The sequence below is a fragment of the Actinosynnema sp. NPDC053489 genome (genome assembly GCF_044544865.1).
Taxonomy (GTDB): domain Bacteria; phylum Actinomycetota; class Actinomycetes; order Mycobacteriales; family Pseudonocardiaceae; genus Actinosynnema.
On the sequence record NZ_JBITXT010000023.1, the window covers coordinates 1 to 56,013 of the forward strand.

General features: G+C 73.1%; 54 protein-coding genes and 1 riboswitch (1 of these 55 only partly in view). Of the genes, 23 read left to right on the forward strand and 31 right to left on the reverse strand.

What is annotated here, in order from left to right; all coding sequences use genetic code 11:
* Positions 1-198 precede the first annotated feature (198 nt).
* Positions 199-1,461 carry an MFS transporter gene (locus tag ACIGNX_RS33320; protein ID WP_396545291.1) on the reverse strand — a complete coding sequence of 421 codons (1,263 nt, stop codon included), beginning with the start codon at positions 1,459-1,461 and terminating at the stop codon, positions 199-201.
* A 149-nt stretch (positions 1,462-1,610) separates the two neighbouring features.
* On the opposite strand from ACIGNX_RS33320, the gene ACIGNX_RS33325 reads away from it, so the two are divergent.
* Together ACIGNX_RS33325 and ACIGNX_RS33330 are read left to right on the forward strand one after the other, a co-directional pair.
* The gene (locus tag ACIGNX_RS33325) at positions 1,611-1,964 is read left to right on the forward strand and encodes an SSI family serine proteinase inhibitor (protein WP_396545294.1); all 354 of its coding nucleotides are present in this window, start codon (positions 1,611-1,613) and stop codon (positions 1,962-1,964) included.
* Positions 1,965-2,443: 479 nt separating this feature from the next.
* Positions 2,444-2,929 carry a glutathione peroxidase gene (locus ACIGNX_RS33330; RefSeq protein WP_396545296.1) on the forward strand — a complete coding sequence of 162 codons (486 nt, stop codon included), beginning with the start codon at positions 2,444-2,446 and terminating at the stop codon, positions 2,927-2,929.
* Positions 2,930-2,974: 45 nt separating this feature from the next.
* Here ACIGNX_RS33330 and ACIGNX_RS33335 read toward each other — a convergent pair whose 3' ends face one another.
* Positions 2,975-4,339, reverse strand: coding sequence for an L-serine ammonia-lyase (locus ACIGNX_RS33335; protein WP_396545297.1), 1,365 nt, complete (start codon positions 4,337-4,339; stop codon positions 2,975-2,977).
* Between the two features lie 4 nt (positions 4,340-4,343).
* Entirely contained in the window at positions 4,344-4,724 is a 381-nt protein-coding gene (gene gcvH / locus ACIGNX_RS33340) for a glycine cleavage system protein GcvH (RefSeq protein ID WP_396545298.1), read from the reverse strand.
* 124 nt (positions 4,725-4,848) lie between these two features.
* Positions 4,849-4,943: riboswitch (glycine riboswitch) on the reverse strand.
* 194 nt (positions 4,944-5,137) lie between these two features.
* On the opposite strand from gcvH, the gene ald reads away from it, so the two are divergent.
* From ald to ACIGNX_RS33380, 8 genes are all read left to right on the forward strand, one after another.
* Entirely contained in the window at positions 5,138-6,244 is a 1,107-nt protein-coding gene (gene ald, locus ACIGNX_RS33345; RefSeq protein ID WP_396545299.1) for an alanine dehydrogenase, read from the forward strand.
* 340 nt (positions 6,245-6,584) lie between these two features.
* A complete protein-coding gene (locus ACIGNX_RS33350) occupies positions 6,585-6,767 on the forward strand; it encodes a hypothetical protein (RefSeq protein ID WP_396545301.1) in 183 nt (60 codons plus the stop codon).
* A 5-nt stretch (positions 6,768-6,772) separates the two neighbouring features.
* Positions 6,773-7,147 (forward strand): hypothetical protein, encoded by a 375-nt coding sequence (locus ACIGNX_RS33355; protein ID WP_396545303.1) that lies wholly within the window; start codon positions 6,773-6,775, stop codon positions 7,145-7,147.
* Between the two features lie 48 nt (positions 7,148-7,195).
* Positions 7,196-8,335 (forward strand): ABC transporter ATP-binding protein, encoded by a 1,140-nt coding sequence (locus ACIGNX_RS33360; RefSeq protein ID WP_396545305.1) that lies wholly within the window; start codon positions 7,196-7,198, stop codon positions 8,333-8,335.
* Positions 8,335-9,207, forward strand: coding sequence for a hypothetical protein (locus tag ACIGNX_RS33365; RefSeq protein ID WP_396545307.1), 873 nt, complete (start codon positions 8,335-8,337; stop codon positions 9,205-9,207). Before ACIGNX_RS33360 ends, ACIGNX_RS33365 begins: the two co-directional genes overlap by 1 nt.
* Before the next feature lie 94 nt (positions 9,208-9,301).
* Complete coding sequence (locus ACIGNX_RS33370) at positions 9,302-13,060, forward strand: ABC transporter ATP-binding protein (RefSeq protein ID WP_396545309.1); 3,759 nt, start codon at positions 9,302-9,304, stop codon at positions 13,058-13,060.
* Positions 13,061-13,132: 72 nt separating this feature from the next.
* Complete coding sequence (locus tag ACIGNX_RS33375; RefSeq protein ID WP_396545311.1) at positions 13,133-13,741, forward strand: TetR family transcriptional regulator; 609 nt, start codon at positions 13,133-13,135, stop codon at positions 13,739-13,741.
* A gap of 80 nt (positions 13,742-13,821) precedes the next feature.
* Complete coding sequence (locus tag ACIGNX_RS33380; protein WP_396545313.1) at positions 13,822-15,417, forward strand: FAD-dependent monooxygenase; 1,596 nt, start codon at positions 13,822-13,824, stop codon at positions 15,415-15,417.
* A gap of 15 nt (positions 15,418-15,432) precedes the next feature.
* On the opposite strand, the gene ACIGNX_RS33385 is transcribed toward ACIGNX_RS33380, so the two are convergent.
* Entirely contained in the window at positions 15,433-15,912 is a 480-nt protein-coding gene (locus ACIGNX_RS33385; protein WP_396545315.1) for an SRPBCC family protein, read from the reverse strand.
* Positions 15,909-16,277: an ArsR/SmtB family transcription factor gene (locus ACIGNX_RS33390; RefSeq protein ID WP_396545317.1), complete on the reverse strand. Its 369-nt coding sequence runs from the start codon at positions 16,275-16,277 to the stop codon at positions 15,909-15,911. The genes ACIGNX_RS33385 and ACIGNX_RS33390 overlap by 4 nt, the downstream gene beginning before the upstream one ends.
* A gap of 359 nt (positions 16,278-16,636) precedes the next feature.
* On the opposite strand from ACIGNX_RS33390, the gene ACIGNX_RS33395 reads away from it, so the two are divergent.
* The 3 genes from ACIGNX_RS33395 (at position 16,637) to ACIGNX_RS33405 (ending at position 21,456) form a co-directional block, all read left to right on the forward strand.
* Positions 16,637-20,389: a multifunctional oxoglutarate decarboxylase/oxoglutarate dehydrogenase thiamine pyrophosphate-binding subunit/dihydrolipoyllysine-residue succinyltransferase subunit gene (locus tag ACIGNX_RS33395; protein WP_396545319.1), complete on the forward strand. Its 3,753-nt coding sequence runs from the start codon at positions 16,637-16,639 to the stop codon at positions 20,387-20,389.
* A gap of 75 nt (positions 20,390-20,464) precedes the next feature.
* Positions 20,465-20,644, forward strand: coding sequence for a DUF6104 family protein (locus tag ACIGNX_RS33400; RefSeq protein ID WP_396545321.1), 180 nt, complete (start codon positions 20,465-20,467; stop codon positions 20,642-20,644).
* Positions 20,645-20,889: 245 nt separating this feature from the next.
* Positions 20,890-21,456 (forward strand): hypothetical protein, encoded by a 567-nt coding sequence (locus tag ACIGNX_RS33405; RefSeq protein WP_396545323.1) that lies wholly within the window; start codon positions 20,890-20,892, stop codon positions 21,454-21,456.
* 46 nt (positions 21,457-21,502) lie between these two features.
* On the opposite strand, the gene ACIGNX_RS33410 is transcribed toward ACIGNX_RS33405, so the two are convergent.
* Together ACIGNX_RS33410 and ACIGNX_RS33415 are read right to left on the reverse strand one after the other, a co-directional pair.
* Positions 21,503-22,495, reverse strand: coding sequence for an aldo/keto reductase (locus ACIGNX_RS33410; RefSeq protein ID WP_396545325.1), 993 nt, complete (start codon positions 22,493-22,495; stop codon positions 21,503-21,505).
* Between the two features lie 82 nt (positions 22,496-22,577).
* Positions 22,578-23,471 carry a LysR family transcriptional regulator gene (locus tag ACIGNX_RS33415; RefSeq protein WP_396545327.1) on the reverse strand — a complete coding sequence of 298 codons (894 nt, stop codon included), beginning with the start codon at positions 23,469-23,471 and terminating at the stop codon, positions 22,578-22,580.
* A 71-nt stretch (positions 23,472-23,542) separates the two neighbouring features.
* On the opposite strand from ACIGNX_RS33415, the gene ACIGNX_RS33420 reads away from it, so the two are divergent.
* Entirely contained in the window at positions 23,543-24,424 is an 882-nt protein-coding gene (locus ACIGNX_RS33420; RefSeq protein ID WP_396545329.1) for a dihydrodipicolinate synthase family protein, read from the forward strand.
* On the opposite strand, the gene hutI is transcribed toward ACIGNX_RS33420, so the two are convergent.
* The 7 genes from hutI to ACIGNX_RS33455 form a co-directional block, all read right to left on the reverse strand.
* On the reverse strand, positions 24,384-25,529 hold the full coding sequence (hutI, locus tag ACIGNX_RS33425) for an imidazolonepropionase (RefSeq protein WP_396545331.1): 1,146 nt from the start codon (positions 25,527-25,529) through the stop codon (positions 24,384-24,386). The genes ACIGNX_RS33420 and hutI overlap by 41 nt on opposite strands.
* On the reverse strand, positions 25,526-26,797 hold the full coding sequence (locus ACIGNX_RS33430) for a formimidoylglutamate deiminase (protein WP_396545333.1): 1,272 nt from the start codon (positions 26,795-26,797) through the stop codon (positions 25,526-25,528). The genes hutI and ACIGNX_RS33430 overlap by 4 nt, the downstream gene beginning before the upstream one ends.
* Complete coding sequence (locus tag ACIGNX_RS33435) at positions 26,794-27,972, reverse strand: allantoate amidohydrolase (RefSeq protein WP_396545335.1); 1,179 nt, start codon at positions 27,970-27,972, stop codon at positions 26,794-26,796. Before ACIGNX_RS33435 ends, ACIGNX_RS33430 begins: the two co-directional genes overlap by 4 nt.
* Positions 27,965-29,608 (reverse strand): urocanate hydratase, encoded by a 1,644-nt coding sequence (hutU, locus tag ACIGNX_RS33440; RefSeq protein ID WP_396545337.1) that lies wholly within the window; start codon positions 29,606-29,608, stop codon positions 27,965-27,967. The genes ACIGNX_RS33435 and hutU overlap by 8 nt, the downstream gene beginning before the upstream one ends.
* Entirely contained in the window at positions 29,608-31,113 is a 1,506-nt protein-coding gene (gene hutH, locus ACIGNX_RS33445; RefSeq protein WP_396545339.1) for a histidine ammonia-lyase, read from the reverse strand. Before hutH ends, hutU begins: the two co-directional genes overlap by 1 nt.
* Positions 31,114-31,300: 187 nt before the next feature.
* Positions 31,301-32,326 (reverse strand): hypothetical protein, encoded by a 1,026-nt coding sequence (locus tag ACIGNX_RS33450; protein WP_396545341.1) that lies wholly within the window; start codon positions 32,324-32,326, stop codon positions 31,301-31,303.
* A complete protein-coding gene (locus ACIGNX_RS33455; protein ID WP_396545343.1) occupies positions 32,323-32,802 on the reverse strand; it encodes a SigE family RNA polymerase sigma factor in 480 nt (159 codons plus the stop codon). Before ACIGNX_RS33455 ends, ACIGNX_RS33450 begins: the two co-directional genes overlap by 4 nt.
* Before the next feature lie 45 nt (positions 32,803-32,847).
* Between ACIGNX_RS33455 and ACIGNX_RS33460 the strand changes: the two genes are divergently transcribed.
* Positions 32,848-33,618: an IclR family transcriptional regulator gene (locus tag ACIGNX_RS33460; protein WP_396545345.1), complete on the forward strand. Its 771-nt coding sequence runs from the start codon at positions 32,848-32,850 to the stop codon at positions 33,616-33,618.
* 19 nt (positions 33,619-33,637) lie between these two features.
* Here the strand turns inward: ACIGNX_RS33460 and ACIGNX_RS33465 are convergent, their stop codons facing one another.
* From ACIGNX_RS33465 to ACIGNX_RS33490, 6 genes are all read right to left on the reverse strand, one after another.
* Complete coding sequence (locus ACIGNX_RS33465; protein WP_396545347.1) at positions 33,638-34,462, reverse strand: nucleotidyl transferase AbiEii/AbiGii toxin family protein; 825 nt, start codon at positions 34,460-34,462, stop codon at positions 33,638-33,640.
* Entirely contained in the window at positions 34,428-35,465 is a 1,038-nt protein-coding gene (locus ACIGNX_RS33470) for a type IV toxin-antitoxin system AbiEi family antitoxin (protein ID WP_396545349.1), read from the reverse strand. Before ACIGNX_RS33470 ends, ACIGNX_RS33465 begins: the two co-directional genes overlap by 35 nt.
* Positions 35,466-35,590: 125 nt before the next feature.
* Positions 35,591-36,475, reverse strand: a complete 885-nt coding sequence (locus ACIGNX_RS33475) for an ABC transporter substrate-binding protein (RefSeq protein ID WP_396545351.1) — start codon at positions 36,473-36,475, stop codon at positions 35,591-35,593.
* Complete coding sequence (locus tag ACIGNX_RS33480) at positions 36,472-37,233, reverse strand: ABC transporter permease (RefSeq protein WP_396545403.1); 762 nt, start codon at positions 37,231-37,233, stop codon at positions 36,472-36,474. Before ACIGNX_RS33480 ends, ACIGNX_RS33475 begins: the two co-directional genes overlap by 4 nt.
* Complete coding sequence (locus tag ACIGNX_RS33485; protein ID WP_396545405.1) at positions 37,233-37,838, reverse strand: ABC transporter permease; 606 nt, start codon at positions 37,836-37,838, stop codon at positions 37,233-37,235. Before ACIGNX_RS33485 ends, ACIGNX_RS33480 begins: the two co-directional genes overlap by 1 nt.
* 49 nt (positions 37,839-37,887) lie before the next feature.
* Entirely contained in the window at positions 37,888-38,928 is a 1,041-nt protein-coding gene (locus ACIGNX_RS33490) for an ABC transporter ATP-binding protein (protein WP_396545353.1), read from the reverse strand.
* Positions 38,929-39,031: 103 nt separating this feature from the next.
* On the opposite strand from ACIGNX_RS33490, the gene ACIGNX_RS33495 reads away from it, so the two are divergent.
* Positions 39,032-40,582, forward strand: coding sequence for a bis-aminopropyl spermidine synthase family protein (locus tag ACIGNX_RS33495; RefSeq protein ID WP_396545355.1), 1,551 nt, complete (start codon positions 39,032-39,034; stop codon positions 40,580-40,582).
* Between the two features lie 6 nt (positions 40,583-40,588).
* On the opposite strand, the gene ACIGNX_RS33500 is transcribed toward ACIGNX_RS33495, so the two are convergent.
* From ACIGNX_RS33500 to ACIGNX_RS33515, 4 genes are all read right to left on the reverse strand, one after another.
* Positions 40,589-41,200, reverse strand: a complete 612-nt coding sequence (locus ACIGNX_RS33500; RefSeq protein ID WP_396545357.1) for a hypothetical protein — start codon at positions 41,198-41,200, stop codon at positions 40,589-40,591.
* A 23-nt stretch (positions 41,201-41,223) separates the two neighbouring features.
* Positions 41,224-41,706, reverse strand: a complete 483-nt coding sequence (locus ACIGNX_RS33505; protein ID WP_396545359.1) for a YbaB/EbfC family nucleoid-associated protein — start codon at positions 41,704-41,706, stop codon at positions 41,224-41,226.
* Positions 41,707-41,755: 49 nt separating this feature from the next.
* A complete protein-coding gene (locus tag ACIGNX_RS33510) occupies positions 41,756-44,950 on the reverse strand; it encodes an EAL domain-containing protein (RefSeq protein WP_396545361.1) in 3,195 nt (1,064 codons plus the stop codon).
* A 223-nt stretch (positions 44,951-45,173) separates the two neighbouring features.
* Complete coding sequence (locus ACIGNX_RS33515) at positions 45,174-46,355, reverse strand: NADP-dependent malic enzyme (RefSeq protein WP_396545363.1); 1,182 nt, start codon at positions 46,353-46,355, stop codon at positions 45,174-45,176.
* A gap of 287 nt (positions 46,356-46,642) precedes the next feature.
* Between ACIGNX_RS33515 and ACIGNX_RS33520 the strand changes: the two genes are divergently transcribed.
* Positions 46,643-47,236, forward strand: coding sequence for a dTDP-4-dehydrorhamnose 3,5-epimerase family protein (locus tag ACIGNX_RS33520; protein ID WP_396545365.1), 594 nt, complete (start codon positions 46,643-46,645; stop codon positions 47,234-47,236).
* 12 nt (positions 47,237-47,248) lie between these two features.
* Here the strand turns inward: ACIGNX_RS33520 and ACIGNX_RS33525 are convergent, their stop codons facing one another.
* Positions 47,249-47,581, reverse strand: coding sequence for a S24/S26 family peptidase (locus ACIGNX_RS33525; RefSeq protein ID WP_396545367.1), 333 nt, complete (start codon positions 47,579-47,581; stop codon positions 47,249-47,251).
* Positions 47,582-47,659: 78 nt separating this feature from the next.
* Between ACIGNX_RS33525 and sodN the strand changes: the two genes are divergently transcribed.
* The 3 genes from sodN (at position 47,660) to ACIGNX_RS33540 (ending at position 49,336) form a co-directional block, all read left to right on the forward strand.
* A complete protein-coding gene (gene sodN / locus ACIGNX_RS33530; protein WP_073891370.1) occupies positions 47,660-48,079 on the forward strand; it encodes a superoxide dismutase, Ni in 420 nt (139 codons plus the stop codon).
* 173 nt (positions 48,080-48,252) lie between these two features.
* Positions 48,253-48,858 (forward strand): histidine phosphatase family protein, encoded by a 606-nt coding sequence (locus tag ACIGNX_RS33535; protein WP_396545369.1) that lies wholly within the window; start codon positions 48,253-48,255, stop codon positions 48,856-48,858.
* Positions 48,851-49,336: a GNAT family N-acetyltransferase gene (locus tag ACIGNX_RS33540; RefSeq protein ID WP_396545371.1), complete on the forward strand. Its 486-nt coding sequence runs from the start codon at positions 48,851-48,853 to the stop codon at positions 49,334-49,336. The genes ACIGNX_RS33535 and ACIGNX_RS33540 overlap by 8 nt, the downstream gene beginning before the upstream one ends.
* On the opposite strand, the gene ACIGNX_RS33545 is transcribed toward ACIGNX_RS33540, so the two are convergent.
* Positions 49,311-49,823: a hypothetical protein gene (locus ACIGNX_RS33545; protein ID WP_396545373.1), complete on the reverse strand. Its 513-nt coding sequence runs from the start codon at positions 49,821-49,823 to the stop codon at positions 49,311-49,313. The two genes, ACIGNX_RS33540 and ACIGNX_RS33545, sit on opposite strands and share 26 nt — an antisense overlap.
* Positions 49,824-49,878: 55 nt before the next feature.
* On the opposite strand from ACIGNX_RS33545, the gene ACIGNX_RS33550 reads away from it, so the two are divergent.
* Positions 49,879-50,331, forward strand: coding sequence for a MarR family winged helix-turn-helix transcriptional regulator (locus ACIGNX_RS33550; RefSeq protein ID WP_396545375.1), 453 nt, complete (start codon positions 49,879-49,881; stop codon positions 50,329-50,331).
* On the opposite strand, the gene ACIGNX_RS33555 is transcribed toward ACIGNX_RS33550, so the two are convergent.
* The 3 genes from ACIGNX_RS33555 to ACIGNX_RS33565 all read right to left on the reverse strand — a co-directional run bounded on the left by ACIGNX_RS33555 (position 50,291) and on the right by ACIGNX_RS33565 (position 52,585).
* Entirely contained in the window at positions 50,291-51,097 is an 807-nt protein-coding gene (locus tag ACIGNX_RS33555; RefSeq protein WP_396545377.1) for an SAM-dependent methyltransferase, read from the reverse strand. The genes ACIGNX_RS33550 and ACIGNX_RS33555 overlap by 41 nt on opposite strands.
* 201 nt (positions 51,098-51,298) lie before the next feature.
* On the reverse strand, positions 51,299-52,048 hold the full coding sequence (locus ACIGNX_RS33560) for a S1 family peptidase (RefSeq protein WP_396545379.1): 750 nt from the start codon (positions 52,046-52,048) through the stop codon (positions 51,299-51,301).
* Between the two features lie 126 nt (positions 52,049-52,174).
* Positions 52,175-52,585 (reverse strand): hypothetical protein, encoded by a 411-nt coding sequence (locus ACIGNX_RS33565; RefSeq protein WP_396545381.1) that lies wholly within the window; start codon positions 52,583-52,585, stop codon positions 52,175-52,177.
* A gap of 277 nt (positions 52,586-52,862) precedes the next feature.
* Here ACIGNX_RS33565 and ACIGNX_RS33570 point away from each other — a divergent pair, with 277 nt between their 5' ends.
* Both ACIGNX_RS33570 and ACIGNX_RS33575 read left to right on the forward strand, forming a co-directional pair.
* Positions 52,863-53,807: a diacylglycerol/lipid kinase family protein gene (locus ACIGNX_RS33570; protein WP_396545383.1), complete on the forward strand. Its 945-nt coding sequence runs from the start codon at positions 52,863-52,865 to the stop codon at positions 53,805-53,807.
* A 226-nt stretch (positions 53,808-54,033) separates the two neighbouring features.
* The gene (locus tag ACIGNX_RS33575; protein ID WP_015104912.1) at positions 54,034-54,288 is read left to right on the forward strand and encodes a WhiB family transcriptional regulator; all 255 of its coding nucleotides are present in this window, start codon (positions 54,034-54,036) and stop codon (positions 54,286-54,288) included.
* A gap of 136 nt (positions 54,289-54,424) precedes the next feature.
* Here ACIGNX_RS33575 and ACIGNX_RS33580 read toward each other — a convergent pair whose 3' ends face one another.
* Both ACIGNX_RS33580 and ACIGNX_RS33585 read right to left on the reverse strand, forming a co-directional pair.
* Entirely contained in the window at positions 54,425-55,903 is a 1,479-nt protein-coding gene (locus ACIGNX_RS33580; protein WP_396545407.1) for a sensor histidine kinase, read from the reverse strand.
* A protein-coding gene (locus tag ACIGNX_RS33585) for a biotin/lipoyl-binding carrier protein (protein WP_396545385.1) crosses the window boundary here: on the reverse strand, positions 55,904-56,013 show its 3' portion. Its footprint extends 106 nt past the window's final position; the window shows 110 of its 216 coding nt (coding positions 107-216); its start codon lies beyond the right edge, outside the window; the stop codon is at positions 55,904-55,906.

Genomic DNA, 56,013 nt, shown 5'->3' on the forward strand with positions numbered 1-56,013 from the left:
CCTCAGCGAACTCCCGACCGTCATCCGCATCGTCACCAGCCTCGAGCACTACCGCCTCGGCTGGTGACACTTCTGAATAACGCCCCTACGTTCAGAGCACCTGAGTTCAACACTCGGCATACCGGCTGGTCGGGCTGAGCGTTGAACTCGGGGGTCGCGAACGTAGGACTCTCGCGCTCTGAACGTAGGACTCTCGGGTTAGCGGTGGGTTGGTTCGCCCAGGGCGAGGACGGAGAAGGCGCTGATCAGGGCACCGGCGATCAGGTACAGGGAGATCGGCCACGAGTCGTGGGTCGGGGTCGTGCCCAGCAGCCAGGTGGCCACGACGGGCGACAGGCCGCCACCCAGCACGGCACCGAGCTGGTAGCTCAACGACACCCCGCTGTACCGCACCCGCGTCCCGAACAGCTCGGCGTAGTAAGCGGGCATCGGGCCGAACATCGCCGCCGCCCCGCCGAACGCCACCACCATCGCCAGCACCACCAACCCCGGCGACCGCGTCTCCAGCAGCCAGAAGAACGGGAACGCGAACGCGCCCAGGAACGCCGCGCCGCCGAGCATCACGGGCAACCGCCCCACCCGGTCCGACAGCCGCGCGAACACCAGGATCGCCACCGCCTGCGCCAGCGCCCCGACCAGCCCGGCGTTCAACAACGTCCCCCGCGCCACCCCGAGCTGCCGCGTCCCGTACGACACGGCGAACGTCGCCACCACGAAGATGAACATGTTGAACCCCAGGTTCACCCCCGCGCCGAGCAGCACCACCCGCCACGACCGCCGCAGCACGACCGCCACCGGCAGCCGCACGGCCCCCGCCGCCTCCCGCGCCTCGCGGAACACCGGGCTCTCCTCGACCGACAGCCGCACGTACAGCCCGACCGCCACGAGCACCAGGCTGAACAGGAACGGCAGCCGCCACCCCCAGCTCAGGAACGCCTCGCCGGACACCGCCGTCGACGCCGCCATCGCGCCGTTCGCCAGCAGCAGCCCCACCGGCGACCCGAGGAACGTCCAGCTGCCGTACCACCCGGTCCGCCCCGCGGGCGCGTGCTCGACCGCCATCAACGTCGCCCCGCCCTGCTCGCCGCCCAGGAAGAACCCCTGCACGACCCGCAGCACCACCAGCAGCACGGGCGCGGCCAGCCCGATTGAGGAGTACGTGGGCAGCAGCCCGATCGCCGCCGTGCACAGCCCGGTCGCCGCCAGCGTCAGCACGAGCATCGACCGCCGCCCGATCCGGTCGCCGAAGTGCCCGATCACCACCCCGCCCAGCGGCCGGGCCAGGAACCCCGCCCCGAACGTGGCGAACGCCAGCAGCGTCCCGACGCGCGGGTCGACGGACGGGAAGAACAGCTTGTCGAACACCAGCGCCGAAGCGGTGCCGTAGAGCAGGAAGTCGTACAACTCCACCGCGTTCCCCGCGGAACTGGCGAGAGCCACCCGGCGCACCTCGGAAGCCATCCACCCACCCTGGCCCGCAGCACCGCGCCACCGAGGTCGACAGTGAGCCACATCACAGGCCGGACGGCCGCGGGTACGGCGACCCGAACACCACACGATCCGGTGAGATGCCTGGAGTTGAGCGGTCCCCGGCCGTCAGTCTGGGCACCATGGCACCACTCCCCATGTTCGCGGCGATCGCCGGCCTGATCCCCGCCTTCGCCGCACCGGAGTCGAGCTTCGTGCTCGGCGTGCAGTACGGCGACACGGTCCAGCTGACCAACCTGACCTGCGAGCCCGTCGGCGGCCTGCACCCGAGGGCCGAGCAGGCGTGCCGCGCGCTGTCCGATGTGGACGGCAACATCGAGGGGCTGTCGACCGGAGAGGCGATGTGCACGCTCGAGTACGACCCGGTGCGCGTGCGGGCGTCGGGCACGTGGCGCGGCGAGACGCGGTCGTTCGAGGCGGAGTTCCCGAACCCGTGCGTGATGCGCGCCGAGACCGGCCCGGTGTTCGACCTCTGACGCGGCGCGTTCACCCGAGGAGGGGCCGCGACACCGCCGCCGAAGCCGTGGCCCCTCCAGGGGATCCTGCGGAGGTCCTCGGACCTCTTCGGCGACGGTAGGGAGCGCGCGAGCCGTTCGTCAACATCCTTCACATCCGTGAAAATCCGCTGCGACAACGTTCCGCGCCGACCGCCACCGGCCGCACACCTCGCCTGAGCCATCCGCGTGATCGGACCTCTCCGCACGACACGGAGCGTCCCGGGCACGCCGTTCCGCCCTCCGCGCGAACCGCTCGGGAGGACGTCCGGGTGATTTCGGGCTGCACCCGGTCGGCGTCCCGGTCACGTTCCCGTGGCCGCCGCCGGGCATGGCGCCGGTGGCGCGGCGCATCCCCCGGTTGCCCGCCCGGGTCGTCCGAACGGTCCCCGCGCGCCTGCTCGGGCCGTCGCGCGACGGCGGTGCCGCCATCGGGGTCGGCGGCACGTAGCCTCGCGGGCATGAGCATCCACGACATCCCGCTGCGCACGCTGTCCGGTGAGCCGTCGACCCTCGGCACGTTGGCCGGCAAGGCGTTGCTGGTGGTGAACGTCGCCTCGAAGTGCGGCCTGACCCCGCAGTACCAGGGCTTGGAGCGGCTCCAGGAGCGGTACGCGGGGCAGGGGTTCTCGGTGGTCGGGTTCCCGTGCAACCAGTTCGCCGGGCAGGAGCCGGGCACGGCGGAGGAGATCGCCACGTTCTGCTCCACCACGTACGGCGTGACGTTCCCGCTGTTCGAGAAGATCGAGGTGAACGGCCCGTCCCGGCACCCGCTGTACGAGGAGCTGACGTCGTTCGCGGACGCCGACGGCGCGGCGGGCGACGTGCAGTGGAACTTCGAGAAGTTCCTGGTCGCGCCGTCCGGGGAGGTCGTCGCCCGGTTCCGGCCGCGGACCGAGCCGGAGGACGAGGCGGTCGTGAAGGCGATCGAGTCCGTCCTGCCGTGACCGGTGGGTCCGGGAGGCGGCGCGGTGCCGCCTCCCGGAGCCCGGTCAGCACTCGATGACGTTCACGGCGAGGCCGCCGCGCGCGGTCTCCTTGTACTTGACCTTCATGTCCTTGCCCGTCTCGCGCATGGTCTTGATGACCTTGTCCAGCGACACGAAGTGGGAACCGTCGCCGCGCAACGCCATCCGCGCCGCCGTGATCGCCTTGATCGAGGCCAGCGCGTTGCGCTCGATGCACGGGATCTGCACCAGCCCGCCGATCGGGTCGCACGTCAGCCCCAGGTTGTGCTCCATGGCGATCTCGGCCGCGTTCTCCACCTGCTCCGGCGTGCCGCCGAGCACCTCGGCCAGCCCGCCCGCCGCCATGGAGCACGCCGAACCCACCTCGCCCTGGCACCCGACCTCGGCGCCGGAGATGGACGCGTTCTCCTTGAACAGCACGCCGATCGCGCCCGCCGTGAGCAGGAACCGGATCACGCCCTCGTCGGACGCCCCCGGCACGAACCGCGTGTAGTAGTGCAGCACCGCGGGCACGATGCCGGCCGCGCCGTTGGTCGGGGCGGTGACCACGCGGCCGCCCGCGGCGTTCTCCTCGTTCACCGCGAGCGCGAACAGGGTCACCCAGTCCATCACCCGCAACGGGTCCGTGGCGTAGTGCTCGGCGGTCATCCGGCGGCGCATCTCGGCCGCGCGGCGGCGCACCTTCAGGCCGCCGGGCAGCACGCCCGCCTCCGTGCAGCCGCGCTCGACGCACTGCTGCATCACGTCCCAGATGTGCAGCAGCCCCGACCGCACCGCCGCCTCGTCGCGCCACGACAGCTCGTTGGCCAGCATGACCTCGCTGATCGACAGCCCGGTCTCCCGGCACCGCGCCAGCAGCTCGTCGCCGGTGCGGAACGGGTGCGCGATCGGCGTCTCGTCGGGCTTGATCCGGTCCGCGCCGGTAGCCGTCTCGTCCACCACGAACCCGCCGCCGACCGAGTAGTACACCGCCGAGTCGACCACCTTCTCACCCGAGTGGGCGGTGAAGCTCATACCGTTGGGGTGCAACGGCAACGACTTGCGCCGGTGCATCACCAGGTCGGCGTCCTCGCTGAACGCGATGTCCCGCGCACCCGCCAGCAGCAGCCGCCCGGTGGCGCGGATCTCCGCCAGCCGCCGCTCGGCCTCCACCGGGTCGACCTCCTCGGGCCGGTGCCCCTCCAGCCCCAGCAGGACCGCCTTGGGGCTGCCGTGCCCGTGGCCGGTCGCGCCGAGCGACCCGAACAGCTCCACGTGCACCCGGTCGACGGAGGCCAGCGAGGGCCGCAGCCGCTCCGCGAACATCATCGCCGCGCGCATCGGGCCGACCGTGTGCGAGCTCGACGGCCCGATGCCCACGGAGAACAGGTCGAACACGCTGATCGCCATGACGTCAGTCCCCGGTCAGTTCCGCGTACTTCGCCGCGGTCAGCAGCCCGGTCGCGTCGGTCACGGCCACCTTGAACAGCCAACCGCCGCCGTACGGGTCGTTGTTGACCAACGACGGGTCGGCGACGGCCGCCGCGTTGACCTCCACGACCTCGCCGCTCACGGGCGCGTACAGGTCGCTGACCGACTTGGTCGACTCCAGCTCGCCGCACACCTCGCCGGACCGCACCACGGCCCCGACCTCGGGCAGCTCCACGAAGACGATGTCGCCCAACGACTCGGCCGCGTACGACGTGATGCCGACCGCCACCGGGTCCTGGGTACCCGGTGCCCAGTCCACCCACTCGTGCTCGGGCGTGTACAGCAGGTTCTCCGGAAATGTCACGACAGCGCTCCCTGACGGCTAGGTCCTCCAGCCCCACTCTGTCCTGGGAACCTGAGAGCTTCGCCGCGCCGGAGCGACGGCTTGCACCGTGGGTGCGCGCCGGGGGCGCGCTTTCCAGAGTCGCCTCACCCGAGCGGTTCTCGCTGCCTGAGAGTGTGCGGGGTACTTGCTCCTTCGGCGCCCCGGCCTGCTCACCGAGGTCTCTCCCGCGCGGGTTCCGGCGCTCACGACGCGCCGCGGCCGATGTTCAGTTGGTCGGCCCGAACGCTAGGTGGGCCGCCGGCGGGTGTCAACGCGCCCGAAGGCTTGTCCGGCCGGCACAACCGCGCCCGGCCGCGTTGGTGCCCCCGGCACGATGACACCGAAATCGCGTTACCGGACCTTTGGTGTAACAACGGCCGAAGGAGCCCACCGTGCGGATCGCAGTCCCCCGCGAGATCAAGAACCACGAGTACCGCGTCGCGCTGACCCCGGCGGGCGCCCACGAGCTGACCCAGCGCGGTCACGACGTGGTGGTCGAGTCCGGAGCGGGCCTGGGTTCGGCCATCACCGACGAGGAGTACCTGGCCGCCGGGGCGAAGGTCGTCGCCAAGGCCGAGGACGTGTGGGCCGAGGGCGACCTGGTGCTCAAGGTCAAGGAGCCGATCGCGGAGGAGTACCCGCGGCTGCGCAAGGGCCAGGTCCTGTTCACCTACCTGCACCTGGCCGCCGACCGGCCGCTGACGCAGGCGCTGCTGGACTCGGGCACCACCGCCATCGCCTACGAGACCGTGCAGACGGCGAACGGCGCGCTGCCGCTGCTGGCCCCGATGTCGGAGGTGGCGGGCAGGCTCGCGCCGCAGGTGGGCGCGTTCGCGCTGATGAAGCCGTCCGGCGGGCGCGGCGTGCTGCCCGGCGGCGTGCCCGGCGTGCACCCGGCCCGGGTGGTCGTCATCGGCGGCGGCGTGGCGGGCCTGAACGCGGCGGCGATCGCCGTCGGCATGGGCGCGGACGTGCAGATCCTGGACACCAACGTCGACCGGCTGCGCCACATCGACGCCCTCTACCAGGGCCGCCTGCGCACCGTGACGTCCAACCGCTACTCGGTCGAGCAGGCCGTCCGCGAGGCCGACCTGGTGATCGGCGCGGTGCTGGTGCCGGGCGCGAAGGCGCCGAAGCTGGTGAGCAACGAGCTGGTGGCCGACATGAAGCCCGGCTCGGTGCTGGTGGACATCGCGATCGACCAGGGCGGCTGCTTCGCCGACTCCCGGCCGACCACGCACGCCGACCCGACCTACCAGGTGCACGACTCGGTCTTCTACTGCGTGGCGAACATGCCCGGGGCCGTGCCGCGCACCTCGACCTACGCGCTGACCAACGTGACGCTGCCCTACGCCGTCGCGCTGGCCGACCACGGCTGGGAGGCCGCGCTGCGGGCGGACGCGTCGCTGGCGCTGGGCCTGAACGCCCACCAGGGCCTGCTGACGAACCTGCCGGTCGCGCAGGCGCACGGCATGGAGCACACGCCGCTGGAGGGCTGAGGGGCGAAGACGCGACGAGGGCCGCTCACGTGCTGTGAGCGGCCCTCGTGGCGTGAAAGACGGCCCGCTCAACCAGCCTGGGGGTCACTGGGAGCGGGCCGCGTGACCAATCCTAGCCGGGAACCGGGGTCCGTGCCCAGCGACCCCACCGAACCGGCCCACGGTTCGGCCCGCGGTGGCGACGCGGTGTGCCCGACCTCAGGCGAACGAGTGAATTCGGGTCATAACAGGTAAGTCACGACGCCCCCGTGACCGATGCACAGGGCAGGAACCCGCGGCTACGCAGCGGGGTCGTCCGCTCGCGTGGCGTCGTGCCGCGCCACCACCGATCGGAGCGCCGATGGCCGAAGCCGAGGGTTGGGTCGCCTGCCACGACCCGTTCGGGCGGGACCGGTCGATGACCGTGCTCGTCGAGGACGACCGGGTCCTGCTGGTCGCGCCGCCGGGCGAGTCCGCTGTGATGTCCGTCACGCAGACCCGGCGGCTGCACCGGTTGCTCGACCGAGTCTCCGACGGGATGTGAAGCGCGTGGACGAGTCCCTGCGGGCCGCCGTCCTGCGCCGGCTGGCGCTGCTGGACGAGGCGGTGCACACCGGCGAGGCGAGCGCCCTGGTGCCGCTCGCGCGCTCGGAGATCCACCGCCTGGCCGACGGTTGGCGGCTGCTGCTGACCGTGCACCAACCCGACCCGGACGGCCGCTGCGGCGCGTGCCCCGGCGTCCTGCGGCACAAGAAGTGGCCGTGCCAGGTGTGGACGATGGCGCACCAGCACCTCATCGGCGACGGCCTGCCGCACCGCGAGCGCCGCCGCCCCCTGCGGACGCTGCGCCACCCGAGGGACGTGGAGACGACGACCGAGATACCGAGGGTCGCGTCGAAACCGCGGCACGCCCTCCCCGAGTGACCCCGCTAGGGCAGGATGACGCCCGGTAGGAGTACTCGGGAGGGACGCGTGCACGACGGCACAGGCCGCATCGTGGTGCAGAACCTGACCAAGCAGTTCGGTCCGGTCGCAGCGGTGCAGAATCTCAGCTTCACGGTGGAACCCGGTTCGGTGACCGGCTTCCTCGGTCCCAACGGGGCGGGCAAGACGACGACGCTGCGCATGCTGCTCGGGCTGGTGACACCCACGGCGGGCACCGGGCTGATCAACGGCAGGCCGTTCGACCAGCTCGGCAACCCGGCCCGGGTCGTCGGCGCGGTGCTGGAGGCGCAGGGCTTCCACCCCAAGCGCAGCGCACGCAACCACCTGCGGGTCTACGCCGCCGCGATCGGCGTGCCGGACTCGCGGGCCGACCAGGTGCTCCAGCTCGTCGGCCTCGGCGCGGCGGGCGACCGCAAGGCGGGCGGCTACTCCCTGGGCATGAAGCAGCGGCTGGCGCTGGCCACGGCGCTGCTGGGCGACCCGCAGATCCTGGTGCTCGACGAGCCGGCCAACGGCCTGGACCCGGAGGGCATCGCCTGGCTGCGGACGTTCCTGCAGTCCTTCGCGCGCAGCGGCCGGACCGTGCTGATCTCCAGCCACCTGCTGGCCGAGGTCGAGCAGACCGTCGACCAGGTGATCATCATCAGCCGCGGCCAGACCATGTACAACGGGCCGCTGGACCACCTGCGCGACCAGCAGCAGGGCCGCGTGCTGGTGCAGCCGTCGGACACCGGCGCGCTGGTCGCGGCGCTGCACGCCGACGGCATCACCGCGATCGAGCAGCTGCCGGACGGCCGCCTCGCGGTCACCGGCGTGCCGGCCAGGCAGGTCGCCGACACCGCGTTGAAGGCGGGCGTGTCGGTCTACGGCATCCAGGAGGAGAAGGCCGACCTGGAGCGGCTGTTCTTCCAGCTCACCAGCGGCCAGTACGCGGCACCGGGCCAGTACGCCCAGCCGCCCGGCTACCAGCAGCCCTACCAGCAGCCCTACCAGCAGCAGCCGCCACCGGGCTACCAGCAGCAGCCGCCGCCCGGCTACCAGCACTACCAGCAACCCCCGCAGGGCTACCAACCGCCACCGCAGGGTTACCCGGGAGTCCCGCAGCCGCCGCAGGACAACCCGTACGGTCCGCACCACGGTCAGGGCGGCCTCGGGGGCGGTGCGTGATGGGCAACCTGATCAAGGCGGAGTTCCGCAAGACGACCACCACGGGCCTGTGGTGGGGCCTGCTGATCCCGACCGCGCTCCTGGCGTTCGGCTGGGCGCTGGGCACCGGCGCGATCTTCAAGAGCGTGTCGGACTTCATGGGCAGCGCCGAGGCCGAGGACCTGGCCGCGATGCTCAACGTCGACCCGTCGCAGTGGCAGATGTCGGTGTTCGGGATCGCGCGCAGCATCAACGTGGCCACGATCTTCCCGATGATCTTCGGCGGCCTGGCGATCGCGAACGAGATCAACCGCAAGACGATCACCACCACGTTCCTGACCGCGCCGAACCGGGTCTCCGCGCTGGCCGCGAAGATGGTCGTCTACATCGCCTGGGGCGCGATCTTCGGCGTCGTGATCGTGGCCTCGGTGAGCATCGGCATCGCGCTGACCTCGAACTCCGGCATGCTGCCGGACGCCTCGGGGTGGCTCGCGCTGGCCGGCGTCGGCGTCCTCTCCTCGATCCTGATGACGATGTTCGGCGTCGGGGTCGGCGCGCTGATGACCAGCGTCGTGGGCACCACCGTCGTGCTGCTGCTCTACATGCTCCTGGTCGAGAACGGCATCCAGCTCGTGCTGGCCTCGCAGGGCCTGCCGGAGATCATCGGCTTCCTGCCCAACGGCGCGGTGAACGGGCTGACCGGCTCGGTGGCGTCGTCGCTGTTCCTGGCGAACGCGGGCGTCGTGCCGGACGAGATGGTGGACGCCCTGCGGGCCATCGCGGGCGCGCTGGGGGCGTTCGACTGGTGGCTGAGCGGGTTGATCTTCCTGGTGTGGACGGCGCTGTTCTTCCTCGGCGGCTGGGCCGCTACGCAGCGCAAGGACATCACCTGATCCGGTGATCTCGATCCGTCGACGTGGGCCGCCCCGAAGCTTCGGTGCGGCCCACGTCACGTCCGGGCGGCCGAAACCGTCGGTCACCCGACCTATGTTGGATCGCGTGACTACTTCCGACGGCTGGATCCGCAGGCTCGCCAGGGCGTGCTGGGAGCACCGCGCGCTGGTGGTGCTGTCCGTGCTCGCCGCCGTCGTGGGCGTGGGCCTGCAGGCCGTCGGACCGCTGCTGATCAAGGTCGCGGTGGACGACGCCGTGGCCGGCCGCACGGACCGCCTGGCCGTGCTGGCGGTCGTGCTCGTCGGGTTGGAGCTGCTCACCTTCGGCTCCGCGTTCCTGCGGCGCTACCTGGGCGGTCGGCTCGCCGTCGACGTGCAGCACGACCTGCGCCAGGCCGTGTTCGGCGCGGTGCAGCGGCTGGACGGGCCGAAGCAGGACGCGCTGCGCACCGGCCAGGTGGTGTCCCGCTCGATCACCGACCTGCAACTGGTCAACAGCCTGCTGTCGATGACGCCGCTGGCGCTGGGCACGGTCGTGTTCGCCGTGGCCGCGATCGTGGCGATGCTCTGGCTGTCGCCGCTGCTGACCGTGATCGCGCTGGTGATCGTGCCCGCCGTCGGCCTGGTCGCCGCGCGCAGCAGGCTGACGCTCTTCCCCGCCACCTGGTCGGCCCAGCAACGCGCCGCGGACGTGGCGCAGCACGTCGAGGAGACCGTCACCGGCGTGCGCGTGGTCAAGGGCTTCGGCCAGGAGGCGCGCGAGATCGCCCGGCTGGAGTCGCGGGCCCGGCTGCTGTTCGCCGAGCGGATGCGCGCGGCCCGGCTGACCGCGCGGCCGTCGGCGACGTTGAACTCGCTGCCCTACCTCGGGCAGGTGGCCGTGCTGGCGCTGGGCGGCTGGCTCGCCCTGCACGGCGACGTCACGCTGGGCACGTTCCTGGCGTTCGCGACCTACGTGGCCAACCTCGTCGGGCCGAGCCGGCTGCTGGCGAGCCTGATGGTGACCGCCCAGCTGGCCCGCGCGGGCGTGGAGCGGGTGTACGAGCTGGTGGACTCGCAGCCGTCGGTGGTGGACGGCGACCGCGACGTGCCGCCCGGCCCGGTGGCGGTCGAGCTGCGCGGCGTCACGTTCGGGTACACGCGCAGCGAGCCGGTGCTGTCCGGCGTGTCGCTGCGCGTGGAGCCGGGCGAGACGCTGGCGGTCGTCGGCACCGCGGGCTCGGGCAAGTCGACGGTCTCGCTGCTGCTGCCGCGGTTCTACGACGTGCACGAGGGCGCGGTGTCCGTGGGCGGCGTGGACGTGCGCGACCTGCGCCTGTCCTCGCTGCGCCGCACCGTGGGCACGGTGTTCGAGGAGGCGTTCCTGTTCTCCGACACCGTGCGCGCGAACATCGCCTACGGCCTGCCGGACGCCTCCGACGAGCAGGTGGAGGCGGCGGCGCGGGCGGCCGAGGCGCACGACTTCATCAGCGCCCTGCCCGACGGCTACGCCACGGTCGTCGGCGAGCGCGGCCTGACGCTGTCGGGCGGTCAGCGGCAGCGCGTGGCCCTGGCCCGCGCCCTGCTCTCCGACCCGCGCGTGCTGGTGCTGGACGACGCGACCTCCGCCGTGGACAACGCGACCGAGGCGGCGATCCACCGCACGCTGGCCGCCGTGACCGCCGAGCGGACCACGATCCTGATCGCGCACCGGCGGTCCTCGCTGGCCCTCGCCGACCGCATCGCCGTGCTCGACGCGGGCCGCGTGGTCGACCTGGGCACGGACGCCGAGCTGCGCGGGCGCTGCCGCCTCTACCGCGACCTGCTGGCGGGCCCCGGTGAGGCGATCGAGCAGGTCGACCCGCGTGCCGACGCGCGGCTGGAGCCGGGCCCGGACGGCACCACCCCCGAGCTGTGGCCGGAGGCCGAGGACGACGGGTTGGCCGTGCGCGCGGCCAACCGGTCGGTCGGCGAGGCCAAGGTGACGCGGGGCGGCGGCGGCACGTCGGCGCTGCTGGGGGGCACCCCGCCGACCCCGGAGCTGATGGCCCGCGTCCACGCCCTGCCACCGGCGCGGGACGTGCCGGAGCTGGGCGGCGAGGACCCGCGCGCCCCCGACCCGGGCTTCCGCCTGCGCACGCTGCTGCGCCCGGTGCGCTGGGCGATGCTCGGCGTGGCCGGCCTGCTGCTGGTGGACACGGCGCTCACCGTCGCCACCCCGAACCTGGTGCGCCTGGGCGTCGACCGGGGCGTCGGCGGCGGTCAACCGGGCTGGCTGTGGGTGGCGGTGGCGATCAGCCTCGCCCTGGTCGTGCTGGGCTGGCTGTCGTCGGCCGCGGGCACCGTGGTCACCTCGCGCGTCGGCGAGCGGCTGCTGTACCTGCTGCGCGTGCGCAGCTACGCCCACCTGCAACGGCTGGGGCTGGACTACTACGAGCGCGAGATGGCCGGCCGGATCATGACCCGGATGACCACCGACGTGGACGCGCTGTCCAGCTTCCTGCAGACGGGGCTGACGACGTTCGCGATCAGCGTGCTCACCGTGTTCGGCATCGCGGTGGCCTTGGTGGCCACCGATCCCGGCCTGGCCCTGGTGGCGCTCAGCGCGCTGCCGGTGCTGCTGGTCGCGACGGTGATCTTCCAGCGCCTCTCGTCGGCGGCGTACGCGGAGGCGCGGGAACGCGTCAGCGCCGTGAACGCCGACCTCCAGGAGAACGTGTCGGGGCTGCGCGTGTCCCAGGCGTACACGCGGGAGGCGCGGTCGGCCGAGGCGTTCGCCGAGCGCAGCGACGCCTACCGCCGTTCCCGCATCCGGGCGCAGCGCTACATCGCCACCTACTTCCCGTTCCTGTCGCTGCTGTCGGGGGTGGCGCAGGCGGCCGTCCTCGTGGTCGGCGCGTACCGGGTGGCGGACGGCACCCTGTCCCCCGGCGTCCTGCTGGCGTTCGTGCTGTACCTGGGGCTGTTCTTCTCGCCGCTGTACCAGCTGTCCGGGGTGTTCGACGGCTACCAGCAGGCCAGGGTGGGCCTGAGCCGGATCGGCGACCTGCTGCGCACGCCGACCACCGTCCCGCCCGCCGCCGACCCCGTGCCGGTGTCGGAGCTGCGGGGCGAGGTGGAGCTGCGCGACGTGACCTTCGCCTACCGGGGCACCACGCGCCCGGCGGTGGAGGGCATCTCGCTGCGCGTCGCACCCGGCGAGACGGTGGCCCTGGTGGGCGAGACGGGCGCGGGCAAGTCGACGCTGGTCAAGCTGGTGGCGAGGTTCTACGACGCCACCGCCGGCGCGGTCCTGGTCGACGGCGTGGACATCCGCGACTACGACCTGTCGGCCCTGCGGCAGCGCCTGGGCGTCGTGCCGCAGGAGGCGCACCTGTTCGGCGGCGACATCGCCGAGAACGTCGCCTACGGCAACCCGGACGCCTCACGTGCCGAGGTCGAGGCCGCCGTGCGCGCGGTGGGCGCCCTGCCGACCGTGGCGTCCCTGCCCAACGCGTTCCACCAGCAGGTGGGCGAACGGGGCCAGGGCCTCTCCGCCGGCCAGCGCCAACTGGTCGCCCTGGCGAGGGCGGAACTGGTCCAACCGACGATCCTCCTGCTGGACGAGGCCACCGCCGCCCTGGACCCGGCGACGGAGGCCACCGTCCTGGCGGCGAGCGACCACCTCGCGGGCTCCCGCACGACCTTCGTGGTCGCCCACCGCCTCGCCACCGCCGCCCGCGCCGACCGGATCGTCGTCCTGGCGGAGGGCCGGATCGCCGAACAGGGCACCCACGCGGAGCTGCTCCGGGCCAACGGCCACTACGCCCGCCTCTGGTCCTCCGGCCAAGCCACCCCCGAAGAACCGGACCGGGCCGCCCTGCAACTCCGCTGACCAACCCGCCCGCATCGAACTTTCCGGTTCGGCAACTTTGCCGAGTCGGAAAGTTCGCGCTACCCTGGTCCCATGGCACCGGGCGAAGGACTGCGGGAGCGCAAGAAGCGGGAGACGCGGTTCGCGCTCAGCCAGGCCGCCATTCACCTGACCCTGCGGCACGGCTGGGAGAACGTCACCATCGAGGACATCGCGGCCGCCGCGAACGTCTCCGAACGCACCTTCCGCAACTACTTCACCGGCAAGGCCGAGGCGATCGTCGCCTCGCACGTCGAACGCGCCCGCCGCACGGCCGAAGCGCTCCGCGAGCGACCGGCCGACGAACCGCTCTGGGACGCTCTCGTCAACGCCCTCGTCGCCCAGTTCGAACCGCCCCCGGGCGGTGACGCCCGCGTGCCCGAGGGCTACGCGGCCGCGCTCCAGAAGCTCCTGGCGGAACCGGCCATCCAGTACGAGGTCTTCCGCTCGCACGCCACGGCCCAGGACGAACTGACCGCCGCCGTCGCCGACCGCACGGGCACCGACCCGGACGACCTGTACCCGCAAACCGTCGCGGCGGTGGTGGGTGCCGGGCTGGGCACCGCGCTGGCCCGCTGGAGCCGCAACCCCACGGGCACGGTCCCGGACCTCCTGCGGGAGGTCTTCGCCCAGATCCGCGCCGGCCTGCCGGTCCCGGACTAGCCCCGAAGAACCCGACCGACCCCGACGAGCCCTCGCCCGCCGGGCTGATCAGGCATGCCCGAAAACCCCAAGGAGCACCCATGGACGTGGTCATCGTCGGCGGCGGCCCGAACGGCCTCATGCTCGCCTGCGAACTCGCCCTCGCGGGCGTCCGCCCGGTCGTCCTCGAACGCCTCGCCGAACCCAGCCCGGACCCGAGGTCGAACGGCCTGGTCGGCCAGGTCGTCCGCGTGGTCGACCGGCGCGGCCTCCACGAGCGGCTCAGCGGCACGCCGGGCCCGCCGACCCCGAACACCGGCTACTTCATGTTCGCCGCCATGCCCCTGAACCTGGGGCTGCTCGCCGACGACCCCCACCCGAACTCGCTCCACGCCCTCCCCGTCCCCGAGCGCGACACCGTCCGCGTCCTGGAAGCACGCGCCCGGGAACTGGGCGCCGACATCCGCCGGGGCCACGAGTTCACCGGGCTCACCCAGGACGACGACGGCGTCACGCTCACCGTCGCGACCTCCGACGGCACCTACCAACTCCGCGCCCGTTACGTCGTCGGCGCCGACAGCGCCCACAGCCCGGTCCGCAAGGCCGCCGGCATCGGCTTCCCCGGTGTCACGCACGACCGGACCACCACCCGCTCCGCGCACGTCACCGTGCCGACGGACCGGCTCGACCCCGCCACCGGCGCGCTGGACGTGCCCGGCCACGGCCCGGTCCTCCCCTTCCTGCCCGTCCGCACGGCCAGGGGCGGCTTCACCTACGCGCCGCTCCCCGGCCGCCCCCCGCTGGTGGCCACCACCGAGTGGGACGAGGCGCCGACCGACGAGCCGATGACCCTGGACGAGCTGCGTGCCAGCGCGGCACGGGTGCTGGGCGCGGACGTCCCCCTCGGCCCGCCGCCCGGCCCGGGCCCGCACGTGCTGCGCCGCCTGAACGGCGGCAACACGAGGGTGGCCGAGCGGTACCGGGACGGGCGGGTGTTCCTGGTCGGCGACGCGGCCCACGTCTTCGCCGCCGGCGGCACGGGCCTGAACCTCGGCCTGCAGGACGCGGTCAACCTGGGCTGGAAGCTGGCCGCCGCGATCAACGGCACCGCCGACGTCCTGGACACCTACGAGGCCGAGCGCCGCCCGGTCGCCGACCGGACCATCACCTACTCACGGGCCCAGGCCGCGCTGATGGCGCCGGGCGAGGACGTCACGGGCCTGCGCGAGGTGTTCGGCGAGCTGCTCACCCAGCCCGGGGTCGTCCGGGTGCTCGCGAACCTGGTCGCCGGTTCCGACGTGCGCTACCCGGTCGACGCCGACGCCCACCCGCTGGCCGGCCGGTTCGCGCCCGACCTCGACCTGCGCACCCCCACCGGGCCGGTCCGCCTCGCCGAGCTGGTCCGGACCGCCCGACCGCTGCTGATCGACCTGACCGCCGACCACCACCTGACCGACCACCACCTGACCGACCAGGACCGGGCCGACCGGAACCCGACCGGCCACGACCCCGACCGCGACTCGGACCAGGACACCGCGCTGCCACCGGCCGTCGAGGTCGTCCGCGCCCGCGCCGACACCGACCTCACCGCGCTCCTGCTCCGCCCGGACTCCTACGTCGCCTGGGCGTCCGACGACCCGCGCCCCGACCGGGACCGGCTCCGGGCCGTCGCCGAGCGGTGGTTCGGCACCCCCTGACCCCGGGGGCCGACCTCAGGCCAGCAGGTCGTCCAACTGCTCGTAGCCCTCGACGACCCCGGTCTCCATGCCGCTGGCCAGCGCGGCGTCGCGGCCCTCGGTCGTCTCGAACACGCTCACCACGTGCAGCCGGGTCCGCCCGCCGTCCAGCTCCTCCAGCGTCAGCGTCTCCAGGCACACGCCGTCGGGGAACCCCTCGAACGTGAACGTCTGCACGATCCGCTCGTTCTCCCGCACCTCGTGGAAGGAGCCGTAGAACCGGTACTCCTCGTCACCGCGGGCGTGCGCGTACCGGTACGCCCCGCCGGTCGTCGCGTCCCACCGGTCCACCCGCATGGTCACCGAGCGCGGGCCCAGCCACCTCACCACCAGCTCGGGATCGACGTGGGCGCGGAACACCGCCGCCGGCGGCGCGTCGAACTCCCGGGTGATGTGGATCGTCGGCAACGCCGGGTCGGCGCTGATTGTGGTCTCGGGGTGCGTGGTCGTGGTCATGATGCCTCTCCTTCGGCTCGGGTGGTGGTGGTCGCCTGCTCGGTCGTGCCCGCCAGCTCGGCGAGCACCGCGTCCAGCCGCCGGTAGCGCTGCTCGGCCTCGCGGCGGTAGCGCTCGATCCACTTCGTCATCAGGTCGAACACTTCCGCTTCGAGGTGGACGGGCCGCCGCTGGGCCTGCTTGCCGCGGCTGATCAGGCCGGCGTCCTCCAGCACCTTGAGGTGCTTGGACACCGCCTGCACGGTCACCGGGTACGGCTCGGCCAACTCGTTGACCGTCGCGTCGCCCGCCGCCAGGCGCGCCACCATGTCGCGCCTGATGGGGTCGGCCAGGGCCGAGAAGACCCGCGACAACTGGTCGTCCACCGCCATCTCCTTACTCAACCTTCCGGTTGAACACACCGTACGACTGCCCGGAAACCAAGTCAACCCAGGAGTTGAACACGCAGTTCAGAGGGCCTGTTTCAGTCCTATGAACTCCTCACGCCCGACCCGCGGCAGCAGTGCGCACCTCCGCTTCCGACCACCGCACCACCGGACGCGTGACGGGCTGAACCTCAAGTGATGCTCAACCACCCATAACGCGAACCGATCACTCGACCGATTCTGTGAGGGAACACTCGGTGCGCTGCCCCTCCTGTGTGTGAACTGCACCAGACGGGGGACTAGCCTGACCATGAGTGAGTCATTACCAAGAGCGAGATGGATAGAGGCGAGCGCCAGCCGTGTCCAGCAGCAGTCCTGCTTCGCAGTTCGGCCCCAATGAGTGGCTGGTCGAGGAGATGTACGAGCAGTTCCTCGCCGATCCGTCGTCCGTGGACCCCGCCTGGCACGACTTCTTCGCCGACTACAAGTCGACGCAGCGGTCGGGCAACGGGGCGTCGACGGCAGCGGAGAACGGCACCACGACCGCCACCAAGACCGCTCCGGCCCAGCCCGCGCCGACCACCCCGTCGGCCTCGGCGCCCTCTTCCGCGCCCTCTTCCGCGCCCGCCGCCCCCGCGGCCGCGCCGGCGCAGCAGCAGGCGCAGCCGGTCAAGCAGCAGCCGAAGAGCCAGGCGAGCCAGCCGGACCGCAAGCCCGCGGCCAAGCCCGCGCCGGCGCAGGCCGCCAAGGCCGCCCCGGTGAAGCCCGCCCAGGGCGAGGAGCAGAAGCAGCTGCGCGGCGCCGCCGCCGCCATCGCGAAGAACATGGAGCTCTCGCTCACCGTTCCGACCGCGACGAGCGTGCGCGCCGTGCCCGCCAAGCTGCTGGCCGACAACCGCATCGTGATCAACAACCACCTCAAGCGCACCCGCGGCGGGAAGGTCTCCTTCACCCACCTGATCGGGTACGCCGTGGTGCGGGCGCTCAAGGCGTTCCCGAACCTGAACCGGCACTACGCCGAGGTCGACGGCAAGCCGTTCGTGGTCACCCCCGAGCACGTGAACTTCGGCCTCGCGATCGACCTGCCCGGCAAGGACGGCTCCCGCTCGCTGGTCGTCGCCTCGATCAAGGGCTGCGAGAACATGACGTTCACGCAGTTCTGGCAGGCGTACGAGGACCTGATCCGCAAGGCCAGGGCGGGCTCGCTGACCTCGGAGGACTTCTCCGGCACGACGATCTCGCTGACCAACCCCGGCACCATCGGCACCAACCACTCGGTGCCGCGCCTCACCGCGGGCCAGGGCGCGATCATCGGCGTCGGCGCGATGGAGTACCCGGCGCACTTCCAGGGCACCAGCGAGCAGGCCCTGACCGACATGGGCGTCAGCAAGATCATCACGCTGACCTCCACCTACGACCACCGCATCATCCAGGGCGCGGAGTCGGGCGAGTTCCTCAAGCGCATCCACCAGCTGCTGCTGGGCGAGGACGGCTTCTACGACGACGTCTTCACGTCGCTGCGGCTGCCCTACGAGCCGATCCGCTGGGTGGCCGACATCCCCGAGGGCGCGGTCGACAAGACCGCCCGCGTGATCGAGCTGATCGACGCGTTCCGCACCCGCGGCCACCTGATGGCCGACACGGACCCGCTGAACTACCGCCAGCGCAGCCACCAAGACCTCGACGTCCTGTCGCACGGCCTGACCCTGTGGGACCTGGACCGGGAGTTCCCGGTCGGCGGGTTCGCGGGCCAGGAGCGGATGAAGCTGCGCGACATCCTGGGCGTGCTGCGCAACTCCTACTGCCGCACGGTCGGCGTGGAGTACATGCACATCCTCGACCCGGAGGAGCGCCTCTGGATCCAGGAGCGCGTCGAGGTGCCGCACGAGAAGCCGCCGGCCACCGTGCAGAAGTACATCCTGTCGAAGCTCAACGCGGCCGAGGCGTTCGAGACCTTCCTGCAGACCAAGTACGTCGGCCAGAAGCGGTTCTCGCTCGAGGGCGGCGAGACGGTGATCCCGCTGCTCGACGCCGTGCTGGACAAGGCCGCCGAGCACGAGATCGACGAGGTCGTCATCGGCATGCCGCACCGCGGCCGGCTGAACGTGCTGGCGAACATCGTCGGCAAGCCGATCTCGCAGATCTTCCGCGAGTTCGAGGGCAACCTCGACCCGGGCCAGGCGCACGGCTCGGGCGACGTGAAGTACCACCTCGGCGCGGAGGGCAAGTACTTCCGGATGTTCGGCGACGGCGAGACCAAGGTGTCGCTGACCGCGAACCCGTCGCACCTGGAGGCCGTGGACCCGGTGCTGGAGGGCATCGTCCGGGCCAAGCAGGACATGCTCGACAAGGGCGGCGAGGGCTTCACCGTGCTGCCGGTCGCGCTGCACGGCGACGCCGCGTTCGCGGGCCAGGGCGTGGTCGCCGAGACGCTGAACCTGGCGCTGGTGCGCGGTTACCGCACCGGCGGCACGGTGCACGTCGTGGTGAACAACCAGGTCGGATTCACCACCGCGCCCGAGCACTCGCGCTCGTCGAAGTACTCGACCGACGTGGCGAAGATGATCGGCTCGCCGGTGTTCCACGTCAACGGCGACGACCCCGAGGCGTGCTACTGGGTCGCCAAGCTGGCCGTGGACTACCGGCAGCGGTTCAACAAGGACGTCGTGATCGACATGGTGTGCTACCGCCGCCGCGGTCACAACGAGGGCGACGACCCGTCGATGACGCAGCCCGCCATGTACGACGTGATCGACACCAAGCGCTCGGTCCGCAAGACCTACACCGAGGCGCTGATCGGTCGCGGCGACATCTCCGTCGAGGAGGCGGAGAAGGCGCTGCAGGACTTCTCCTCGCAGCTGGAGCACGTGTTCAACGAGGTCCGGGAGCTGGAGAAGCACCCGATCAAGACCTCGCCGTCGATCGAGCAGGAGCAGCAGATCCCGGCGAAGCTGCCCACCGGGATCGACCGGTTGATCATCGAGCGGATCGCCGACGCGCACGTGAACCTGCCCGAGGGCTTCACCCCGCACCCGCGGGTCAAGCCGGTGCTGGAGCGGCGCGCGAAGATGGCCCGCGAGGGCGGCATCGACTGGGCGTTCGCCGAGCTGCTGGCGTTCGGGTCGCTGGTGCTGGAGGGCCGCACGGTCCGCCTGGCGGGCCAGGACTCGCGGCGCGGCACGTTCGTGCAGCGGCACGCCACGCTGGTGGACCGCAAGCGGTCCGAGGAGTACACCCCGCTGCAGAACCTGGCCGAGAACCAGGGCAAGTTCATGGTGTACGACTCGGTGCTGTCGGAGTTCGCGGCACTGGGCTTCGAGTACGGCTACTCGGTGGCCAACCCCGACGCGCTGGTGCTGTGGGAGGCGCAGTTCGGCGACTTCGTCAACGGCGCGCAGCCGATCATCGACGAGTTCATCTCGTCCGGTGAGGCGAAGTGGGGCCAGGTCTCCGACGTCGTGCTGCTGCTGCCGCACGGCCACGAGGGCCAGGGCCCGGACCACACCTCCGGCCGGATCGAGCGGTTCCTCCAGCTGTGCGCGGAGGGCTCGATGACGATCGCGGTCCCGTCGACCCCGGCGAACTACTTCCACCTGCTGCGCCGGCACGCGCTGGACGGCGTGAACCGCCCGCTGGTGGTGTTCACCCCGAAGTCGATGCTGCGCCTGAAGGCCGCGACCAGCCCGGTCGAGGCGTTCGTGGAGGACAAGTTCCGCTCGGTGATCGACGACCCGAGCGGCGTCGACCCGGCCGCCGTGCGCAAGGTCCTGCTGTGCAGCGGCAAAATCTACTACGAGCTGCTGGCCGAGCAGGAGAAGCGCGGCGCCAAGGACGTGGCGGTCGTGCGGGTGGAGCAGCTGTACCCGGTGCCGGCGCGCAAGCTGACCGAGGCGCTGGACCGCTACCCCAACGCCACCGAGGTCCGCTGGGTCCAGGAGGAGCCGGCGAACCAGGGCGCGTGGCCGTTCTTCGGCCTCGCCCTGCCGGAGCTGCTGCCGGAGCGGTTCTCGGTCAAGCGCGTCTCGCGCCGCCCGATGGCCGCGCCGTCGGCCGGTTCGTCCAAGGTGCACGAGGTCGAGCAGCGCGAGCTGATCGCGAAGGCGTTCGAGTAGGACAGGTCGTCCGGGCCGAGCCGTCGAGACCCCGTCTCGGCGGCTCGGCCGTTTCCGTTCCCGTTGGAGGAGATCGTGTACTTCACCGACCGCGGCATCGAGGAGCTGGAGAACCGGCGGGGCGAGGAGGAGGTCACGTTCGCGTGGCTGGCCGACAAGCTACGCGCGTTCGTCGACGCCAACCCCGACTTCGAGACCGCCGTGGAACGCCTCGCCACCTACCTCGCGCGGGACGACGACGACTTCGAGGAGTGAGGCCCGGGCTGCGGACGCCCGAAGCCGCCCTCCGCGGTGCGACGGACGCGCGGTACCGCGCTCATCCCAGTCCGGTGAGCCGGACAGCCGAGTTATTCCGGCTCGCGCCGGCACACCGGCGGCACGCGCCCGAACGGCGGCCGGCGGTGCCCGGTCGGGCCGCTCGACCATGGATCCCCCGGAAACCCGGCGCGGACGAGGAAACCCCGCCTTCCTCCGCCCCGAAGGCACCGTTGGAGGAATCCTTGCGCTCGAACCGCCTCGTCCCGCGTTCCCTGCTCGCCAGGGCCGCCGCGGCCGTGCTGGTCGTCGTGGCCGCCGCGGCCACCACCACGTCGACCGCCGCGGCCGCGCCCGCCCCCACCGGCGCGGCCACCACCCTGGCCTCGCTCAACGAGCCGTTCTTCCGGCTGTACAACCCGCGCACCGGCGACAACTACAACACGACCGACCGGGCCGAGGTGATCAGCCAGCAGGCCAACGGCTACTCGTACACCGGGTTCGACGCCTTCGTGTCCACCTCGCCGCAGGCCGGCCTCGTCCCGCTCTACCGGCTGTACAGCCCGCAGCGGCGCGACCGCTACCACACGGCGAGCTGGGACGAGGTCACCGCGGCGACGTCCGCGCAGGGGTACACCTACGAGGGGATCAGCGCCTACGCGTACCCGGCGAACTCCGGGTCCGGTGTGCCGTTCCACCGGTTGCGCCACCCCGGCAACGGCGACCACGTGCTGATGACGAACCAGGCCGAGGTGAACTCGGCCGTCGCCGCCGGTTACACCTACGAGGGCGTGGCGGTGAACGTCAACTGACGCCGGGAGGGCCGCGGCCGTGGCGGTCGCGGCCCGGCCGGCCGCCTCACCAGGCGTACGCCTCCGGTGCCGGCTTGCCGCCGTTCGGGCCGGGCGCCGGGAACAGCTCGTCCAGCTTCGCCAGCACCTCGGCGTCGAGCCCGATCTCCGTCGCCCGCAGCGAGCCGTCCAGCTGCTCCAGCGTGCGCGGGCCGATGATCGGGGCCGTCACGCCCTCCTGGTGCAGCAGCCACGCCAGGCCGACGTGCGCCGGGTCCTCGCCGAGGTCGGCGGAGAGCTTCTCGTAGGCCTCGATCGCGTCGCGGTGCTTCTCCAGCGTCTCCACGCTGCGCCCGGCCTTGCCGCGCGAGCCGCCGCCCTCGCGCTGCTTGCGCAGCACGCCGCCCAGCACCCCGCCGCCCAGCGGCGACCACGGGATCACGCCCAGGCCGTAGTGCCGGGCCGCGGGCAGCACCTCCAGCTCCACGAAGCGGTTGACCAGGTTGTAGATCGACTGCTCGCTGACCAGCCCGAGGAAGTGGCGCTGCCGGGCCGCCTCCTGCGCCTGCGCGATGTGCCAGCCCGCGAAGTTGGACGACCCGAAGTAGATCACCTTCCCCTGCTGCCGCAGCACGGAGAACGCCTCCCAGATCTCGTCCCACGGCGTGTCGCGGTCCACGTGGTGCATCTGGAGGAGGTCGATGTGGTCGGTCTGCAGCCGCTTCAGCGACGCGTCCGCGGCCCGCCGGATGTGCAGCGCGGACAGCCGCCTCTCGTTGGGCCAGTCGCCCATGTCGCCGTAGAGCTTGGTGGCGAGCACGGTCCTCTCCCGCCGGCCCCCGCCCTGCGCGAACCACCGGCCGATGATGTTCTCGGTGACGCCCTCGCCCCGCTGCCAGCCGTAGACGTCGGCGGTGTCGAAGAAGTTGATGCCGTGCTCGTGGGCCCGGTCCATGATCGTGTGGCTGTCGGCCTCGGAGGTCTCCGGGCCGAAGTTCATCGTGCCCAGGCACAGGCGGGACACGGACAGGCCGGAACGGCCGAGCTGGGTGTACTCCATGCCGCCAGCCTGCCCCAAGACGATCGGCACGACCACCCGGCGGCGCGACGACCACCCGCCCGACCGGCCGCACGCCGGCCCGTCACTCCCCCGCGAGGTAGGCGGCGGTCGAGGACTCCAGCGCGGTCACGCACGCGGCGACCACGGGGTGGTCGGCCGCGCCGCGGCGGTAGGCGATGCGGGTGCGGCGGTGGACGTCCAGCGGGACCAGGCGGACGCCGCTCGGCGGGTGCGCCGCGCCGAGCTCCGGCACCAGCGCGACGCCCTGGCCGGCGGCCACGAGCGCGAGCACGGCGGTGAAGTCGTCGGCGTGGTGGCGCACCCCGGCGGTGAAGCCCGCCGCCCGGCAGACCCGCATCGCCACGGTGTGGCACAGCGTGCCGGGCGTGCCGACGACCCACGCCGCGTCCCGGGTGCCCGCGATCGTCGCGTCGGGGCCGCGCGCGGCGGGCACGGCCAGGAACACCTTCTCGTCCAGCAGCCGCACGGAGTCCACGCCGGGGTCGGGTTCGACCGGCGCGATGTCGTAGTCGTGCCAGAGCGCCACGTCGAGGCGGCCGTCGCGCAGCGCGTCGGGCATGTCGACCGGGTCCAGCTCGGTGACCATGAGGTCCAGCGCCGGGTGGTCGCGGCCGAGCGCGACCAGCGCGGCGGGCAGCAGGGTGGGCACGGCGCTGGGGAACGCGCCGATCCGCACGGCCCCGGACAGGCCGGTGCGCGCGGCGGCCACGGCGGCGGAGGCGGCTTCCAGGGCGGCGAGGACGGCCTCGGCGTGCCGGACGAGCGTGGCGCCCGTCGCCGTGAGGCGGACGCTGCGGCCGGTGTGCTCCAGCAGCGGGACGCCCGCTTCCCGCTGCAGCGCGGCGAGCTGCTGGGACACGGCCGAGGGCGTGTAGGCGTTGGCCCGGGCGACGGCCGCGATCGTGCCCAGGTGGGACAGGTCGCGCAGGAGCCGCAGGCGGCGGACGTCGAGCATCAGCTCAGCTTACGGTTGCGTTGAGGAACGCGAACTGGTCCTTCACGGTCCGGCCGGGCACCGTGGTGCGCATGACGCTCACCGGCCTCTACGTGCCCCTGATCACGCCGTTCGACCGGTCGGGGGCCGTGGCCCTCGACGCGCTGGAGGCCCTGGCCGAGCAGGCGGTGGACGAGGGCGCCCGCGGCCTGGTGGCCCTCGGCACGACCGCCGAGCCGTCCTCGCTCACGCCCGCCGAGCAGCAGGCCGTGCTCGGGGTGGTGACCCGGGTCTGCCGGGCGCGGCACGTCCCGCTGGTCGTCGGCGCGAACACCCCCCGGGCGCTGCGCGAGCTGGCCGACCACCCGGAGGTGGTGGCCTCGCTGACCGTCGTGCCGTCGTTCGTCCGGCCCGGCGAGGAGGGCGCGCTGGCCCACCTGACCCGGCTGGCCGCCGACAGCCCCGTGCCGCTGGTCGTCTACGACATCCCGTACCGGACCGGGCAGTACCTGTCCGCGAGCGCGTTGCGCCGCCTGGCGGAGGTGCCCGGGGTGGCCGGGGTGAAGTACGCGGCGGGCGGGATCAACGCGGACACGGTCGCCCTGTTCGCCGACCTGCCGCCGGACTTCGCGGTCCTCGGTGGCGACGACGCGTTCATCTCGCCGCTGCTGGCGCTGGGCGCGCACGGCGGCATCCTGGCGTCGGCGCACGTCGCCACGGCCGCGTTCGCCCGGTTGATCGACCTCTGGCACGCCGGTGACGTGGCCGCCGCACGGGACCTCGGCGGCCGGTTGAGCGCGCTCTCGGCGGCCTTGTTCGCCGAGCCGAACCCGACCGTGATCAAGGCCGTGCTGCACGCGCGGGGGCGCATCCCGACCCCGGACGTCCGCCTCCCGCTCCTGCCCGCGCACCCGGACAGCGCGACGGCCGCGCTCAGCGCCGCCGAACACCTGCTCGCCACACCGCGTGCGTGAGCGGGACGCCCGGGCGGTAGGCGAGGTGGGTGGTCGAGGGCGCGTCGAGCACGTGGACGTCGGCCCGCGCGCCCGGTGACAGGTGGCCGACGTCCGCGCGCCGCAGCGCCCTCGCGCCGTTCAGGGTGGCCGCGGTGACGGCTTCCTCGACGGTCAGGCGCATCTGGAGCACGGCCGTCGCCACGCAGTAGGCGAGGGACGTGGTGTAGGAGCTGCCGGGGTTGCAGTTGCTGGCGAGGGCGACCGTCGCGCCCGCGTCGAGCAGCCGCCGCGCGGGCGGCAGCGGCTGCCGGGTCGACAGGTCGCACGCCGGCAGCAGGGTGGCGACGGTGTCCGAACCCGCCAACGCGTCGACGTCGGCCGCCGAGAGGTGCGTGCAGTGGTCGACGCTCGCCGCGCCCAGCTCCACCGCCAGCCGCACGCCCGGCCCCTCGCCGAGCTGGTTGCCGTGCACCCGCAGCCCGAGCCCGCGGGCCCGGGCGGCCGTCAGCACCGCGCGGGACTGGTCGGCGTCGAACGCGCCGCGCTCGCAGAACACGTCCGCCCAGCGCACGTGCGGCGCGACCGCGTCGAGCATCTCGCCGACCACCAGCGACACGTACTCGTCCGCGTCGGCGCCCGGCGGCACGAGGTGCGCGCCGAGGAAGGTGACCTCGTCGACGTGCCCGGCGGCGATCCGCGCCGACCGCTCCTCGTCGGCGACGGTCAGCCCGTAGCCGGTCTTGGTCTCGACCGTGGTCGTGCCCTGGGCGACGGCCTCGGCGACGTGCCGCCGCAGGGTGGCGGCGAGGTCGTCGTCGGAGGCCGCGCGGGTCGCCCCGACGGTCACCGCGATGCCGCCGGCCGCGTAGGGCGCGCCGGCCACGCGCGCCTCGAACTCGGCGGTCCGGTCGCCCGCGAAGACCAGGTGCGTGTGGCTGTCCACCCACCCGGGCAGCACCGCCCGGCCGGCCACGTCGACCCGCACGTCGGCGGCGGGCGCGGCGGAGGCGGGTCCGACCCACTCCACCCGCTCCCCGAACACCAGCGCGGCGTCGGTGAGGCGACCCAGCTCCGGGTCGTTGGTCGTCAGCTCACCGATACCGGTGACCAGCGTGCTGCTCATCCGCCCAACCCCGTCCTCAACAGCCCGGACACGTCACCCAGCAGCTCGTGCGCGCCGTCGCGCGCCACGACCCTGCCACCGACCACGACGACGCGGACGTCCGACGCCGTGGCGGCGAGGACCACCTGCTCGGGGTCCGCGCCGGCGGTGCGGACCGAGTCCAGCCGCACGGCCACCAGGTCGGCCGGGGCGCCGACCTCGATCCGGCCCGCCTCCGGCCACCCGATCGAGGCGTGGTTCGTCAGCGCGCCGACGAGCTGCGCCGGGGTGAACCGGCCCCGCTCGCCGGTGCGCAGGCGCTCGTTGTGCTCCAGGGCGCGCGCCTCCAGCAGCGGGTCGACGACCGCGTGCTGGTCGCTGCCCAGCGACAGGGGCGACCCCGCGTCGGCCAGCTCGCGGGCCGGGCCGATGCCGTCGGCGAGGTCGGCCTCCGTGGTGGGGCAGAAGCACACGCCCGTGCCGGTGGCGCCGAGCAGGCCGATGTCCTTCGCCGTCAGGTGCGTCCCGTGCACGGCCGTGGTCCGCGGGGTGAGGGCGCCCGCCTCGGCCAGCAGCTCGGTCGGCGTCAGGCCGTACGCCTCCAGGCAGGCCCGGTTCTCCGCCGGCTGCTCCGACAGGTGCACGTGCAGCGGCCGTTCCGGGAAGGCCCCCGCCACCAGCGACAACGTTCCGCGCGGCACGGCGCGGACGGAGTGGATCGCCGCGCCGATCCTGGTGTTGTCGTCCCCGCGCAGCTCGGCGACCCGGTTCAGCCACCGGTCGCCGGTGCCGTCGGAGAACCGCTCCTGCACGCCGCGGGCCGGTTGGCCGATGCCACCCGCCAGGTAGCAGGCGTCCAGCAGGGTGAGCCTGATCCCGGCGCGCCGGGCGGCCTCGCGCAGCGCCTCGGCCATCTCGTTGCCGCCGTCGTGCAGGTAGTGGAACTCCCCCACCGCCGTCACGCCGGCCACGGCCATCTCCGCGTACACCGCCGTGGCCAGCGCCAGGTACGACTCCGGCGTCAACCGCTCGGCCACCGCGTACATCCGCTCGCGCCACGACCAGAACGTGCCGCCGTCGGAGTGCGTGCGCCCGCGCAGCGCCCGGTGGAACGCGTGCGAGTGCGCGTTCGCGAAACCCGGGAGCACCAGGCCGTGCAGCCGCTCGACGCCGAGCGGGATCGTGTCCACGGTGGACACGGAGGAGACGAGGCCCCGGTCCACGCGCACCAGCACCCGCGACGCGATCCCGTCCGGCAGCCACGCCCGCTCGCACCAGAAGCTCTTCATCGCGCCAGGTGCTCCAGGGCCGCCGCCAGCGCCACCACGCCCGCCGCGCAGTCGTCCGCCTCGGCGAACTCCTCCGGCGCGTGGCTGATCCCGGTGGGGTTGCGCACGAACAGCATGGCGGTCGGCACGTGCGCGGCCAGGATGCCGGCGTCGTGGCCCGCGCCGGTCGGCAACGCCGGCGTGCCGCCGCCGAGCGCCTCCCGGAGGCGGGACCGGAGGTCGGGGTCGAAGCGGACCGTCGGGCCCCAGCTCTCCTCCGCCACGCGGACCTCGCAGCCCTCCTCGGCCGCCGCCGCCCGGGCCGCCTCGGTGACCTGCGCGACGACCTCGCGGGTGCGCGGCTCGTCGTCGGCCCGCGCGTCCAGCCACACGTCCACCGACGAGGCGATCACGTTGGTGCCGCCCGGGTTGGGCACGACCCGGCCGACCGTGGCCCGCGCGCCACCGGTCGCCGCCCGGCGCGCGGCGAGCACCAGCGCCGCGGCGGGCAGCATCGGGTCGCGCCGGTCCTCGACCAGCGTCGCGCCGGCGTGGTTGCCCTCGCCGGTGAACGTGTAGCGCCACCGCCCGTGCGCCAGGATCGAGTCGGCCAGCCCCACCGGCACGTCCAGCCCGCGGCCCTGCTCGACGTGCAGCTCCACGAACGCGCCGACGGAGGCCAGCGCGCGGTCGTCGCGCCCCATCCGCAGCGGGTCGAACCCGGCCGCGTGGGCGGCCTCGCCGAACGTGACGCCGTCGGCGTCGACCAGCCGGCACGCGGCCTCGGCGCTGATCGCGCCGGTCATCAGGCGCGACCCGAGGCAGGCGACGCCGAACCGGCCGCCCTCCTCCTCCACGAACACCACGACCGCCATCGGCTTCGCGGGCGTGAACCCCTTGGCGCGCAACAGGTCCACCGCCTGCAACGCCGACACGACGCCGAGCGGGCCGTCGAACGCGCCACCGCCCGGCACCGAGTCGAGGTGGCTGCCGGTGATCACCGCGCCGGGCCCCGGCGCGCCCCACCACGCCCAGAGGTTGCCGTTGCGGTCGGGGCGCACGTCCAACCCGCGCCGCTCGGCCTCCTCGACGAACCAGGCGCGCAGTTCGAGTTCCACGGCGTCGAAGCCGTGCCGGGAGTAGCCGCCCCGGCGCCGGTCGCGGCCGACGTCGGCGAGGTCCGCGAGGTCAGTCACGGGCGCTCATCGGGATCGGCACGTGCTTCTCGGCGGCGACGTCGACGGCCCGCTGGTACCCGGCGTCCACGTGCCGGATCACGCCCATGGCCGGGTCGTTGGTCAGCACCCGCTCGATCTTCTGCGCCGCCAGCGGCGTGCCGTCGGCGACGGTCACCTGGCCCGCGTGGATGGACCGGCCGATGCCGACGCCGCCGCCGTGGTGCAGCGACACCCAGGTCGCGCCGGAGGCCGTGTTGACCAGGGCGTTGAGCAGCGGCCAGTCGGCGATGGCGTCCGAGCCGTCGGCCATCGCCTCGGTCTCCCGGTACGGCGAGGCGACCGAACCGCAGTCGAGGTGGTCGCGGCCGATGACGATCGGCGCGGACAGCTCGCCCGACGCGACCATCTCGTTGAACCGCAGCCCGGCCAGGTGCCGCTCGCCGTAGCCGAGCCAGCAGATGCGGGCGGGCAGGCCCTGGAACTCGACGCGCTCGCCGGCCATCCTGATCCACCGCGCGAGCTTCTCGTCCTCGGGGAACAGCTCCAGGATCGCGCGGTCGGTGGCGGCGATGTCGGCCGGGTCACCGGACAGCGCGGCCCAGCGGAACGGGCCCTTGCCCTCGCAGAACAGCGGGCGGATGTAGGCGGGCACGAAGCCGGGGAAGTCGAACGCCCGCTCGTAGCCGCCGAGCTTCGCCTCGCCGCGGATCGAGTTGCCGTAGTCGAAGACCTCGGCGCCCCGGTCGAGGAAGCCCACCATGGCCTCGACGTGGTCGGCCATCGACTCGCGGGCGCGGTCGGTGAACTCGTCGGGCTTGGCGGCGGCGTAGTCGGGCCAGTCCTCGACCGCGACGCCCTTGGGGCAGTACGCCAGCGGGTCGTGCGCGGAGGTCTGGTCGGTGACGACGTCCACCGGCACGTCGCGGCGCAGCAGCTCCGGCAGCACCTCGGCGGCGTTGCCGATCAGGCCCACCGACAGCGCCCGGCCCTCGGCCTTGGCGGCGAGCACGCGGGCCACGGCGTCGTCCAGGTCGTCGGCGATCTCGTCCAGGTACCGGGTCTCCAACCGGCGGCGGGCGCGCTGCGGGTCGATCTCGACGCAGAGCGCCACGCCCTCGTTCATGGTGACCGCAAGCGGTTGCGCGCCGCCCATGCCGCCGAGGCCGGCGGTGACGGTCAGCGTGCCGCGCAGGGTGCCGCCGAACCGCTTGTCGGCCACGGCGGCGAACGTCTCGTAGGTGCCCTGGAGGATGCCCTGGGTGCCGATGTAGATCCACGAACCGGCCGTCATCTGGCCGTACATGGTCAGGCCCTCGGCCTCCAGCCTGCGAAACTCGGGCCAGTTGGCCCAGTCCGGCACGAGGTTGGAGTTCGCGATCAGCACGCGCGGCGCCCACTCGTGCGTGCGCATGACGCCGACCGGGCGGCCCGACTGCACGAGCAGCGTCTCGTCGTCCGCCAGCCGCGCCAGCTCGCGGCTGATGGCGTGGAAGCTGGGCCAGTCGCGGGCGGCCTTGCCCGTGCCGCCGTAGACGACCAGGTCCTCGGGCCGCTCGGCCACGTCCGGGTCGAGGTTGTTGTGGAACATCCGCAGCGCGGCCTCGGTGGGCCAGCTGCGCGCGGTGAGGTCGGTGCCTCGGGCGGCGCGCACCATCACAGTGCTCCCTTCCGGATGAGGTCTTCGGCGGCGGCGATCTCGGGCGCGAGGTGGCGGTCCGGGCCGGGGCCCGCGACGTACTCGCGCAGCTTCGCGACGGCCGCCGCGGTCGCGGGTGCGGGGTTGAGCGGTTTGCGCAGGTCCAGCGCCCGCGCGGCGGTCAGGAACTCGATCGCGAGGACCCGGCGCAGCCCGTCGACGGCCTGGCGGAGCTTGCGCGCGGCCGACCAGCCCATGGAGACGTGGTCCTCCTGCATGGCGCTGCTCGGGATCGAGTCGACCGACGCGGGCACGGCCAGCCGCTTCAGCTCGCTGACGATCGCCGCCTGCGTGTACTGGGCGATCATGTGCCCGGAGTCCACGCCGGGGTCGTGCGCCAGGAACGGCGGCAGGCCGTGCGACCGGTTCACGTCCAGCATCCGGTCGGTGCGGCGCTCGGCGATGCTCGCCACGTCGGCGGTCGGGATGGCGAGGAAGTCCAGCACGTAGGCGATCGGCGCGCCGTGGAAGTTGCCGTTGGACTCCACCCGGCCGTCGGCCAGCACCACCGGGTTGTCCACCGACGCCGCCAGCTCGCGGTCGGCGACGGTCGCCGCGTAGGCGACGGTGTCGCGGGCCGCGCCGTGCACCTGCGGCGAGCAGCGCAGCGAGTACGCGTCCTGGACGCGGGTGCAGTCCGGGCCGCGGTGGCTCTCCATGATCTCCGAGCCGCGCAGGAGCTCCGCCATGCGCCGCGCGGAGCGGCCCTGGCCGGGGTGCGGGCGCAGCGCCTGGAGGTCGGCGGCGAACACCCGGTCCGTGCCGAGCAGGGCCTCCACGCTCATCGCCGCGGTCAGGTCGGCGACGTCGAGCAGGTATTCCAGGTCGTGGATCGCCAGCACCAGCATGCCCAGCATGCCGTCGGTGCCGTTGATCAGCGCCAGGCCCTCCTTCTCGGCCAGCCGGACCGGCTCGACGCCCGCCGCGGCGAGGGCGGCGGAGGCCGGGAGCAGGTTCCCGGCGGCGTCCCGGACGTCGCCCTCGCCGGTGAGCGCGAGGGCGGCGGCGGACAGCGGCGCGAGGTCGCCGGAGCAGCCGAGCGAGCCGAACTCGTGCACGACGGGCGTGATGCCCGCGTTGAGCATCGCGGCCATCGCCTCGGCGGTCTCCAGCCGCACGCCGGTGTGGCCGCTCGCCAGCGTCTTGAGCCGGAGCAGGACGAGGGCGCGCACGACCTCGCGCTCGACCTCCGGGCCGGCGCCCGCGGCGTGCGAGCGGACCAGGGACTGCTGGAGGGCGGCCCGGCGGTCCGGCGGGATGTGCCGGACCGCCAGCGCGCCGAAGCCGGTGGACACGCCGTAGGTCGGCTGCTCGGCCGTGGCCAGGCGCTCGATGTGCGCGCGGGCGGTGGTGACCGCCTCGCGGGCCGCCTCCGTGATCTCCACGGGCGCGTCGCCCCGGGCAACGGCGTGGACGTCGTCGCGGGTCAGGGGTTTCGGACCCAGCTGCACGGGTTGCTGCATGTGCCCATCTCAACCCGGCGGCCGCCTCCGCACGACCCGACATCCGCCGATGGTGTCTGGCATCCCAGACGGTTGGGCCCGCCCGAACCGTTCGCGCGGCTCGGGCCGGAGGTGTGCGGCTCTTAGCGGCGTGGTGGGCGCTCCCGTCCGTGGAGCACCCACCACTGCGCGGTGCGCCGGCCGCGCCCTACCTCGTGCCGATCCAGGCCACGTCCGGGTCGACGTCCACCGCCAGCGCCGCCGCCACCCGGGCCAGCACCTCGACCGGGGCGTGCCTGGTCTCCAGGCCGGGCGGCACGGGCTCGCCCTCGCGGACGGGGAACTCGTGCGGCTTCACGCGGACCTGGAGGTCCGGCGCGACCTGGACGGCGAGCAGCCCGAACCCGTCGGCGGAGTAGTGCGCGGGCTCGCCGCCGACGGTGGTGGGGGTGGAGCCGGCCGGCGCCTCGGCGGTCCGCAGCAGCTCCACGGCGTACCGGACGTCGTCGAGGTCGCTCGTGCCGTCGATCACCCAGTCGGCCGGGCCCGACCCCCGCACCACGACGTACGGGTACTCGTTCAGCGAGAACGGGACGCGCATCGCCGCGGGGTCCGCGACCACGGAGTCGGCGATCCGCCGCACCTGCGCCCGGACGTCGACGCCGGTGACGTCCTCCAGACCGACGCTGAGCACGCGGCCGGGGGCGGCGTTCCAGTACAGGCTGTCGCCGAACCAGGCCGCCGGCGCGCCGCCCACCGTCGTGCGGTCGGCGACCGGCGCGTTCTCCACCTTCGGGCCCACGTCGCCGGCGATGGAGGTGAAGACGCCGAAGCGGACCAGCGGTGAGCCGGGGTCCGTCGACCCCGGCGCGTAGATGCGGGTCGTGCCCCACGGGCCGATGACGCGCTGCCGCTCGGCGTACCCGTCGGGCACCACCCCGGGCCGGTACTCGAGGGCGCGGGTGGGCACGTCGGCGACCCGGGCCGGGGTGGGCGCGGACGTGGCGACGACCTCCCGGGCGGGCGGCGCCTGGCCGGCGGTCGGCCCGTTCACGGTGGTCACCACCAGCGCGGCGGCGGCCGCCGTCGTGGTGGCGGCGGCGAGCACCAGGAGCAGCGGCTTGCGGTCCCGGCGCGGTCGGCGCAGGGCGGCGAGCACCACCCCGGGCGGCGGGGTGCGCTCGGCCCGGTGGCGCAGCGCGTCGGTGATCAGGGTCTCGGTGGTGTCGTTCACAGCGACTGCCTCACGCGTTCGTCGGCGCGCAGCACTGCCAGCGCGCGGGAGATGTGACTGCGGACCGTGCCCCGGGCGCAGCCCAGGACGGCGGCGATCTCGGCGTCGTCGCAGCCCTCGTAGTAGCGCAGGACGACGGCGACCTTCTGCTTGCGCGGGAGCCGGTCGATGCGCTGGAGCATCGCCTCCCGCTCGTCGTAGTGGTCGGCGGGGTCGGGCTGGGGCGGGTCCACGCCCGTCAGCGGTGAGTGCGCCTTCAGGCGGCGGCGCCAACCGAGGTACTCGTTGGTCACCATCCGCTTGAGGTACGCGGCCGGCGCGTCGACCGAGCCGATGCGCGCCCACTTCTGCTGGGCCCGGAGCAGGACCTCCTGGATCACGTCCTGGGCCAGGTGCGGGTCGCCGGTCAGCACGGTGGCGTAGCGCAGCAGCGGGGTCACCTGTGCGGCGGCGAACTCCTCGAAGCCGGTGCTCATACCCCTCCAATGCGCCCCGGCGGCGTTTTGTTGAGAATGGGCCGCGTGGGAGGCAGCAGCGACGTGCCGGCGTTGCGCCGGGGGCTCGCGGTGCTGCGGTTGCTGGCGAGCAGGCCCGGCCCGCTGTCGGCCGCGGCCGTGGCGCGCGAGCTGGACCTGCCCAGGTCGACGACCTACCACCTGCTGGCGGAGCTGACCGCCGCCGGGTTCGCCACCCACTTCCCCGAGGAGCGGCGGTACGGACTGGGCGTGGCGGCGTTCGAGCTGGGCTCGGCCTACCTGCGGCACGACCCGCTGGAGCGGCTCGCGGTGCCCGTGCTGCGGCGGCTGGTCGACGCCGTCGGGCGGACCGCGCACCTGGGCGTGCTGCACGGCGCGGAGTCGCTGTACCTGGTGCGGGAGCAGCCGAGCCGGCCGACCACGATCGTGTCGGACGTGGGCGTGCGGCTGCCCGCGCACCTGACCGCGTCGGGCCGCGCGGTGCTGGGCCGGCTGCCGGCGGCGCAGGTCAGGGCCCTGTTCCCGGGGCCGTTCGTGGACCGGACCGGGCGCGGCCCGCGCGACCTGCCCGCGTTGCGCAGGCTCCTGGCCGTCGAGCGCAGGCGCGGGTGGGCGGTCGAGGACGGCTACGTGACGGCCGGCTTCGCCTCCGTCGCCGCACCGGTCTTCGACCACGGCGAGCGCCCGATCGCCGCGATCACCGTCACCTTCCGGCACGTGTGCGACACCGAGTGCGGCGAGACGTGGCCCGGGCTGGCGGCCGAGGCGCTGCGCGCGGCGGAGGAGCTGACCGGCCGCATCGGCGGCCGGGCCTGAGGAGCGGTCGCCCTGTCGGTCATCCGGGTTGCACCCGCCCGGTCCCGTCGATGACATCGCGAACACCCAGGCCCAGGGCCCGCACCAGGACCGCGGCACGGGGCGCGCCCATGTCTTTCGCCAACCGCCCGGTCAACTCCGGGTCGTCCAGGACGCGGAGCAGTTCGGCTGTACCGCCCTCGTCGAGCAAGACCGGCATGTGCGACCCCGGCAGCCGTGCTCCCGCTGCCGAGAGGTCGTAGTCGGACTTCTCGAGCACGTCGTAATCCTCGCCGTAGAGCCGGTCCGAGTACTTCCCGGACGAGTACCACCCGATCATCGTCGCCAGGTCGACCGCGTCGCGCCTGTCGTCGCGGTGGCGATCTCGCCAGGCGAAGATCTTCAGGAGGGCGAGTGCGGGGATCGACGGGATCCTGGCGGTGACTCCGTTCGGCAGGAGGACCGTCTGCGCGGTGTCGACCGCTTCGCGGAAACCGAGGACGCTCATCACGTGGTCGTCCGGCCACGTGATCGTCCGATCCTCCTCCTCGATGCCACCGTAGGGAACGACATCCACCTCGGTGCCTTCGACGAGGAACTCGTGCGCGCTGTCACCGCGCCGGTCGAGCCTGCCGACCAGGCTGTCGAACTCCTCCCAGGAGTCGACCTCGGCCGCGATGTCGATGTCCCGGGTACGGCGGTCGGGAGATCTGCCGAGCAGGTCCAGGGAGATGAGCGAACGGGCAGTCGCACCTACGACCAGGTAGTGGACCCGTGCTTCGTGCGCCGCTTCGTCGATTCGCGCCAGCACCGCGGCGGCCCTGAGGACCTCATAGTCGGTCGAGGCTCGCAAGTCGATCGTCACTGCTTCTCATCCTGTCCGCGTGCTCGCGTTGGCGGGAGTCGCCGGAAGCGAGCAGATCAGCGTAGATCAGCGTGGAAGGCACGATCCACGAGTGCCGGTCCACCGTCCAGAACCGCTGTCGTACGTGGACGTTACCTCCTTGTTCGGCGCGCACCAGTCGGTGCCTGCCGATGAGCGGGCGCGGCGGTTCGGCGGCGTAGAGGGTGAGGGTCGCCGGGATGAGGTGCGGGTCGAGGACGCTCGCACCGGCTTCTCCCCCCACTTGGACGTCGGCTCGCGTCAACTCCTCCTCCGAATCGCGCCACCACGAGAGATCGGAAGCCTCGAAGTCGCCTAGGGCCAGCGTGGGCGAGAGCCTTGTCGAGTAGGCCTCCGACCACCGGTTGAGCAACTCCCCCGCTCTCGCCAGTCTGCGCCTGCCCGCCACTTCGTACAGGTAGCCCGCCCTGGCGAGGTCGTCGACGACCGCTTGAGCGGTGCCGAGCGAGACGCCGCCGGCGCGCGCGAGCTCGCGCAGTGGCTTCCCTGCCATCCACGGCCAACTGAGCAGGACGAACCCGACCTTCAGGCCCGTGCGACCGAACGCCTTGCTCCCGGGCGGCGAGGACCCACCGGTCCGCGCGCTCGCCTTGCGACGCCCTCGGACGTCGATGAGCACGTCATCCCACTCGATGTGGGCGTTGCCCGCCTCGTCGACGTAATCGATGCCCCGCGCACGCAGCAGGTCCGCGGCTTGCTCGGTGATCGAGCGGGCGACGACCAGGGTGGGTAGCGACGCGTGCGGGTGCAGCGCCGTCGCGAGTTCGGCCGGCACCGCCCGCTTGACCAGGACGGCGTAGGTCCGAGCCGCGCCCGAGACCCGGCTGACGCGGACCACCAAGTCGGCCCCTTCATCGGCGGCTCGTGTGCCGATGGCGACTCTGAGACCAAACTGCCTCAGCCATTCCCGCAGCTCAGAGTACTCTTCGTTCAAAATGACGTCATGTTCATTTTTCTTGAACATGAGCCAATACTGAACGCACCGGAGGATCCGCGCAAGTCCGGCTCGACGTGCCATGAACCCGACCGGTGAACGGCGGCGGCCCGGCCACCCCACCGGGGCGACCGGGCCGCGCGAGCCACCGGGGTCTAGAGGGTGACGCCCTTGAGGAAGTCCGCCGCCACGTTCGCGGCCGTCTCCTTGTCCACGTCCACCCGCTTGACCAGCTCGGCCAGCTTCTCGGTGGTCAGCGCCGCGGACACCTTGTCCAGCGCCTCCTTGCCCTTGGCGTCGACGGCGTCGGACCGCAGCAGCGGCACGACGTTCTGCGCCGGGTACATCACCTTCGGGTCCTCCAGCTCCACGAAGTCGTTGGCCTTGATGTCGGCCGACGTCGTGTAGAGGTTGATCACCTGCACGGTGCCGTTCTTCAGCGAGTCGACCGTGATCGGACCACCCGTGTCGGTGGTCTTGATCTCGGTGAACGTCACCCCGTACAGCTCCTTGATCTTGGCCTCCCAGCGCTGCGCCCACTCGCCGGCCGCGCCGAGCGCGTACTTGCCCGAGCCGAGGTCGGCGATGGACTTCACGCCGCCGGCCGCGGTGGCCTTGGTGACCACCAGGACGTCCTTGTCCTCGGCCTCGGACTTCTGCAGCACCTCGAGGCCCGACGGCGTCTTGGACTTCAGCGCCGTGTAGACCTCCTCCGCCTCGGTGGTGGCGTTGGTCTTGTCGAAGAAGTTGAGCAGGTTGCCCGTGTACTCCGGCACCACGCCGAGCGACTTGTCCTGCAACGCCTTCACGAGCAGCTCGCGCGCGCCGATGCCGGACTTCACCGTCACCTTCGCGCCGGTCGCCTTCAGCGCGCCGGCATAGATCTCGGCCAGGATCTTGTTCTCGGTGAAGTCGGCCGAACCGACCACGACCTCACCCGACGCGGCCTGCTGGCCGCTCCCGCCCAGGTCCTCCTTGGACCCGCACGCGGAGACGACCAGTGCGGTCGCCGCGACGACGACGGCCAACGTGCGCTTCATGCCGTGCTTCCTCCAGATTCGACGGGCGCGGGCTCTTCCCGGCGCCTCGGCTGTGACCCATTCGACCGCGCCTTGGCGCCCCTCGCGCGAGGAGCCCGGGCCGACAGCCGCAAACCCGTGGGCACGACCAGCCTGCCGACGACCGCGAGCACCGCGTCCAGCACGACGGCGAGCAGGGCGATCAGGATCGCGCCGCCGACGAACTGCCCGTAGTCCAGCACCCGCAGGCCGTCCAGCAGCGGACGCCCCAACGTCTCGACCCCGACGTAGGCCGCCACCGACGCGGTGGCGACCACCTGCAACATGGCGTTGCGCAGGCCGCCGACCAGCAGCGGCAGCGCGTTGGGCACCTCGACCCGCCACAGCCGCTGCGCGCCGGTCATGCCCATGCCGCTCGCCGCGTCGACCACGCCCCGGTCGACGTCCTGGATGCCCGCGTAGGCGCCGGCCAGGATCGGCGGCACGGCGAGCACCACGAGGCCGATGAGCACCCCGGTCGTGCCGCCGCCCGCGACCAGGTACAGGAACGTGACCAGGCCCAGCGTCGGCAGCGCCCGCAGCGCGTTGCTGCCGCCGACGAGCACCACCCCGCCGCGCCCGGTGTGCCCGACGTACAGGCCGAGCGGCACCGCGACCAGGGCGGCGCCGAGCACGGCGGCGAAGCAGTAGAGCAGGTGGATGCCGATCCGCACCGGGATCGACTTGCCGCCCGACCAGTTGGCCGGGTCGACCAGCCAGGCGAACGCGTCCGCGAAGATCACGGCCTGCCCCCCGCCCGCGCCCACGGCGTCAACCGGTTGCGCAGCAGCACCAGCAGCAGGTCGACCACCAGCGCCAGCACCAGCGTCAGCACGATGCCGACGATGATCGGCGCGAGGTACCGCTGCCGGAACCCGTCGGTGAACAACGTGCCCAGCCCGCCCGTGCCGATCAGCGCGCCCACGCTGACCAGGCTGATGTTGCTGACGGAGCCGACCCGCACCCCGGCGGCCAGCACCGGCACGGACAGCGGCAGCTCCACGGTGAGGAACCGGCGCAGCGGCCGGAAGCCCATCGCGGTCGCGGCGGCGGTGACGTGCGCCGGCACCGCGGCCAGCGCCTCGGCGACCGGCCGGACCAGCAGCGCGGTCGTGTAGATCGTCAGCGCGGTGATCACGTTCAGCGGGTCGAGCACCTGGGTGCCGATGACCGCCGGGATGATCGCGAACAGCGCCAGCGACGGGATCGTGTAGACGACGTTGGACACCGCGATCAGCGTCGCGTTGACCCGCTGGAACCGGTGGCACAGCAGCCCCAGCACGATCGCCAGCACCACCGCCACGACCAGCGGCACCAGCGACAGGTAGACGTGGTCGAGCAGCATGTCCAGCAGCGCCGCCCTGGTGCCCGCGTCGCCCAGGTACTTCGCGATGTCACCCACGGCGGCTCTCGATCACGTCCAGCACCTGCCTCGCGGTGACGACACCGGCGAGCCTCCCCTCGGCGTCCACCGCGACGCCGAGACCCGCCGGCGAGGACAGCGCGGCGTCCAGCGCGCCCCGGATCGGCGCGCCCACCTCGTACAGCGAGCCGCCGGGCACCTCCGCGCCGTCGGGCGCGACCCAGCCCTGCGGCCGCCGCTCCTCGTCCACCACGAGCCGCCAGCCCGACGGGGACCCGTCCGCCCCCTCCGTCGGCGCCGGCGCGACCTCCACACCGGACGCGTCCACAAAGGACAGGCTGCGGTAGCCGCGGTCCCGGCCCACGAAGCCCGCCACGAAGTCGTCGGCGGGCCGGGTCAGCAGCTCGGCGGGCGGCGCGTACTGGGCCAGGAAACCGCCGGTGCGCATCACCGCGACCTTCTCGCCGATCCGGATGGCCTCGTCGATGTCGTGCGTGACGAACACGATCGTCTTGGCCAGCTCGGCCTGCAGCCGCAGCAGCTCGTCCTGCAACCCCTCGCGCACCACCGGGTCGACCGCGCTGAACGGCTCGTCCATCAGCAGCACGGGCGGGTCCGCGGCCAGCGCCCGCGCCACGCCGACGCGCTGCTGCTGGCCGCCCGAGAGCTGCACGGGGTAGCGGCGGCCCAGTTCGGCGGGCAGCCCGACCAGCTCCAGCAGCTCGGCGGCGCGGGCGCGGGCCTTGCGGCGGGTCCAGCCGGTCAGCAGCGGCACGGTGGCGACGTTGTCCAGCACGGTCCGGTGCGGGAACAGCCCGGCCTGCTGGATCACGTACCCGATGCCGCGCCGCAGCGTCGGCGGGTCCACACCCGACACGTCGCGACCGTCCACCAGGACGGTGCCGGACGTGGGGTCGATCATCCGGTTCACCATGCGCAGCGACGTGGTCTTGCCGCACCCGGACGGTCCGACGAAGACCGTGATCGTGCCCGCCTCGACCACGAGGTCCAGGCCGTGCACCGCGGTGGTCCCGTCGTCGAACCGCTTGGTCACGTCGCGGAACTCGATCACCCGTGGTCCTCCTGCCGATGGGCATCAAGCGTCGAACGACCCTAGCCCTTCGGTCCGACCGCGGCACGGCGTTTCAGCATCCGGTCAGTAGGCTGCACCGGTTGTGGCTACCGAACTGGTGCGAGCGCTCCTCGCCGAACGCGGCCCGCACGCCCGCGAGCTGCGGCGCGTGCTGGACCTCCTGCGCGCAGGCCCGCACACGCTGGCCGAGTTGGTTCGGGTTCCCGCTGTGCCGCGGCGGACCGTCCAGGAGCTGCTGACCGCGCTGGGTGACGACGTGGAGACGAACGGCGACCGGTTCCGGCTGGCGCCCGCCAAGTCCGCCGACTACACCGGGTTCGCGGTCGGTGACGACGTGCCCGACCCGCTGGACGACCTGGTGTCGCGGCACGCGGAACAGCTTCGGTCGGTCCGCGCGGACATCGCCGCCGTGCCGCCGCCGCTGGCCGCGCTGGACCACGTGCAGGCGACGGCGGAGACGGCGCTGAAGCGCGCGTTGTGGTTGGACCGGACCTACGACCTGGCCGGCCGGACGCTGCTGTGCCTGGGCGACCACGACCTCACCTCGCTCGCGGTGTGCGCGGTGAACCCGGCCGTCGAGGTCGTCGTGGTCGACGTGGACGACCGCCTGCTGGAGTTCGTGGCGACGCGGGCCGCCGAGCGCGGGTGGCCGGTGCGCGCGGTGCACGCGGACTTCCGGTTCGGGTTGCCGCCCGCCGTGCTGGAGTCGGCGGACCTGGTGTTCAGCGACCCGCCCTACACACCGGAGGGCATGGCGCTGTTCGCCGCGCGGGCGGTCGAGTGCCTGGCCGACCACGGTCGGGGCCGGGTGCTGCTCGCGTACGGGTTCAGCGACCGGACGCCCGCGCTGGGGTTGAAGGTGCAGCAGGAGTTGCAGCGGCTCGGGTTGGTGTTCGAGGCGATCCTGCCCGCGTTCCACCGGTTCGACGGCGCGCAGGCGATCGGCAGCGCGGCCGACCTGTACGTGTGCCGGCCCACCTCGCGCCGCTCGGCCGCGCAGCCGGCGAAGACGTCCATCTACACGCACGGCCCGCAGTCCGTCGAGGCGTCCGGTCCGGGTTCGACGGCGTTGGCGGCCCTGGTGGACCTCGCGCCGCGCCCGGAGTCCTCGCCGCCGCCCAAGCCCCGCGCGCCGGGGTGGGCGGAGCCGGTCGGCAAGGGCGCGGCGTCGCTCGCGGTCGACCTGTCCGGCGACCCCGGGCCGTGGCTGCTGCGGACGTTGCTGGCGTGCTCGCCCGGCCGGATGGCCGCCCTGGTGCCCAACAACCACCCGGACGTGGCGTCGGCGGCCGGGCAGCGGGGCCTCAAGTCCTTGGTGGACACCAGGTTCGCGCTGCGGTTCCTGCGGTCCACCCCGGACGGCAAGCACTGCGTCGTGGTGGCGGACCAGGTGCTCGCGGGCACGCTGGACGTGGGCGGGCTGGCCGTGCGGGAGGTGCTGATGCGCGCGCACGGCAAGCTCGGCAACGTGTGGCGGGAGGCGTTGGTCACCGCCACGCGCGGCGGGCTGACCAAGCGGGAGGCGCGGGAGCGGATCGGCGAGCACGAGGACTGGGAGCTGAGGCTGATCGACCTGCCCCGGCACCGGATCGCCGAGGTGCTGCCGCTGATCCGGGCGTCCGCGACGGGGTAGGCGGGCTCACCCGCCGAGGCGGGCGAGGGCCCGCAGCGTGGCGCGCGCCCTGCCGAACAGGGCTTTCAGGGCGGCCAGGACGCGCGTGAGCACGCGCACCACGTCCCCGAGCCGGCGGGTGAGCCGCCCGAGCACCACCGCGCCGCGTTCGACGGCCCACGCCGCGAAGTCCGCCGTCGAACCGCCGGACGTCAGGCCCGCGGCGGCCAGCGCGACGACGGCGTTGTCGAGCACCTCCCGGACGAACAGGGCGACCACGTCGCGGAACACGCCGAGGGCGGCGGCGGTGATCGCGCCGACCTCGGCCACGTGCGACGCCACGCACCGGCACTCCCGACCGGTCGCCGCGATGCCCGCCGTGAGCCGCCCGCCCGCGCGCCGCTCCGCCATGCCGTCCAACGTCGTCGCGACCTGCCGCCAGGTGGCGCCGGCGTCCTCGAAGTGGTCGCCGTACCCGACCAGGCGGTCCAGCGGCTCCCGCAGGAACCCGACGTGCTCCACGAGCCACCCCAGGCCGGCCGCGTCCAGCAGCCGCAACGGGTCCGCGTCCGCGGTGGGGACGCCGAGGTCGGCTTCGAGCGCGTCGGGCGGGGACTCCACCGGCCCGGTGCGCTTCACCGGGTGCATCTGGGGGAAGCGGGTCACCGCGACGCGGCCCCCGGGTCGTCCGGCGCCCACAGGCTCCTGGGCAGCGGCACGTCGTCGTGCGCCGGGGGACCGTCAGGCGCCGAGCGGTCCCCGGTCGCCGAGCGATCGTCGGGCACCGAGCGGTCCTCGGGCACCGGGGGTGGCGGCGGGACCGCCGCGGTGAGGAAGTCCATCGCCGCCGTGCCGCGGAACCGGGGTCCCACGACCGCCGCCGCCTGCCGCGCGGCCTCCTCCTGGGCCCGCCGCACGGTGTCCAGCACCACCTCGCCGAGCCGCGCGGGCGGCAGGCCCCCGGCCTCGGGCGAGAACTCGATGTGCCGCAACGACCCGTTCGGCCCGACCGTCGCGGTCACCACGCCGTCCGGCGACCGGCGCGTGGCCTGCGCCCGCCGCAGCCGCTCCCGCAGCTCGCGGTACCGCTCGGCCAGGTTCCCGGCCTCCGCCTCCAGGTCGGCGATCATCCGTTCGGGGTTCACCGGGCAGCACCCCACGTCGTGTCGTCCATCGGGGGACGAGTATCGCGGATCACCCGGCTCGGGGGGTGTGAAGCGGCCCCAGCTCCAGCAGGGCCCGGAACTCCTTGGGCGGCACGGGCCGGGAGAACAGCCAGCCCTGGTAGGTGTCCACGCCGATGCCGCGCAGCACGTGGAACTGGGTCGCGGTCTCCACGCCCTCGGCCACGCACCGGCGGTCCATCGCGCGGGCCATGTCGACCACCGCCTTCGCCACCGCGAAGTCCGACGAGTCGCTGCCCACGCCCGAGACGAACCGCCGGTCGACCTTGATGATCTGCGCCGGGAGGTCCTTGAGCCGCGCCAGCGAGGAGTAGCCGGTGCCGAAGTCGTCCACGGCGAACCGGATGCCCCGCCCCACCAGCTCGTCCATCGTCTGCCGCACCCGTGACGGCAGGTCGACCAGCGCCGTCTCCACCAGCTCCAGCACCACCCGGTCCCACGGGATGCCTGCCTCGGCGATGGCGTCGGCCACGATGTCGACGAACTCCGGGTCGCCCGGCACCAGGCCGGCCAGGTTCACCGCCACGGACACCGGCCTGCCGCCCGGCTCCGGCCAGGTCGACGCCTCCTTCAACGCCGTCCGCAGCACCCACCGGTCCAGCTCGCGCAGCAGGTCGCCCTGCTCGGCCACGGGCAGGAAGATGTCCGGCGGCAGCAGGCCGCGGTCGGGGTGCGGCCACCGCACCAGCGCCTCGGCGGTCTGCACCACGCCGTCCACGCCCACGACCGGCTGGAAGTGCAGCGCCAACCCGTCGTGCTGCAACGCCTCGCGCAGCTGGCCCTCCAGGTGCACCTGCCGGTCGGCCGACGCGATCAGCGCCGCGCTGGCCAGCGACACCCGGCCCGCGCCGTTCCGCTTGGCCTCGAACATCGCCGCGTCGGCGAAGCGCAGCAGGTCGTTGCCGGTGGCGCGCGAGCCGTTGGGCACGGCCGCGCCGATCGACGCCGACACCCGGACGAGCTGACCGTGCACCGGCACCGCCGTGCGCAGCAGGCCCGCGACCCGCGTGGCCAGCGCGTCCACGCCACCGACCCGGTCGAGGTTCTCGCAGATGATCACGTACTCGTCACCGGACAGGCGGGCCGCCGTGCAGCCGTCGGGCAGGCCGCCCTCCAGCCGCCGCGCCAACGCCACCAGCAGCTCGTCGCCCGCGTCGTGGCCCAGCGAGTCGTTGACCCGCTTGAAGTTGTCGATGTCGCAGAACAGCACCGCGACCTTGGCCCGGTCCGGCGACTCCAGCAGCTCTCCCAGCATCTCCTTGACCAGCGCCCGGTTCGGCAGCCCCGTCAGCTCGTCGTGCGTGGCCTGGTGGCGCAGCGCCTCGGCCGTGCGGCGGCGCTCGGTGATGTCCTGGAACACGATCAGCCAGAACCGGCGGCCGTCGTCCTGCACGGACAGCGCGATGTGCAGCTCGCAGTACACCTGCACGCCGTCGCGGCGGACCAGGACGCGCTGCGGGATCTTGTGCGTCCGCTCGGCGCCCGGCGCGGACATCTCGTCGATGGACGGCAGGGCGGCCTCGTCGTCGGGGTGCGTGAGCTGACCCGCGGTCATGCCCCGCAACTGCTCCAGGTCCATGCCGAGCAGGTCGCACAGGGCGTCGTTGGCGTCGACCAGCCGCTCGCCCTCGTCGAACAGGCCGATGCCGACCGGGGTGAGCGACACCAGGTCGGCGAAGCGCTGGCTGGACCGCTTCATCCTGGTCTCGGCGGCGCGCTGCTCGGTGATGTCCTGCGCCGTGCCGACGGCGAGCGGCCGGTCGTCCGGGCCCTTGACCACCACGCCGTAGCAGCGGAACACGCGCTGCCTGCCGTCGCGGCGCACGATCCGGTGCTCCAGCTGGATCGGCACCTCCTCGGTGGCCAGCTGCTGCCACAGGTCGTCCACCCAGGCGCGGTCGTCGGGGTGCACGAGGTCGAGGTAGGTCTGGTAGCGGGTGCGCTCGTCGCGCGGCACGCCGAACAGCTCGGTCAGCATGTCCGACCACACGACGTCGCCGGTCTGGAGGTTCCATTCCCACACGCCGAGCTGCGCGGCCTTCTGCGCGTCGGCGAGGCGGCGGCGGTCGTCGCGGAGCTGGCGCTCCAGCGCGCGGGCCTCGGTGACGTCCTGCACGGTGCCGTGCAGCAGGCTGACCTGGCCGCCCTCGAACTCGGCCCGGGCGCGGCAGACGTAGACGCGCTCGCCGTCCTCGCTGCGGACCTCCGCCTCCAGCGTCCGGTCCGCGGTGGCGGTGACGTCGTCGCGCAGGTTCAGCAGCTTGCGGCGCAGGTCCTTCAGCGCCGCCCGGTCGTCCGGGTGCACTCCGCACAGCAGGTCGTCGTCGGGGACGACGCCCAGCTCCGCGTACATCTCCAGCAGCACCTCGCTGCGGTGCACCGCGCCGGACGCGGTGTCGTAGCTCCAGCTGCCCATGCGCGCGAGGCGCTGCGCCTCCAGCAGCCGGGCCCGCTCGGTCTCCAGCGCCCGGTCGGACCGCAGCTGCTCGGTGATGTCGCGGATGTAGCCGGTGATGAACTGGGTCCGGCCGTCGGACCTCAACTTCGCCTCGGCGACGCCGCGGATCCAGCGCTGCTCGCCGCCGGGCAGGACGACCCGGTAGACGATGTCGATCGGGTTGCCGTCCAGCTCCCGGTTGGCCCAGTAGCGGGCGACCATCTCGTAGTCGTCCGGGTGCACGACGTCCAGCACGGCCTGCGCGCCGGGCACCACCTCGCCGGGCCGCACGCCCAGCATCTCGTAGTGGGACTCGGACCAGACCGTGACGCCGGTGTCGGGGTCGTACTCCCAGGAGCCGATCCGCGCGACCCGCTGCACGGCCCGCAGCCTGCGCTGCTCGTCGCGGAGGTCCTCGGCGGCCCGCGCCAGGTCGGAGACGTCGACCAGCAGCACGGCCTGCAACCCGGTGCCGGGCACGGGGGTGCGCACCGCGCGGACCGGGACGAGGCCGCCGTCGGCCTGGTGCAGCCGCAGGTCGTCGGCACCGCCCAGCAGCAGCTCGCCCAGCGGGCGGCCGACCAGGTCGTCGGCGGAACGGGCCTTGGTCAGCGCGACGGCGGCGGCGCTGGCGCGCATCACCACGCCCTTGGGGTCGCACAGCAGCGCGGGCGCCTCGGGCAGGGCGACGCCGTCCAACGACACCTCGCCGTCCTGCGGACGCGCCGGGTCGAGCACCACCGGAGCGCGTCCTACCCGCTTGGGCACGGTCCCACCTTCCCGTGTCTACGGCAGGGATGACCGGCCCGACCGCACCCAAAGACGGCGTCCCTCTCCACGGGCAATATTCACCCGAGGAGAGGGACGGTAGCGCTTCGGAGCGTCATCGCCCACCCCTCAACGGGCTAACGAAACAACACGTTGGCGGTTTCGTTGCCTGCCGACGGGTACGGACGGATGCGGCCGGAGCTCTCCCAACTCCGACTTGGGGTCAGGCTACTCCGTCTTCGCGGGCTGCCAAGGCCACGGCGGCGGCCACTTCCGGGCCGACCCGCGGGTCCAGCGCGCTGGGCACGATCCGGTCCACCGCCAGGTCGTCCGCGGCGACCGCGGCGATGGCGTCCGCGGCGGCCAGCTTCATCCGCTCGGTGATCCGCTTCGCGCCCGCGTCCAGCGCGCCGCGGAAGATGCCGGGGAACGCGAGGACGTTGTTGATCTGGTTCGGGAAGTCGCTGCGACCGGTCGCGACGACGGCGGCGTGCCGCCCGGCCACGTCCGGGTGCACCTCCGGGTCGGGGTTGGACAGCGCGAACACGACCGAGTCGTCGGCCATGCTCGCGATCAGCTCCTCGGGCACCTGCGAGGAGGAGACGCCGACGAACACGTCCGCGCCGCGCAGGGCCTCGGCGATGCCGCCGCGCAGGCCGCTGCCGTTGGTGACCTCGGCGAGGTCGGCCTTCACCGGGTTGAGCCCGTCCCGGCCGGGGTGCACGATGCCGCGCGAGTCGACCACGGTCACCTCGCCGACGCCCGCGGCCAGCAGGATCTTCGCGCACGCCACGCCGGCCGCGCCCGCGCCGGAGATCACCACGCGCTGGTCGGCCGCGTCCTTGCCCAGCACGCGGTTCGCGCCGCGCAGGGCGGCCAGCACCACGACCGCGGTGCCGTGCTGGTCGTCGTGCATGACCGGGACGTCGAGCGCCTCGATGAGCCGGGCCTCCAGCTCGAAGCAGCGCGGCGCGGCGACGTCCTCCAGGTTGACCGCGCCGAACGACGGGCGCAGCCGGACCAGCGTCTCCACGATCTCGTCCACGTCCGTGGTGTCGAGCACCAGCGGGATGGAGTCGAGGCCGCCGAAGGTCTTGAACAGCGCGGCCTTGCCCTCCATGACCGGCAGGGACGCGCTCGCGCCGATGTCGCCCAGGCCGAGCACGGCGGTGCCGTCGCTGACCACGGCGACCAGGCGGTGCGCCCACGTGTACTTCGCGGCCAGGGCCGGGTCGTCCGCGATCGCCCGGCTGACCCGGGCCACGCCCGGCGTGTAGGCGATGGAGAGGGCGCGCGGGTCGGCCAGCGACGCCGTCGCGCCCACGGCCAGCTTCCCGCCTTCGTGCGCGCGGAAGATTTCCTCGTCGCTCAATTCGGTGGTGGTGTGGTCGTTGACTGCGGTCACGGGAGTCCTCCTGCGGTGCGCGATACCTGCGGCGCACCGGGACCGGCGTTGTCACGCGGGTCGACGGGGCCTGTCTGGGAGTCGTCCACGCGGTCTGCTGGACGGCCTGCTGAGGGCGGTGTGCGGGCAAGCATGGCAGCGTCGCGGACGGCTGTCTGCGGCGGGGATCACACTTTTTCCGCAGGTCAGAGGTAGTGCCACAGAACGTACGTCCGGTTTTCTGAACCGACCGGTCAGTTTCCGCAGGCAGGATCGGTCAAGAGCCGGCGGGCCCTAGGGTGTGCGCCATGCAGGCACGTGAGCTGAAAATTTCCGGCGCATTCGAGTTCACCCCTTCGGTGTTCCCCGACGATCGCGGTTTGTTCGTCGCGCCTTACCAGGAAGCGGTGTTCACCGAAGCCGTCGGGCACCCGTTGAAGGTCGCCCAGACCAACCACAGCGAGTCCCGGCGGGGCGTCGTGCGCGGCATCCACTTCGCCGACACCCCGCCCGGGCAGGCCAAGTACGTGCACTGCCCGCGCGGGCGGATGCTCGACGTGGTGGTGGACCTGCGGGTCGGCTCGCCCACGTTCGGCGAGTGGGACGCGGTGGAGCTGTCGGCGGGGGTGTTCAACTCCGTGTACCTGCCCGAGGGGCTCGGGCACGCGCTGATGGCGCTGGAGGACGGCACGGTCGCGTCGTACCTGTGCACGGAGGGGTTCAACCCGAAGGCGGAGCACGGCGTCCACCCGCTGTCGATGGACCTGCCGTGGCCGGCCGACGTGACCCCCGTGCTGTCGCCGAAGGACGCGGGCGCGCCCACGTTCGAGGAGGCGCGCGACGGCGGCCTGCTGCCGTCCTACGACGAGTGCCTCGCCTGGTACTCGAAGCTGCGCCCCTGAGCGGTCGGCGGGTCAGGCGGGCGGGCTGGTCCGCCGCAGCGGCCGGGGCCGAGGCCAGAGGCGGGCGCGCACGACCCCGACCACCTCGGCCGGCCCGAGCGCCCGCGAGTCGGTGGAGGCGAACGGGTTGTCGCCCTCCACGTGCCACCCGCCGCCGTCGCGCCGGACCGCCCGCTTCACCGACAGCTGTGCGGGCCGCGCCGCCCACCTGACCAGCACGAGGTCACCCGGGCGGGGCGGTTTCCCGAAGCGGACCAGCACCACGTCCCCCGTCCGGAGGGTGGGTGCCATCGAGGGTCCGACCACCCGAACCAGCGGCAACGGGTTGCCCTCCGGCCGTGCCAACGATCACCTCCGACTGCTCGCGCCGACGTCCCGGAGTAGGGTTCGTCACGTCGGAGCATCCACTGTCAGGGAGGAAAGATGCGACTTCTGTCGCGCATCCGTTCACTCCGCCGCCCGCTCCTGGAGGCCACCGCGCACTGCGACCTCCCGTGCGGTGTTTACGACCCGGCCCAGGCCCGGATCGAGGCCGAGTCGGTCAAGGCGATCCAGGAGAAGTACCAGGCGAACGAGGACCCCGAGTTCCGCGCCCGTGCCATCCTGATCAAGGAGCAGCGGAGCGAGCTCGTCAAGCACCACCTGTGGGTGCTGTGGACCGACTACTTCAAGCCGCCGCACTTCGAGAAGTACCCGGAGCTGCACGACTTGTTCAACCGGGCCACCAAGGCGGCCGGCGCGTCGGGCGCGAAGGGCTCCATGGACCCCGCCAAGGGCCAGGAGCTGCTCGACCTGATCGCCCAGATCGACAAGATCTTCTGGGAGACCAAGGCCGCGGCCTGAGCTTTCCTCGCGAACGGCGCCGGTCGGCGGTTCCTCCGCCCGCCGGCGCCGTTCGCGCGTGCGCACCCGGGGACCGGCGCCGGGGATCGGCGCTCGGCGCCGGCCCCCCCGGCCGGGCGAAGGTCACCCTCCCCGTCCCGCCTCCCCCGGCGCTCCCTCCGTAAGCTCGGACCGTGACCTCACACGTCTACCTGCTCCGGCACGGGCAAACCGAGTGGTCCGAGAGCGGGCGGCACACCGGGCTCACCGACGTGCCCCTCACCGACGCCGGGGTGCAGCAGGCGCGGCGCGCGGGCGCGGTGCTGGCGCGGTTGCGGGCCACCGACCGCCCGCCCGCGCTGGTGCTCGCGAGCCCCCGGCAGCGCGCCTGGCGGACCGCCGAGCTGGCCGGGCTGCACGACGTCGAGCGCACCGAGGACCTCGCCGAGTGGGACTACGGCGACTACGAGGGCCTGACCACCCCCCAGATCCGGGAGACCGCGCCCGGCTGGACGGTGTGGACCCACCCCGTGCCGGGCGGCGAGACCGCCGAGCGGGTGCACGCCCGCGCGACCGCCGTGCTGGACCGCGCCCGGCAGGCGCTGGCGGGCGGCGACGTGGTGCTGGTGGGGCACGGGCACTTCAGCCGCGTGCTCATCGCCACCTGGCTCGGCCTGCCGCCCGGTGACGGCGTCCACTTCGGACTGGACCCCGCCGGCACGACGGTGCTCGGCGACGAGCGCGGCGACCCGCAGGTGCGCCGCCTGAACGTGCCCGCCTGGGAGGTCGACGTTGACTGATCCGCGCATCCGCCGCGTCCGCGAGGACGACGTGCCCGCCGTCGTGGGCCTGGTCGAGGAGCTGGCCGAGTACGAACGCGCCCGGCACGAGTGCCACCTGACCGCCGAGCAGCTGCACGACGCGCTGTTCCGCCCCGCGCCCGCGCTGTTCGGCCACGTGGCCGAAGTGGACGGTCGGGTGGTCGGCACGGCGTTGTGGTTCCTCAACTTCTCCACCTGGCGCGGTACGCACGGCATCTACCTCGAAGACCTCTACGTCCAGCCCGCGCACCGCAAGAGCGGCCTGGGCCGGGCGCTGCTCCAGGCGCTCGCGCAGGAGTGCGCGACCCGCGGCTACGCGCGGCTGGAGTGGTGGGTGCTCGACTGGAACGCGCCGGCGATCGGCTTCTACAAGTCGCTCGGCGCGATCCCGATGGACGAGTGGACCGTGTTCCGCCTGACCGACGAGCCGCTCACCCGACTGGGGCGGGCCGACTGACCGCGACCTGCCGGACCAGCCCCACCCACCACACGAGCGTGAACGCGATGACGGTCGGGTTCTTCACGAACAGCAGCACGGCCAGGTACGTCCGCCGCGCCGCCTCGGGCAGCAGCCCGCCGACCACCCGCTCCGCGCCGACGTCGAAGACCAGGAACGCCACCGCCAGCAGCGCGGCCTGCCACACCAGGCTCGACCGGTGCCGCGCGGCGAACGACCGCGCGGCCGCCCACGTCAGCCGCTCCCCCCGGGTCGCCGCACGCCAGACCACCACGACGAGCAGCACCCGCGCGGCCACCACGACCAGCTCCGAGGCGAACGCCACCCCGCCCGGCACGTGCCCGCCCCAGTTCACCACCACGAGCCGCTGCACGGACGCCACCAGCGACAGGCCGACGACGACCACCCAGTGCCGCCGGTAGAACCGCGCCGCCCACCGCGGCACCTCCCACGCCAGCCGCAACTCCCCCACGACGAACCCCCTCACCAGCCGAATATTTTAGTTCAGTGTACTGAAATATTCGGCGCGGTAAAGTGCCTTCATGGACGAGCGGGACTTCGGGCGCGAGCTGAGCACGGCCGTGGTGGCCTTCCACGAGGCCGTGGGCGCACGGCTGGGCGTCACCGCGGTGGACCAGCGCGCGCTCGCCCTCATCGCCGGCCGCGGCCCGGTGACGGCGGGCGAGCTGGCCAGGGAGATCAACCTGACCCCGGGCGCGGTCACCGGCGTCGCCGACCGCCTCGAACGCGCGGGCCTGGTGCGGCGCGAGCCCGACCCCGACGACCGCCGGCGGGTGGTGATCACCGCGGTCCCCGGCGCGTTCGGCTCGGTCTTCGCGGGCCTGGGCGCGGCCATGGCGGAGCTGACGGCCCGCTACACCCCGCGGGAGCGGGAGGTCATCGCGGACTGGGTCGCGCGCACCGTCGCCGTGCTGCGGGAGCAGACCCGGCTGCTCAGCGAGGACCCCGCTTCACGCCCACCGCGCCGTAGCTGACCGCCTCCGCGCCGGTGCCCGGCTCGCCCTCGCCGCGCCACTTCGTCGCCAGCACCAGGCCCGGGTCCAGCAGGCCGAACCCGTCCAGCATGGCCTCGACCGCCGACTTGGACCGCGCCACGAGCGGCGAGCCGGTCTCGGCGGCCACCTCCACCACCTTGCGCACCAGCTCCGGCTGCTCGTCCGCGGTCAGGTGGCTGAGCACCAGGTAGCTGCCGTCGGCGACCACGTCGCGGTAGCGGGCCACCAACTCGGCGGGCCGGTCGTCGTCGGACAGGTAGGGCAGGATCGCCACCATGAGCACGGCGACCGGCCGGCTCAGGTCGAGCAGGGCGCGCACCTCGGGCGCGCCCAGCACTGCGGCCACGTCCCGGATGTCGGCCTCGGCGATGGCCGCGCCGGGGTTGTCGCGCAGCATCGTGCGGCTGTGGGCGACGGTGGCGGGCTCGTTGTCCACGTACACCACGCGGCACGTCGGGTCGGCCTGCTGGGCCACCTCGTGCACGTTGCCCGCGGTCGGGATGCCCGAGCCGAGGTCGAGGAACTGGCGGATGCCGTGCGCCACGCAGAGCCGGACGGCCCGGCGCAGGAACGAGCGGGTGTGCTGGACCATCGCGGCGGTCGGGATCCCGCTCGACGACCGGTCGGCGAACTCCCGGTCGACCGCGAAGTTGTGCGCACCGCCCAGGTAGTAGTCGTACAGGCGGGCGACGTTGGGGCGCTCGACGTCACCGCTGGTCGACACCCACCTCGGGGGGTTCTGCACCTCGCACCTCACCCTGACTGCGCCCGGAGCGCGTGACCGCCTGCCAGACCGTATCTGGCTACTCCGTTCGTGTCCATCCGCCCAATGTGAACACGCAGGGTGATTATCACTGGCAGTCGCGCCGGGAACCGCGCCGCCGGGCCCCGGCCGAAGGGACCGCGCAGGGGGAGAGGAGCCTGTCCCTTCGGCCGGGGGATTCGGTCACACGCCCGCGTAGGAGCGGATCCAGTCGCGGTAGCGCGTGACGGCGGTGTAGTTCGACCGCGACGAGCGGTCGCTGGTCGAGGCGACGCCGACCTGGTAGTAGCGGCCGTCGACCGGGCTGGTGGCGAACATCGGGCCGCCCGAGTCGCCGCCGGCGGCGATGCCGTCGACCCGGCTCACCGAGATCGCGATGCCACCGCGGTAGTCGCGCCCGTTGACCGAGGTGACCCGGGTGTTGGCGTACTTCAGGTAGCGGGCCTGGCAGTTGATCTCCGGCTGGTCGGTGCACGTGGCGCCCCAGCCGTAGAGCTGCACGGTCTGGCCGACGGCCACGGCCGTGGTGGTGCCCAGCGGCGCGTAGGTGCCCGCGACGGACCGGTCCAGCCGCGCCAGCGCCAGGTCGACCGACGGGTGCTGGATGATCTGGGTCGCGGTGGCCAGGGTGCCGCCGGTGGTCTGGTCGAGGCTGCCGATGCGGAACGTGTAGGTGCCCGAGCTGGCCACGCAGTGCTGGGCGGTCAGGACCCAGGTCGGCGCGATGATCGTGGCCGAGCAGTTCTGCTGGCCGTTGCGGAACAGGCGGGCCGCCCACGGGGCGTTGGACGCGGTGCCGCCGCCGATGATGTACGGCTGGACGCCGCCGGCCTCCTGGGCCGACGCCGTCGGCGCGAGCGTGGTCAGCGCGAAGGCGGACAGCAGGGCGGTAGTGGCTCCGACCACCGCGGACAGGGCGCGATTGAGTCGCATGGGGTTGTCACCTCAACGAACGCAGGGAGTGGTGAATTCACCACGCACAGCGTCACCTGTCGGAGTGACGGCGACTACCCGCCGTTCGTCGGCGAGCAGCCAGACGATGGTCGGCGACCAAATGCCCTATCTGTCGGCTTCGTCCCGGTCCTCGTCCACGCCGAGCGCCCACCGCCGCACGGGGTTGGTGAACAGCAGCACCAGCGTGCCGACGACGTACGCGCCGAGCAGCGCGCCCCACAGCTGCTGCCCCGATGGCCCGTACGTGTACCAGGCGACACCCAGGAGGAGCAGTTGCACGACGACCGCCGGCGTGCGCCCCCAGTGCCTGCCGAGCACCAGGCCGACGCCGGCCGCGAGGACGCCCGACGACAGCACGGCGAAGTAGGCGGCCTCGCCGAGCACCTCGCCCACCTTGTCCGCGCTGAACGACCGCACGACCAGCGCGACCGCGAACGCCAGCCCGGTGAGGCCCTGCGCCGCGGTGAGCGCGCCGGCCGCCCGGACCGCCGGGGGAACCTTGCTCTGGGTCGTCACGCCGTGCCCCTTCAACTGGGCCTTTCCTCACCGTGAGTACTCGTCACGCATCGTAGGCCACCCGGTTGGCGTGTCCCGTTCGACCGCCGCAGGGGCGATGATCACACCAGTCTCTTCGGCGAGCCGGCGGTCGGGCCGGGGTGCACTTGTCGCGAGGCGCAGGACGACGGAGAACGCGACACCGAAAGGAGATGTCGGCCACTTTCGTGCGCGCATGCCCCTCCTAACGGGTGACACGCAACCTGTCGAAGGTCACGCGCTGTCCTACCCTGCAGAGGTGCGCGCACTTCTGGTGGTCAACCCGCAGGCGACGGCTACGACGCCCGCCGGTCGGGACGTGCTCGCGCACGCGCTGGCCAGCGACGTGAAGCTCGACATCGTCGAGACGGACTACCGCGGCCACGCGGCCGACGCCGCCGCGCAGGCCGTCGTGGACGGCTACGACCTGGTCGTGGCCCACGGCGGTGACGGCACGGTGAACGAGGTGGTCAACGGCGTGCTGCGCGGGGGCGCGCGGCCGGGCCTGCCCATGCTCGGCGTCGTGCCCGGCGGCTCGGCGAACGTCTTCGCGGGCGCCCTGGGGCTGCCGCGCGACCCCGTCGAGGCCACCTACCGCCTGCTCCAGGCCATCGAGCACGGCACCAGCCGCCGCGTCAGCGTGGGCCGCGTCGCGGCCGCCGGCGCGGGCCTGGACCTGGACCGCTGGTTCACCTTCAACGCGGGCGTCGGCTGGGACGCCGACGTGGTCGCCGCCGTGGAGCAGCAGCGCGCCAAGGGCCGCCAGGCGTCGCCCACCCTCTACGCCCGCACCGCGCTGACCAGCTACTTCACCCAGCGCAAGCAGCCGCCGACGCTCACCGTGCAGATCCCGGAGGACGAGCCCTTCCACGACGTCCGGCTGGCGTTCATCTCCAACACCGACCCCTGGACCTACCTCGGCGACAAGGCCATCCGGCTCAACCCGAGCACGTCGTTCGACGGCGGGCTCGGCCTGTTCGCGCTGCGCGGCATCGGATTTCCGACAGTTCTTCGCTACGTCGCGCATCTCTTGGCCACGGATGGGAACCCCAGGGGTGGGAACCTGCTGCGGCGCGACGACGTCGAGTTCGTCCGGGTGACGAGCCCGGACCCGGTCAACCTGCAGGTCGACGGGGACCTGCTGGGCGCGTGCACCGAGGTGGAGTTCACCTCGGCGGCCGGCGCGCTGACGGTCGCCGTGTGACCGTGGTGTGACCGGCTCGGTACCGATCCGCGATGTTACGACCTGGAGTGATACCGCGGCGTGAAACCCCAGGTGAACTGAGTCGATCTTTCGGGTGAGTTCACTCACCGGGTTGGGGTTAAACCCTTGACATCCCGGCCGTTCGTGAAAGCATTCACAAGCACCCCAAAACCGACCGCTGACGAGTGGCGCGCCTTCGCGCGCGCCTAGCTGAGGAGTAGTTCCAATGGACTGGCGCCACCGCGCGATCTGCCGCGACGAGGACCCCGAGCTGTTCTTCCCCGTGGGGAACAGCGGTCCTGCGCTCCTGCAGATCGCCGAGGCGAAGACCGTCTGCCGCCGTTGCCCCGTCGTCTCCGACTGCCTCGCGTGGGCGCTGGAGAGCGGCCAGGACGCCGGCGTGTGGGGCGGGATGAGCGAAGACGAGCGTCGCGCCCTCAAGCGCCGCAACGCTCGCACCCGGGCTCGCAGCAACGCCTGAGCCACCTCACGGCAAGCAAGCACACGAAAGGCCCGACACCGTGCCAGGTGTCGGGCCTTTCGCTTGTGTTGCACACCCTCCCGCATGACCACGTGACCCCGCTGAGGCAGGCCGTCACGTGTGCACGGGGAGCAGTCTAACGCCGTGCCCTGAGCGGCACGCGCAGGACCGCCTCTGTACCGCCTCGGGGCCGCCTCCGCAAGCTCAACGAGCCCCTGAGTTCGGACTCCACCAGCGTCCGGACGATCTGCAACCCGAGCCGGTCGGTGCGCTCCAGCGAGAAGCCCTGGGGCAGGCCGCGGCCGTCGTCGGAGATCACGACGTCCAGCCACTTCGCCGAGCGCTCGGCGTGCACGACGACCTCGCCGCGCTGACCCGCCGCGTACGCGTGCTCGAACGCGTTCTGCACGAGTTCGGTCAGCACCATCACCAGCGGGGTCGCCAGCTCGGCCGGGACGATGCCGAACGGCCCCTCGCGGCGCACCACCACCTGCGACTCGGTGGCGGCCACGTCCGACATCATCGGGATGACCTTGTCCACCACGTCGTCGAGGTTCACCCGCTCGTCCACCGACATGGACAGCGTCTCGTGGACCAGGGCGATGGACGTGACCCGGCGCACCGACTCGGCCAGCGCCTCGCGGGCCTCCTCGCTGCTGGTCCGGCGGCTCTGCAACCGCAGCAGCGCGGCGACCGTCTGCAGGTTGTTCTTCACCCGGTGGTGGATCTCGCGGATCGTCGCGTCCTTCGACATCAGGGCGCGGTCGCGGCGGCGGACCTCGGTGACGTCCCGGCACAGCACCAGCGCGCCCGCCGCGCTGCCCCGCGGCCGCAGCGGCAGGGCGCGGAACAGCACCGCCGCGCCCCGGCGGGACTCGGCCTCGATGCGCATCGACGGCTGCCCGTCCAGCGCCGCCCGGATGCGCTGCGCGACCTCCGTGGCGTCGAACGGGTCCCCGATCAGCGACCGCGTCAACGGCGCCAGGTGCACGCCCACCAGGTCGGACGCATGGCCCATGCGGTGGTAGGCGCTCAGCGCGTTCGGGCTCGCGAACACCACCGCGCCCGACGCGTCCAGCCGGATCAGGCCGTCACCGACGCGGGGGCTCGTGTGCACGTCCGGGGACGGCTCGGTGGTCGGGAACGTGCCGTCGGAGATCATCTGGCACAGGTCGGCGGCGCTGCCCAGGTAGGAGATCTCCAGCGGGCTCGGCACGCGCGGCACGGCCAGGTTCGTGTTGCGGCTGAGCACCGCGATGACCTCGCCGTCCCGCTTGACCGGGATCGCCTCCCGCCGCACCGGCACGCCCAGGTGCCAGCGCGGGTCCTCCTCGCGGCAGATCCGCGCCTCGGTGGTGGCCCGGCGCAGCTGGGGGTGCTCCTCGACGTCCACCATGCTGCCCACGACGTCCTCGGGGTGCGCGGTGGGCGCGGTCGTGGGCCGGGCCTGGGCGACGCACAGGAACGTCGTGTCGTCCAGCGGCACCCACATCAGGAAGTCGGCGAAGCTCAGGTCGGACAGCAGCTGCCACTCCGCCACCACCAGTTGCAGGTGGTCGACGGCGCCGCCGGAGAGCTTGGTGTGCTCGGCCAGGAGGTCGGTGAGCGTGGACAGCTACTCCACCACCGCGATGAGGTCGCCCTCCTGCACCACGTCGCCGGTCGCGACGGCGATGCGCGTGACGCGGCCCGCGCCCTCGGGGAGGACCGGGATCTCCATCTTCA

What these genes read in the sequence shown, in the direction of transcription:
- ACIGNX_RS33380 (WP_396545313.1), top strand. Translation starts at nt 13,822, where the DNA reads ATGGACGTGGTCATCGTCGGCGGCGGCCCGAACGGCCTCATGCTCGCC.
- ACIGNX_RS33415 (WP_396545327.1), bottom strand. Translation starts at nt 23,471, where the DNA reads ATGCTCGACGTCCGCCGCCTGCGGCTCCTGCGCGACCTGTCCCACCTG.
- ACIGNX_RS33575 (WP_015104912.1), top strand. Translation starts at nt 54,034, where the DNA reads ATGGACTGGCGCCACCGCGCGATCTGCCGCGACGAGGACCCCGAGCTG.
- ACIGNX_RS33420 (WP_396545329.1), top strand. Translation starts at nt 23,543, where the DNA reads ATGACGCTCACCGGCCTCTACGTGCCCCTGATCACGCCGTTCGACCGG.
- hutU (WP_396545337.1), bottom strand. Translation starts at nt 29,608, where the DNA reads ATGGTGCGCGCCGCCCGAGGCACCGACCTCACCGCGCGCAGCTGGCCC.
- ACIGNX_RS33365 (WP_396545307.1), top strand. Translation starts at nt 8,335, where the DNA reads ATGGGCAACCTGATCAAGGCGGAGTTCCGCAAGACGACCACCACGGGC.
- ACIGNX_RS33350 (WP_396545301.1), top strand. Translation starts at nt 6,585, where the DNA reads ATGGCCGAAGCCGAGGGTTGGGTCGCCTGCCACGACCCGTTCGGGCGG.
- ACIGNX_RS33325 (WP_396545294.1), top strand. Translation starts at nt 1,611, where the DNA reads ATGGCACCACTCCCCATGTTCGCGGCGATCGCCGGCCTGATCCCCGCC.
- ACIGNX_RS33335 (WP_396545297.1), bottom strand. Translation starts at nt 4,339, where the DNA reads ATGGCGATCAGCGTGTTCGACCTGTTCTCCGTGGGCATCGGGCCGTCG.
- sodN (WP_073891370.1), top strand. Translation starts at nt 47,660, where the DNA reads ATGCGACTTCTGTCGCGCATCCGTTCACTCCGCCGCCCGCTCCTGGAG.
- ACIGNX_RS33550 (WP_396545375.1), top strand. Translation starts at nt 49,879, where the DNA reads ATGGACGAGCGGGACTTCGGGCGCGAGCTGAGCACGGCCGTGGTGGCC.
- ACIGNX_RS33470 (WP_396545349.1), bottom strand. Translation starts at nt 35,465, where the DNA reads ATGTTCAAGAAAAATGAACATGACGTCATTTTGAACGAAGAGTACTCT.
- ACIGNX_RS33430 (WP_396545333.1), bottom strand. Translation starts at nt 26,797, where the DNA reads ATGAAGAGCTTCTGGTGCGAGCGGGCGTGGCTGCCGGACGGGATCGCG.
- hutI (WP_396545331.1), bottom strand. Translation starts at nt 25,529, where the DNA reads ATGAGCAGCACGCTGGTCACCGGTATCGGTGAGCTGACGACCAACGAC.
- ACIGNX_RS33485 (WP_396545405.1), bottom strand. Translation starts at nt 37,838, where the DNA reads ATGCTGCTCGACCACGTCTACCTGTCGCTGGTGCCGCTGGTCGTGGCG.
- ACIGNX_RS33560 (WP_396545379.1), bottom strand. Translation starts at nt 52,048, where the DNA reads ATGCGACTCAATCGCGCCCTGTCCGCGGTGGTCGGAGCCACTACCGCC.
- hutH (WP_396545339.1), bottom strand. Translation starts at nt 31,113, where the DNA reads ATGCAGCAACCCGTGCAGCTGGGTCCGAAACCCCTGACCCGCGACGAC.
- ACIGNX_RS33410 (WP_396545325.1), bottom strand. Translation starts at nt 22,495, where the DNA reads ATGGAGTACACCCAGCTCGGCCGTTCCGGCCTGTCCGTGTCCCGCCTG.
- ACIGNX_RS33375 (WP_396545311.1), top strand. Translation starts at nt 13,133, where the DNA reads ATGGCACCGGGCGAAGGACTGCGGGAGCGCAAGAAGCGGGAGACGCGG.
- ACIGNX_RS33385 (WP_396545315.1), bottom strand. Translation starts at nt 15,912, where the DNA reads ATGACCACGACCACGCACCCCGAGACCACAATCAGCGCCGACCCGGCG.
- ACIGNX_RS33455 (WP_396545343.1), bottom strand. Translation starts at nt 32,802, where the DNA reads ATGAGCACCGGCTTCGAGGAGTTCGCCGCCGCACAGGTGACCCCGCTG.
- ACIGNX_RS33330 (WP_396545296.1), top strand. Translation starts at nt 2,444, where the DNA reads ATGAGCATCCACGACATCCCGCTGCGCACGCTGTCCGGTGAGCCGTCG.
- ACIGNX_RS33520 (WP_396545365.1), top strand. Translation starts at nt 46,643, where the DNA reads ATGCAGGCACGTGAGCTGAAAATTTCCGGCGCATTCGAGTTCACCCCT.
- ACIGNX_RS33475 (WP_396545351.1), bottom strand. Translation starts at nt 36,475, where the DNA reads ATGAAGCGCACGTTGGCCGTCGTCGTCGCGGCGACCGCACTGGTCGTC.
- ACIGNX_RS33320 (WP_396545291.1), bottom strand. Translation starts at nt 1,461, where the DNA reads ATGGCTTCCGAGGTGCGCCGGGTGGCTCTCGCCAGTTCCGCGGGGAAC.
- ACIGNX_RS33370 (WP_396545309.1), top strand. Translation starts at nt 9,302, where the DNA reads ATGTTGGATCGCGTGACTACTTCCGACGGCTGGATCCGCAGGCTCGCC.